General features: G+C 60.9%; 41 protein-coding genes and 7 pseudogenes (2 of these 48 cut by a window edge). 35 read left to right on the top strand and 13 right to left on the bottom strand.

Features of this window, described 5'->3' with window-relative positions; all coding sequences use genetic code 11:
* From ACWNC0_RS06720 to iolG, 14 genes and pseudogenes are all read left to right on the top strand, one after another.
* On the top strand, nt 1–1,277 hold the 3' portion of the coding sequence (locus ACWNC0_RS06720; protein ID WP_449470478.1) for a flavin-containing monooxygenase. Its footprint begins 505 nt before the window's first position; 1,277 of the gene's 1,782 nt are visible here — the last part of the coding sequence; its start codon lies off the left edge, out of view; the stop codon is at nt 1,275–1,277.
* A 182-nt stretch (nt 1,278–1,459) separates the two neighbouring features.
* Complete coding sequence (locus tag ACWNC0_RS06715) at nt 1,460–1,678, top strand: aldehyde dehydrogenase family protein (protein ID WP_449470526.1); 219 nt, start codon at nt 1,460–1,462, stop codon at nt 1,676–1,678.
* 5 nt (nt 1,679–1,683) lie between these two features.
* Nucleotides 1,684–3,051, top strand: coding sequence for an MmgE/PrpD family protein (locus tag ACWNC0_RS06710; RefSeq protein WP_449470476.1), 1,368 nt, complete (start codon nt 1,684–1,686; stop codon nt 3,049–3,051).
* 214 nt (nt 3,052–3,265) lie between these two features.
* Nucleotides 3,266–4,326: pseudogene (locus ACWNC0_RS06705) on the top strand (IS630 family transposase).
* Between the two features lie 218 nt (nt 4,327–4,544).
* Nucleotides 4,545–4,790 (top strand): annotated as a pseudogene (locus tag ACWNC0_RS06700) (integrase core domain-containing protein); the annotation flags it as partial.
* 345 nt (nt 4,791–5,135) lie between these two features.
* Nucleotides 5,136–5,957: a MurR/RpiR family transcriptional regulator gene (locus ACWNC0_RS06695; RefSeq protein ID WP_449470474.1), complete on the top strand. Its 822-nt coding sequence runs from the start codon at nt 5,136–5,138 to the stop codon at nt 5,955–5,957.
* Nucleotides 5,958–6,028: 71 nt separating this feature from the next.
* Complete coding sequence (locus tag ACWNC0_RS06690; protein ID WP_449470473.1) at nt 6,029–7,369, top strand: serine hydrolase domain-containing protein; 1,341 nt, start codon at nt 6,029–6,031, stop codon at nt 7,367–7,369.
* Complete coding sequence (locus tag ACWNC0_RS06685) at nt 7,366–9,297, top strand: bifunctional 5-dehydro-2-deoxygluconokinase/5-dehydro-2-deoxyphosphogluconate aldolase (protein ID WP_449470472.1); 1,932 nt, start codon at nt 7,366–7,368, stop codon at nt 9,295–9,297. Before ACWNC0_RS06690 ends, ACWNC0_RS06685 begins: the two co-directional genes overlap by 4 nt.
* Complete coding sequence (gene iolD, locus ACWNC0_RS06680) at nt 9,294–11,129, top strand: 3D-(3,5/4)-trihydroxycyclohexane-1,2-dione acylhydrolase (decyclizing) (RefSeq protein WP_449470471.1); 1,836 nt, start codon at nt 9,294–9,296, stop codon at nt 11,127–11,129. The genes ACWNC0_RS06685 and iolD overlap by 4 nt, the downstream gene beginning before the upstream one ends.
* Nucleotides 11,126–12,019, top strand: a complete 894-nt coding sequence (iolE, locus tag ACWNC0_RS06675; RefSeq protein WP_449470470.1) for a myo-inosose-2 dehydratase — start codon at nt 11,126–11,128, stop codon at nt 12,017–12,019. The genes iolD and iolE overlap by 4 nt, the downstream gene beginning before the upstream one ends.
* A complete protein-coding gene (gene iolB, locus ACWNC0_RS06670) occupies nt 12,016–12,840 on the top strand; it encodes a 5-deoxy-glucuronate isomerase (protein WP_449470469.1) in 825 nt (274 codons plus the stop codon). The genes iolE and iolB overlap by 4 nt, the downstream gene beginning before the upstream one ends.
* 268 nt (nt 12,841–13,108) lie before the next feature.
* On the top strand, nt 13,109–14,623 hold the full coding sequence (locus ACWNC0_RS06665) for a CoA-acylating methylmalonate-semialdehyde dehydrogenase (RefSeq protein WP_449470468.1): 1,515 nt from the start codon (nt 13,109–13,111) through the stop codon (nt 14,621–14,623).
* A 50-nt stretch (nt 14,624–14,673) separates the two neighbouring features.
* Entirely contained in the window at nt 14,674–16,356 is a 1,683-nt protein-coding gene (locus tag ACWNC0_RS06660) for an AMP-binding protein (protein WP_449470467.1), read from the top strand.
* Between the two features lie 62 nt (nt 16,357–16,418).
* Nucleotides 16,419–17,414, top strand: coding sequence for an inositol 2-dehydrogenase (iolG, locus tag ACWNC0_RS06655; protein ID WP_449470466.1), 996 nt, complete (start codon nt 16,419–16,421; stop codon nt 17,412–17,414).
* Between the two features lie 148 nt (nt 17,415–17,562).
* Here iolG and ACWNC0_RS06650 read toward each other — a convergent pair whose 3' ends face one another.
* Entirely contained in the window at nt 17,563–18,840 is a 1,278-nt protein-coding gene (locus tag ACWNC0_RS06650) for an MFS transporter (RefSeq protein ID WP_449470465.1), read from the bottom strand.
* Nucleotides 18,841–19,442: 602 nt separating this feature from the next.
* Between ACWNC0_RS06650 and ACWNC0_RS06645 the strand changes: the two genes are divergently transcribed.
* Complete coding sequence (locus tag ACWNC0_RS06645) at nt 19,443–21,026, top strand: long-chain fatty acid--CoA ligase (protein WP_449470463.1); 1,584 nt, start codon at nt 19,443–19,445, stop codon at nt 21,024–21,026.
* A 108-nt stretch (nt 21,027–21,134) separates the two neighbouring features.
* On the opposite strand, the gene ACWNC0_RS06640 is transcribed toward ACWNC0_RS06645, so the two are convergent.
* From ACWNC0_RS06640 to ACWNC0_RS06620, 5 genes are all read right to left on the bottom strand, one after another.
* Nucleotides 21,135–22,184: an alpha/beta hydrolase gene (locus tag ACWNC0_RS06640; protein ID WP_449470461.1), complete on the bottom strand. Its 1,050-nt coding sequence runs from the start codon at nt 22,182–22,184 to the stop codon at nt 21,135–21,137.
* Nucleotides 22,185–22,244: 60 nt separating this feature from the next.
* On the bottom strand, nt 22,245–23,162 hold the full coding sequence (locus ACWNC0_RS06635; protein WP_449470459.1) for an alpha/beta hydrolase: 918 nt from the start codon (nt 23,160–23,162) through the stop codon (nt 22,245–22,247).
* A 58-nt stretch (nt 23,163–23,220) separates the two neighbouring features.
* Nucleotides 23,221–24,465 carry an alpha/beta hydrolase gene (locus tag ACWNC0_RS06630; RefSeq protein WP_449470457.1) on the bottom strand — a complete coding sequence of 415 codons (1,245 nt, stop codon included), beginning with the start codon at nt 24,463–24,465 and terminating at the stop codon, nt 23,221–23,223.
* 371 nt (nt 24,466–24,836) lie between these two features.
* The gene (locus tag ACWNC0_RS06625; RefSeq protein ID WP_449470455.1) at nt 24,837–26,147 is read right to left on the bottom strand and encodes a family 1 glycosylhydrolase; all 1,311 of its coding nucleotides are present in this window, start codon (nt 26,145–26,147) and stop codon (nt 24,837–24,839) included.
* 692 nt (nt 26,148–26,839) lie between these two features.
* Nucleotides 26,840–27,712, bottom strand: a complete 873-nt coding sequence (locus tag ACWNC0_RS06620) for a LysR family transcriptional regulator (RefSeq protein ID WP_449470454.1) — start codon at nt 27,710–27,712, stop codon at nt 26,840–26,842.
* A 137-nt stretch (nt 27,713–27,849) separates the two neighbouring features.
* On the opposite strand from ACWNC0_RS06620, the gene ACWNC0_RS06615 reads away from it, so the two are divergent.
* From ACWNC0_RS06615 to tnpC, 9 genes and pseudogenes are all read left to right on the top strand, one after another.
* Nucleotides 27,850–28,998, top strand: coding sequence for an isovaleryl-CoA dehydrogenase (locus ACWNC0_RS06615; protein ID WP_449470452.1), 1,149 nt, complete (start codon nt 27,850–27,852; stop codon nt 28,996–28,998).
* Entirely contained in the window at nt 28,995–30,596 is a 1,602-nt protein-coding gene (locus tag ACWNC0_RS06610) for a carboxyl transferase domain-containing protein (protein WP_449470451.1), read from the top strand. Before ACWNC0_RS06615 ends, ACWNC0_RS06610 begins: the two co-directional genes overlap by 4 nt.
* A 5-nt stretch (nt 30,597–30,601) precedes the next feature.
* On the top strand, nt 30,602–32,446 hold the full coding sequence (locus ACWNC0_RS06605) for an acetyl/propionyl/methylcrotonyl-CoA carboxylase subunit alpha (protein ID WP_449470450.1): 1,845 nt from the start codon (nt 30,602–30,604) through the stop codon (nt 32,444–32,446).
* A complete protein-coding gene (locus ACWNC0_RS06600; protein ID WP_449470448.1) occupies nt 32,446–32,898 on the top strand; it encodes a MaoC family dehydratase in 453 nt (150 codons plus the stop codon). Before ACWNC0_RS06605 ends, ACWNC0_RS06600 begins: the two co-directional genes overlap by 1 nt.
* Nucleotides 32,895–33,675: pseudogene (locus ACWNC0_RS06595) on the top strand (HpcH/HpaI aldolase/citrate lyase family protein). The gene ACWNC0_RS06600 and the pseudogene ACWNC0_RS06595 overlap by 4 nt, the downstream one beginning before the upstream one ends.
* On the top strand, nt 33,672–34,637 hold the full coding sequence (gene bioB / locus ACWNC0_RS06590; RefSeq protein WP_449470446.1) for a biotin synthase BioB: 966 nt from the start codon (nt 33,672–33,674) through the stop codon (nt 34,635–34,637). The pseudogene ACWNC0_RS06595 and the gene bioB overlap by 4 nt, the downstream one beginning before the upstream one ends.
* A gap of 128 nt (nt 34,638–34,765) precedes the next feature.
* Entirely contained in the window at nt 34,766–35,206 is a 441-nt protein-coding gene (locus tag ACWNC0_RS06585; RefSeq protein ID WP_449470445.1) for a transposase, read from the top strand.
* A complete protein-coding gene (gene tnpB / locus ACWNC0_RS06580) occupies nt 35,203–35,559 on the top strand; it encodes an IS66 family insertion sequence element accessory protein TnpB (RefSeq protein WP_449470443.1) in 357 nt (118 codons plus the stop codon). Before ACWNC0_RS06585 ends, tnpB begins: the two co-directional genes overlap by 4 nt.
* A 31-nt stretch (nt 35,560–35,590) precedes the next feature.
* Nucleotides 35,591–37,114 carry an IS66 family transposase gene (gene tnpC / locus ACWNC0_RS06575; protein WP_438860449.1) on the top strand — a complete coding sequence of 508 codons (1,524 nt, stop codon included), beginning with the start codon at nt 35,591–35,593 and terminating at the stop codon, nt 37,112–37,114.
* 558 nt (nt 37,115–37,672) lie between these two features.
* On the opposite strand, the gene ppc is transcribed toward tnpC, so the two are convergent.
* The 4 genes and pseudogenes from ppc to ACWNC0_RS06555 form a co-directional block, all read right to left on the bottom strand.
* The gene (ppc, locus tag ACWNC0_RS06570; protein ID WP_449470441.1) at nt 37,673–40,369 is read right to left on the bottom strand and encodes a phosphoenolpyruvate carboxylase; all 2,697 of its coding nucleotides are present in this window, start codon (nt 40,367–40,369) and stop codon (nt 37,673–37,675) included.
* A gap of 196 nt (nt 40,370–40,565) precedes the next feature.
* Nucleotides 40,566–41,136, bottom strand: a pseudogene (locus ACWNC0_RS06565) (PEP/pyruvate-binding domain-containing protein); the annotation flags it as partial.
* A complete protein-coding gene (locus tag ACWNC0_RS06560) occupies nt 41,133–41,798 on the bottom strand; it encodes a CoA transferase subunit B (protein ID WP_449470440.1) in 666 nt (221 codons plus the stop codon). The pseudogene ACWNC0_RS06565 and the gene ACWNC0_RS06560, both read right to left, overlap by 4 nt.
* Nucleotides 41,798–42,508: a CoA transferase subunit A gene (locus ACWNC0_RS06555; RefSeq protein WP_449470439.1), complete on the bottom strand. Its 711-nt coding sequence runs from the start codon at nt 42,506–42,508 to the stop codon at nt 41,798–41,800. The genes ACWNC0_RS06560 and ACWNC0_RS06555 overlap by 1 nt, the downstream gene beginning before the upstream one ends.
* Before the next feature lie 83 nt (nt 42,509–42,591).
* Here ACWNC0_RS06555 and ACWNC0_RS06550 point away from each other — a divergent pair, with 83 nt between their 5' ends.
* From ACWNC0_RS06550 to bktB, 5 genes are all read left to right on the top strand, one after another.
* Nucleotides 42,592–43,491, top strand: a complete 900-nt coding sequence (locus tag ACWNC0_RS06550; protein ID WP_449470438.1) for a LysR family transcriptional regulator — start codon at nt 42,592–42,594, stop codon at nt 43,489–43,491.
* A gap of 29 nt (nt 43,492–43,520) precedes the next feature.
* Nucleotides 43,521–44,108 (top strand): TetR/AcrR family transcriptional regulator, encoded by a 588-nt coding sequence (locus ACWNC0_RS06545; RefSeq protein ID WP_449470436.1) that lies wholly within the window; start codon nt 43,521–43,523, stop codon nt 44,106–44,108.
* 85 nt (nt 44,109–44,193) lie between these two features.
* A complete protein-coding gene (locus tag ACWNC0_RS06540) occupies nt 44,194–45,924 on the top strand; it encodes an acyl-CoA dehydrogenase (protein ID WP_449470435.1) in 1,731 nt (576 codons plus the stop codon).
* Between the two features lie 14 nt (nt 45,925–45,938).
* Complete coding sequence (locus ACWNC0_RS06535; RefSeq protein WP_449470433.1) at nt 45,939–48,011, top strand: 3-hydroxyacyl-CoA dehydrogenase NAD-binding domain-containing protein; 2,073 nt, start codon at nt 45,939–45,941, stop codon at nt 48,009–48,011.
* Between the two features lie 14 nt (nt 48,012–48,025).
* Nucleotides 48,026–49,204: a beta-ketothiolase BktB gene (gene bktB / locus ACWNC0_RS06530; RefSeq protein ID WP_449470432.1), complete on the top strand. Its 1,179-nt coding sequence runs from the start codon at nt 48,026–48,028 to the stop codon at nt 49,202–49,204.
* A gap of 146 nt (nt 49,205–49,350) precedes the next feature.
* On the opposite strand, the pseudogene ACWNC0_RS06525 reads toward bktB, so the two are convergent.
* Nucleotides 49,351–49,484 (bottom strand): annotated as a pseudogene (locus ACWNC0_RS06525) (IS3 family transposase); the annotation flags it as partial.
* 46 nt (nt 49,485–49,530) lie between these two features.
* Between ACWNC0_RS06525 and ACWNC0_RS06520 the strand changes: the two are divergent.
* The gene (locus tag ACWNC0_RS06520; protein WP_449470393.1) at nt 49,531–50,934 is read left to right on the top strand and encodes an IS30 family transposase; all 1,404 of its coding nucleotides are present in this window, start codon (nt 49,531–49,533) and stop codon (nt 50,932–50,934) included.
* 7 nt (nt 50,935–50,941) lie between these two features.
* Here the strand turns inward: ACWNC0_RS06520 and ACWNC0_RS06515 are convergent.
* Together ACWNC0_RS06515 and ACWNC0_RS06510 are read right to left on the bottom strand one after the other, a co-directional pair.
* A pseudogene (locus tag ACWNC0_RS06515) lies at nt 50,942–51,801 on the bottom strand (IS3 family transposase); the annotation flags it as partial.
* 312 nt (nt 51,802–52,113) lie between these two features.
* Complete coding sequence (locus tag ACWNC0_RS06510; RefSeq protein ID WP_449470391.1) at nt 52,114–53,145, bottom strand: IS110 family transposase; 1,032 nt, start codon at nt 53,143–53,145, stop codon at nt 52,114–52,116.
* Nucleotides 53,146–53,680: 535 nt separating this feature from the next.
* Between ACWNC0_RS06510 and ACWNC0_RS06505 the strand changes: the two genes are divergently transcribed.
* The 5 genes and pseudogenes from ACWNC0_RS06505 to ACWNC0_RS06485 form a co-directional block, all read left to right on the top strand.
* Nucleotides 53,681–53,983, top strand: a complete 303-nt coding sequence (locus ACWNC0_RS06505; protein WP_449470319.1) for a hypothetical protein — start codon at nt 53,681–53,683, stop codon at nt 53,981–53,983.
* A 247-nt stretch (nt 53,984–54,230) separates the two neighbouring features.
* The gene (locus ACWNC0_RS06500; protein ID WP_449470318.1) at nt 54,231–54,725 is read left to right on the top strand and encodes a hypothetical protein; all 495 of its coding nucleotides are present in this window, start codon (nt 54,231–54,233) and stop codon (nt 54,723–54,725) included.
* Between the two features lie 591 nt (nt 54,726–55,316).
* Nucleotides 55,317–55,763, top strand: a pseudogene (locus ACWNC0_RS06495) (potassium-transporting ATPase subunit KdpA); the annotation flags it as partial.
* A gap of 293 nt (nt 55,764–56,056) precedes the next feature.
* Entirely contained in the window at nt 56,057–56,605 is a 549-nt protein-coding gene (locus ACWNC0_RS06490) for a cupin domain-containing protein (RefSeq protein WP_449470430.1), read from the top strand.
* A 183-nt stretch (nt 56,606–56,788) separates the two neighbouring features.
* Nucleotides 56,789–57,671: the 5' portion of a hypothetical protein gene (locus tag ACWNC0_RS06485; protein WP_449470428.1), read on the top strand. The gene runs 185 nt beyond the window's last position; only the first 883 of its 1,068 coding nucleotides appear in the window; its start codon is at nt 56,789–56,791; its stop codon lies beyond the right edge, outside the window.

The following is a 57,671-nucleotide window of genomic DNA, read 5'->3' as shown; positions in this document are numbered from 1 at the left end:
GGGACGACGCGCGCGCTCGCTGGCTGGTCCGCACCAATCATGACGACGTGTTGGCGGCGCGCTTCCTCGTTGTCGCGGGCGGGATCATGCACAAGGCCAAGCTGCCGGGCATTCCGGGGATCGAGACGTTCAAAGGGCACAGCTTCCACACCAGCCGCTGGGACTATCATTATACCGGCGGCAGTCCGACCGAGCCGATGGACCGGCTGAAGGACAAGCGCGTCGGCATCATCGGCACCGGCGCGACAGCGGTTCAGGCGGTGCCCAATCTGGCCCGCGACACGGAGCATCTCTACGTCTTCCAGCGCACCCCATCGGGGGTGGGGGAGCGGAATAACAAGCCGACCGATCCCGAATGGGTCAAATCGCTTCAGCCCGGATGGCAGCAGCGCCGGATCGAGAATTTCGAGACGCTGGTCAGCGGCCAGCCGGCGGATGAAGATCTGATCAATGACGGCTGGACCCAGATTTCAGGCGGTATCAATTTCGAAGGCGGTGCGGCGGACGATGATCAGTATGAGCTGAACGACTTCGCACGCATGGAAGCGATCCGCGCACGCATCGATGCAATCGTGCAGGATCCCGCGACGGCAGAAGCGCTGAAGCCCTGGTACAACACTATGTGCAAACGCCCGTGCTTCCATGACGAGTATCTGCAGAGTTTCAACCGCCCGAACGTCACACTGGTCGATACAAACGGCAAAGGCGTCGAGCAAATCAACGCCAACAGCGTAGTGGTGGACGGCGTCGATTATCCGGTCGATTGCCTGATCTACGCATCGGGCTTCGAGGTGTCGACCGGCTACACCCGCAGGCTCGGCTTTGAACTCTATGGCCGGAATGGGCTGGCACTGACGGATGCGTGGCGCGATGGGGCAGCGACCCTGCATGGCATGTATACGAAGGGATTCCCCAATCTCTTGATGTCCAGCCTCATCCAGGGCGGCACAGGCGTCAACGTTGTTCCGATACTCGATCAGGTCGCGATCCAGACCGCCTATACGATCAAGCGCATGGTCGATCAGGGCGCGCGGACGTTCGAACCGACCGAGCAGGCGCAGGAAAGCTGGCTCGGCGTGCTGTTCTCGCATCTCACGGGGAGCGCAAAATTTTCCACCGAATGCACGCCTGGCTTCTACAATAATGAAGGATCGATCGGTGATCCCAAAATGGCGCGCAACGCGCCCTACGCCGGGGGCACCATGAGCTATTTCGAAGAACTGACGAAATGGCGGGAGAAGGATCAGCTCGAAGGGCTGGAGATTTCTAAGCCATAGGCAGTGATGGTCAAACGGGTACGGCGTCGGTTCGGCTGGCAATCGACGCCTGAAATCATGGGCGATACAGTGATCCGCCGTAACCCGGCGGAGGATATTATCCTCACGATTGCCCGTTTATCAGAATGGCGACCGAAAGCGATTTCAGTGCGATCTCAAAGACCTGATACGAGCGCAAAAATCTGAAGCGGACTGTCTTTACGACGACGGCACGCGTTGAGGCAGGCAAGGTCTGGATCAACACCTATCGCGCGGTCAGCTTCATGGCACCTTCCGGTGGGGTGAAGCGCAGCGGCATCGGCCGCGAGAACGGGCAGGAAGCGATGGATGAATATCTCCAGACCAAAAGCGTCTGGATCGACCTTGGTTTGCCTGTTTCCAATCCCTTTGTCATTAGGTGATACAGATGAAAATTACAGAAAGTCTGGCAGAATTTTGCGCCACCGTCTCGGTCGACACCCTTCCGGCCGACGTCGTGGCGCGCACCCCGCTTCTCCTGCTCGATTTGGTCGGCAGTATCGTGCGGGCGCGGAGCGAAGCGGCGGTCGCTCCGGCCTTGCTTGCCACTGTATCCGCCATGGGCCTGGGAAATGGAGCGGCCTGGGTATTTGGCGACGCGGCAGGCTATGCCCCGGCGGGCGCGGCGCTGCTCAATGGAGCGCTTGGCCATGCGCTCGACTTTGACGATACTCATGCGGCAGGGACGTTGCACCCCGGAGCGCCGGTCATTCCGGCCGCGCTCGCCGCGGCGGAGATAGTGGGAGCGCCCGGAGCGGACATTCTCGCCGCGATCGTCGCTGGTTATGAGACGTGCTGCCGGATCGCGGTGGCGCTGCCAGCGGGAGACCATTACGCGCGTGGCTTTCATCCCAGCGCGACCTGCGGCGTGTTTGGCGCGGCTGCCGCTGCGGCGCGGATATTCGGCCTTGATACGGCAGGGATCGTCTCGGCTCTCGGCATTGCGCTGAGCCAGAGTGCGGGCAGTCTCCAGTTCCTGGCCGATGGCGCGCAGACGAAGCCGTTTCAGGTCGGATGGGCGGCGATGGCTGGTTTGACCGCTGCAACCTTGGCGCGCAACGGCTACAAGGGGCCCGCCGAAGCGATCGAGGGGCGCCATGGCTTTCTTCAGGGTTACGCGCCCTCCCCCCGGCCAGAGCGGGTCGTGCAGGCCCTCGGTTCGGTTTTTGAGCTGATGAATACCGGCATCAAGCCCTATCCATCCTGCCGCTACGGCCATGCCGGTATCGACGCCGTGCTGGCGCTGCGGGAGGAGCAAGGATTGCAGCCAGATGAGGTGGACAGCATCACCTATGGACTGTCGAACGCGGGCCTGTTGCTGGTGGGCGCGCCGATCGGGCATAAGCGCAACCCGAGCAATATTGTGGACGCGCAGTTCAGCGCGCCGTTCGTGCTGTCCTGCGCTCTGGTCACGGGCGCGATGGGGTGGGACAGCTACGAGCGGCTGAACGACCCGGTAATCCGTTCGATGCTGCCCAAGGTCGACTGTATCCACGACCCGGAAATCGAGGCGGAATTCCCTACCAACATGTCGGGAAAGATCACCATCGCAGCGCGTGGCCGGACATTCAGCCGCAAGGTGGTCGTGCCGCTTGGCGAACCTTCCAACTTCCTCGCCACGGATGCACTGCTTGCGAAGTTCCTGGCGCTTGCTGCTCCCATACTTGGATCAGACAAAGCGAACGCGCTCGCCGTTGCTGCACTAGACCTTGCCGCTTTGCCCGGAGTTGAAAAACTGACGGGCCTCGCGGTGTAAATCTCGTCTCGCGCCCACCAGCCTGTCGAGCTGGCGGCGGGCATTCCGCGCGAAGAGACGATGCGCCGCATCTATGCGAACCGCACGCAATGGCTGGATTCCGCGCTGCACCGCATTCCATTCTAATACCAACGCTCGCGGAGGCAGACTCACGCCAGGGATTTCCAAAAGCCTGAAATTATGATTCGAGATTGCAAGCAGAAGGAGGCTTGCGATGGCGGCGGCGATTGGGGTTCGAACTGACTACACATCAGTGGAGTTACGTGGGTTTTCTCGCCGATGCGGAGACGCCGATCAGGTTCGGCGGTTATTGGCAGTTGCGGTGATCCTGGATGGCGGGAGCCGGAGCGATGCAGCCAAGGTTGCCGGTGTGACGCTACAGATCGTGCGCGACTGGGTCTTGCGGTTCAACAAGGATGGTCCTGATGGCTTGGCGACGCGCAAGGCGCCAGGGCGGGCTTCGATCCTCAACGACGAGCAGCGTGCCCGGCTTGCCGGACAAATCGAGGTCGGTCCTATCCCGGCAGCGCATGGCGTCGTACGCTGGCGGCTTGCCGATCTGGCCCAGTGGATATGGGATGAGTTCGGCCTCTCGGTCACGCGTCAAACCCTTGGGCGCGAGCTTCGCGCAATGGGCTACCGCAAACTCTCCGCGCGGCCGCGCCATCGCGGTCAGAAACCCGATGATGTTGCTGATTTTAAAAAAACTTCGCAGCCCGTTTGGCGCAAATCACCCGATCGCTCCCAAAGGGAACGGCGGTAGAACTATAGTGGGCAGACGAAGCAAGGGTCGGGCAGCAGACCAAGCTCACCCGGCGCTGGGCGAAGCGCGGCACGAGGCCATCAGCGCCCAAGGATCAACGGCGATCGTCGGCATGGATTTTCGGGGCGATCTGTCCGGCCGAAGGCAAGGCCGCGGGTATCGTCATGCCCAAGTGCAACAGCGAAGCGATGAGCATGCACCTCGAGGAGATCGCCTTCCACGTCGCCCCGGGCGCCCACGCGGTGCTGCTACTCGATCAAGCCGGATGGCATGGCTCGGCCGAACTGGTCGTTCCGCCCAATATCACTTTGATGCCGCTACCCCCCAGATGTCCCGAGCTCAATCCTGTCGAGAACCTGTGGCAATTCATGCGCGACAACTGGCTGTCGAACCGCATCTTCAAATCGTACGACGATATCGTCGATCACTGTTGCTACGCCTGGAACAAGCTGGCTGATCAGCCTTGGCGCATCATGTCCATTGGACTGCGAAAATGGGCGCATGGGTTCTGATCAATGCGCCTTGGTATTAGGTGATTCTATGAAAATTCGCTAACTTTTTGCATATCGCGGCCGCCTCGTGATCTGCCGCCACCTGCTTGGTTGGACGTTATCCCCTTGGCCATCATGGCCACTGGAGATGTGTCATGGGATTATCAGAATTTGATCCCGCCGCTCGTGAGCGGGTGTCGTGGAACGCTGGACGCAAGGTCGGCGCAAAGCGCGCGCTCAAGCCGATGCAGAACGGCTACGTCGAGAGCTTCAATGGTCGCATGCGCGACGAGCTGCTCAACGAGACTCTGTTCCTGAGCCTCGACCATGTCCGCGTGGTGATCTCCGCCTGGGCAGAGGACTACAAATCAGGAGAGGGCGCACTCATCCCTGGGACACGAGACCCCACAGGCGTCCGCCGCTGAATAGATAAGCAATGGCCTGCTTCGCTACGCCCTACGAGCTCCGCGTTCGAGGACGAATGACGAAAGGCGTAGTAAGGAACTTGTATGTAGCGCGTGGAAACCATCGGGAATGCGCAACTGACTGAGAGAGAATCGCTATACTTTTCCGTCGTTTTAAGGAGCGGCGCCTGTCCTCCCAGTTACTCAGCTGAACCCTCGCAGCGCCATAAGAGCAGGCCATAGGTGGTGATCGCTTCAAGTGAATTGTTTTTTTGCGATCGAGAATTTGTGTTCTAAATGAGGCGGAATGCCAGAGGGATTGGTTCTCTCCCCTCTTGCCGCTGGTCCCTGACTTTGTGTCCCAGAAGGAAAACCTAGATGTTGGAAAATGTTTCACAACCCCGCGATCTGGACGAGTTTCTGGATGTGATCCGTGCGCGCTACGATGATCTCAGTGACCGGCTGCAGCGCATCGCCCGACACATTCTGGACGAACCGAACGACATAGCCTTTGAAACCTTGGCTGTGGTGGCGGAGCGCAGCGGCGTTCAACCGTCTGCCATCGTCCGCTTTGCCCAAGCCTTTGGCTTTTCAGGTGCCACCCCGATGCAGCGCCTAGTGCGCGATGGCCTGCTGCGTGAAGATCGCTCCGTCGGCTATGCCGAACGGATCCGGCAGCATCGCTACGGGACTACTGGGGAAGCTGAAGGCCCGCGCCAGCTGCTTTCGGAATTCGTTGAAGGAAATATTCTTGCCCTGGAAAATTTAAATCACGCGGTAGGCTTGCGCGAACTGTCCGAAGCGATTGAGATGCTTCACGAGGCGGAGACCGTTTTTGTGGCGGGGTTTCGTCGTTCATTCCCTGTCGCGACTTACCTCGCCTATATGCTGGGACAGGCGGGCAAGCGAACCGTCCTTGTCGATGGACTAGCTGGGCTTCAGATCCAGCAGGTCGGCGGGCTTGGTGCCGGCGACGTCATGCTGGCAATCAGTTTTTCGCCCTATAGTCATGAAACGTTGAACTTGGTCGAGACGGCAAAGGATCGCTGCCCGGTCATCGCAATCACCGACAGCGTCATCGGCCCGATAGCCAGAGACGCGAATCTGATCCTTCAGGTGCGCGAGTCCGAAGTGCGCGGCTTTCGCTCGCTTGCCGCATCGATGTGCCTGGCCCAGTCGCTCGCCATTGGTGCGGCTGCCCGCCGTGATGAAGCGGCATCGGATCGGGGTCAGATAAAAAACACCTAGCTTCCGATTGAGCTATTGCACCGAACGTTCTGATCCAATATATCATGGAATGTAATTTCCAGAGGAGAGGGATGGTGGGGCAGCTGCCGGGCCAATGCACCGATATTGCGAAAGACGCTCTAATTCACCCGGCACAGGACTGGTTCAAGGTGGACGCGCTTCTGAGCGATGCAATCGAGCGCGGATTGCTGAGCGGTGCGGCGACGGCTATATGGCGGGGCCATGCCGCCGTGCACGGTTCAGCGATCGGTTGGCGCGACGTCGCTGCGCGCGACCCGATGCAGGAAGATTCTATCTTCAGGCTCTATTCGATGACCAAGCCGGTAACGGCGGTCGCGATGATGATCCTCTGGGACGAAGGTAAATGGTCGCCATCCGACCCGATTGCCGATCACCTGCCCGAACTCGCCGACCTGCTGGTGCTTGAGCAGGGCCTGTTCCCCGACACCTTGTCGCTCGTTCCCCCCGCCAGTCCGCCGACCCTGGAGCATCTGATGACGCACCAGGCCGGTTTCGCCTATGGTTTTACCGACGAGCCGGTCGACCGCCTTTTTCGTGCCGCCCATGTTCCGGCAATCCCCCATGACATCAGTGCGCGGGAGTATTTGAAGCGTTTGGCGCAGGTGCCGCTTGCTTTCCATCCGGGCACCGGGTGGCGATATGGCGCATCGATGGACGTGCAGGGCATCATCGTCGAGCGCCTGAGCGGCATGAGCCTGCGGGACTTCATGCGCGAACGCATTTTCGATCCGCTCGGCATGGTCGATACCGACTTCATCGTGCCCGAAGAAAAGCGCCACCGTCTCGCCACGCTTTATTCGCTGGCGGGCGACACGCTGATCGAAGTGAGCCGCGATGACGAGGAACTCCATTATGAGAATATCTCTGGCCTGACGCCTCGGGACGTGGTGCTTCCCTATGACAGCGCGCCCCTCCTCGCGTCGGGCGGGGGTGGCCTGGCGTCGACCGCTGGCGATTATCTGCGCTTTGGCCGCATGCTGCTGGGTCAGGGGGAACTGGATGGCAAGCGGATCATCAGCCGCGAAGCCGCCGCCCTGATGATGCACAGCCATACGCCCAATCATCTGCTCATTGGCGGGTTCGGCACGCCGCCGCACTCTCTGCGGCCCGGTTATGAATATGCCTATAACGGCGTCACGATCATCGATCCGCAACAGGCGGGCGTGCGTCTGGGGCGCGGCACCTATTTCTGGGATGGCGCCGCAGGGTGCTGGTTCTGGGCTGATCCGCAAAATGATGTGGTCTTCGTCTGCATGGTTCAACTGCTGACGGATGCCGATCGGCTGTCGTTGCAGTTCCGCAGCCGCGACGTGGTGGCCGACATCCTGGCCGCGATCGACCGGCACGACACCGCCCCGTCCTTATCCATCCATGGCGGGGGCAGGCAATGAGCGGTACTTCGACGGGCGGTCGCGCCCTGGAACTTATCACCCTGGGCCGTTCAGGCATCGACCTTTATGGCGAACAGGTCGGCGGGCGGCTGGAGGATATGGGTTCCTTTGCCAAATATGTCGGGGGCAGTCCCACCAACAGCGCCATCGGCGCAGCGCGGCTGGGGCTTCATACGGGCATTATCACGCGTGTCGGGTCCGACCATATGGGGCGCTTCATTATTGAGCAACTGGCGGCGGAGGGGGTCGATGTCACCGGTGTCATCAGCGATCCAGATCGGCTGACCGCGCTCGTCATCCTGGGCATTCGCGATGCGGATCGTTTCCCGCTCATCTTCTACCGTGAAAATTGCGCCGACATGGCGCTGTGCGAAGAGGATATCGATCCCGATTTCGTCGCCTCCGCCGGCGCGCTTTTGATCAACGGCACGCATCTTTCGCAGCCGGGCGTCCGCGCCGCCACGTTGAAAGCGGTGCAGGCGATCAGGGCGGCTGGCGGCCGTGTCATCTTCGACATCGATTACCGCCCAGTGCTGTGGGGGCTGGCGTCGAAGGACAATGGGGAAGACCGTTTCGTTTCGAGCGATTGGGTGACGCAGGACTTGCAGGAAATCCTGCCCCTGTGCGACCTCATCGTCGGGACGGAGGAGGAAATCCACATTCTGGGCGGCACCACCGACACCATCGCGGCCCTGCGCGAAATCCGCGCGGGCAGCGACGCGCTGCTGGTGTGCAAGCGCGGATCGGACGGATGCGTCGCCTTGCCGGGCGCGATACCGGACCATCTGGACCAGGGCATTGTCGGCAAGGGCTTTCCCATCGAAGTGTTCAACGTTTTGGGCGCAGGGGACGCGTTCATGGCCGGGTTCCTGCGCGGCTGGCTGCGTGATGAAAGCATCGAGCAATGCTGCACCTATGGCAACGCCTGCGGTGCCATCGTCGTGTCGCGGCACGGCTGCGCCCCAGCCCAGCCGAGCTGGGAGGAACTGCGAGTGTTTCTTTCGCGCAGCGATTGGCCCGCGCGCCTGCGCGACAGCGCCGCGCTGGAACATACGCATTGGGCGACCAATCGCTTGGCGGAACATGGCGACCTGACCGTGCTGGCGATCGACCATCGCGCCCAGTTTGACGAACTTGTCGAGGAACTGGGCACCAACAACTTGCATCGCGTATCGCGGTTCAAGGAATTGGCGTTGCAAGCCATGGCTGAGGTTGCCGGTGGCGATGCCGGTTTCGGGCTACTCGCCGACGGCCGCTATGGACGGACCGCGCTGGAAATGGCTGCCGACACGACCTGTTGGATCGGTCGGCCGATCGAATTGCCCGGATCGCGACCCTTGCGGTTCGAAGGCGGGCGCGAAGCCGCCACGATCTTGGCCGACTGGCCGCTCGACCATGTGGTCAAATGTCTGGTTTTCTATCATCCCGATGATCCGGCGGAGCTTCGCGCCGATCAGGACCGGCAGATCCTCAACCTGTTCGAGGCATGTCGGCACAGGCGGCACGAATTATTGCTGGAGGTCATCGCCTCCAGGAGCGGCCCGGTCGAAACTGACACGGTGGCCAAGGTGATCGAGCATATATATGATCTGGGCGTGTATCCCGACTGGTGGAAGCTGGAGCCAGCGGTCGAACCGGCGACCTGGGCAGCCATCGAACGGGTAATCGCGGCGCGCGATCCCTACTGCCGCGGTATATTGCTGCTGGGGCTGGCATCGGAAGAGGACGCCTTACTGACCAGCTTTTCCGCCGCCGTTGAGCACCCGCTGGTCAAGGGTTTCGCTGTCGGCCGAACGATATGGGTGGAGCCCGCCATGCGCTGGTTCAAGGATGAGATCGACGATGAAGAGGCCGTCGCGCAGATGGCCGCGAGTTTCAACATGCTGGCACAGGCATGGCGCGACGCAAGGCGGACACAGGCGCTATGAGCGGAGAAACCGTCAGGCTGACCATGGCGCAGGCGCTCATTCGCTGGATGGTGGCGCAGCGCGTCGAGATCGGCGGGGTCGAGCAACCTTTTTTCGCTGGGGTCTGGGCGATCTTCGGCCATGGCAATGTCGCAGGCGTCGGGGAGGCGCTGGCGGAAATCGACGAAGCCCTTCCGACATATCGCGCCCATAATGAGCAGGGAATGGCGCATGCCGCCATCGCCTTCGCCAAGGCAAATCGCCGCCAGCGGGCAATGGCCTGTACGACGTCGATCGGGCCGGGCGCCACCAATATGGTGACCGCCGCCGCGCTCGCCCATGTCAACCGTTTGCCGGTGCTGTTCCTGCCCGGTGACGTATATGCGAGCCGCCTGCCCGATCCCGTCCTTCAGCAGATTGAGGATTTCGGCGATGGGACGGTCAGCGCCAGCGACTGCTTCCGCCCGGTCAGCCGCTATTTCGACCGCATTACCCGGCCCGAACAGATATTGGATGCCGCCCCGCGCGCCATGGCGGTGATGATCGACCCGGCCCGTTGTGGCCCCGTCACCCTGTCCCTGTGCCAGGATGTGCAGGCGGAGGCTTTCGATTGCCCGGTCAGCTTCCTGGAACCGCGCCTGTGGCGGCAGCGGCGACCCCGCACCGACGAAACGGAATTCAACGCGCTGGTGCAGGCGGTGCGTGCTGCGCAGCGGCCACTGATCGTGACCGGCGGCGGTGTCCTCTATTCCCGCGCCGAAGATGCGTTAGCCGCGCTGGCGGAGACCACAGGCATTCCCGTTGCGGAAACGCAGGCGGGGAAGGGTGCGCTCATCGCCAGTCACGGCCAGTTGCTTGGCGCGATCGGCGTCACCGGGACCAGCGCCGCCAATCGCGCCGCGCTCGATGCGGACCTCATCATCGGCATCGGCACCCGGCTGCAGGATTTCACCACGGGGTCACGCACGCTGTTCCAGGGCGATCTGTTCCAGGTCAATGTCGCGCCGCATGACGCGCACAAGCACGGCGCGAAGAGCGTCGTGGGCGACGCGCGCGTCGTGATCGAGGCTCTGACCAATGCGCTGGCGGGCTGGCGCGTTCCACAGGCGTGGGAACGGGAGAATGGTGTGGCCATGGCGGACTGGAGCGAGGCGGGCGACGTGGCGATGGCTCCGTGCGACGGCCTTCCTTCCGACGCGGCGGTGATCGGCGCGGTGTTACGGAATGCGCCCGATGACGCCGTTGTTGTCTGCGCGGCCGGTGGCCTGCCCGGTGAACTGCACAAGCTATGGCGCGTGAAGAAGCCAGGCGGCTACCATGTCGAGTACGGCTTTTCCTGCATGGGATATGAGATTGCCGGCGGCCTGGGCGTGAAGATGGCAAATCCCACGCGGGAGACATTCGTCCTTGTCGGTGACGGCAGCTATCTGATGCTGAATTCAGAGCTGGCGACCTCGGTCATGTTGGGTTTCAAGCTCATCGTCGTGCTGCTCGACAATGGCGGCTATGGCTGCATCAATCGGTTGCAACAGGCGACAGGCGGGCGGCCTTTCAACAACCTGCTGGCCGATGCGCGGCAGGAAGCGCTCCCCACGGTCGATTTCGCCGCCCACGCCCGTAGTCTGGGCGCCTGTGCGGAAAAAGTGTCCGGCATCGCTTCGCTTGAAGAGGCGCTCGCCCGAGCCGCCTTATCATCGACCAGCTACGTCATCGTTCTCGATACCGATCCCGCGATAACTACCAAGTCGGGCGGGCATTGGTGGGACGTCGCGGTGCCGCAGGTGTCGGCCCGCGATGAAGTCGCTGCGGCCCTCATTCGATATGAAGATATGAAGAAGAGGCGGAAGCCATGACGATACGCTGGGGTGTAAGCCCGATTGCCTGGGCCAATGACGACATGCCCGAACTAGGCGGCGACATCACGCTGGATGAACTGCTGAGCGACGTCAGCCAGATCGGCTTTGAAGGGGTGGAGCTTGGCTGCAAGTTCCCGCGCGATCCTGCCACCTTGAAACCGATCATGGCCACCCACGGGCTGGATATCGTCGGCGGCTGGTATTCGTCGAACCTTCTCACGCGCGACGCCGATGCCGAAATCGCCGCCATGGCAGACCATCTCGCGTTGCTGGAGGCGATGGGATCGAGCGTCTTCATTCTCGCCGAAACGTCGAACGCGGTACATGGCGACCGGTCCTGTCCCCTCGATGTCCATCCCCGGATCGACGATCAGGCCTGGGAGCGCTTCGGCGCGCGGTTGAACGCGGTGGCGGCGCATGTAAACAGGCGCGGGCTGCGTTTTGCCTACCATCACCATCTCGGCACCGTTGTCGAGACTGCCGAAGAGTTGCGGCGCTTCTTCGATGTCACCGACGAGCATGTCGGTTTGACGCTCGACACCGGCCATGCCCTTTGCGGCGGTATCGATCCGCTGAAGATCATCGGTGAACGGCCCGAGCGCGTGAACCATGTCCATTGCAAGGATGTACGCCGTGGGCGGTACAACAGGCTGCGTGCTGGCGGCGCAAGCTTCCTCGACGGCGTGGTCGGTGGGATGTTCACTGCCCCTGGCGACGGCGCCTATGATTATGCGTCATTCCTGGGCGCGCTGGCCCGCATCGGCTACATCGGCTGGATCGTGGTTGAGGCAGAGCAGGATCCAGCGATCGCCAATCCCCGCGTGTACCAGCAGCTGGGCCTCGAGACACTCCGAAGCCTCGCCGCCGAGGTGGGGCTGGCGGCATGAGCCTCAAGGTCCGCAGCCACGATCCTGACGCGCACGGCGTGATGCTAGACGTCACACCGGAAAGCGCGGGCTGGCGTTATGTCGGATTCAAGGTGCTCCGTCTGGCGGCGGGGCAGGTCCATGAGGGTGGAGAGGCAGGCCGGGAAGCGTGCCTCGTCATCCTGTCCGGCGTGATTGATGTTAAGGCCGGCGAAGAGCGTTTCGCCGAGCTGGGCGGTCGGACAGACGTTTTTGCGGGACCCGCGACGTCGGTTTATGTTCCTGCCGGGACATCCTACCGCATTGAGGCCGCCAATGCCACGGAAGTGGCGATCTGCACTGCGCCCGGTGGCGGTGATCGGCGTCCGCGCGTCATCGCGCCCGAAGATGTGGGGCTGGAAACGCGCGGACATGGCACGAACCAGCGCTTCGTACGCAACATACTGGATGACAAGGCGGACGCGCACAGCCTGTTGGTGGTGGAAGTCATCACCCCTGGCGGACATTGGTCCAGCTATCCTCCCCACAAGCATGATCGCGATGCGTGGCCGGAAGAAACCTTCCTGGAGGAAACCTATTATCATCGCCTTTCGCCGCCGCAGGGTTTTGCCTTCCAACGCGTCTATACCGATGACCGGTCGATTGACGAGACGATGGCGGTGGAGGATGGCGATGTGGTCAAAGTGCCGCGCGGATACCACCCGGTCGGGGCGCCGCATGGCTATGATCTTTATTATCTGAACGTGATGGCCGGTCCCCGTCGCAACTGGGTGTTTGCCAATGATCCCGCACATGACTGGATCGCGCGCGGCATATCTGCAAACCCGGACATAGGAGAATAAGGCGTGCCCCTGAATCCAGTGCAGGAACTTCATGACCCTGAAGGACCTATCCCGACCGACCCGGTAAGGATGGGTGACTGTCGAATGAAGGTGGATTGCGCCCTCTGCGTCTGAAGCCTGTCCAGCCCCGTCCATGGGATGCTGCACCTTCTCCATGGCGGCGGCTGGGCAACGATGAGCGTCGAAATCGTCGCTCGACCCACTGAATATATCAAGACCTGCTCATGAAGAGCCGGAACAGCATCTAATCTTGCCGGGAGAAGCCGAAATGCGAAATATTCCCCACTTCATCGGCGGACGCGCGGTCAGTTCCGTATCCGCCCGCACCGGGGACGTATATGATCCTAACAATGGTAAGGTGCAGGCCCGCGTCGGCCTGGGCACGGCCGAAGAGCTGCAACAGGCCGTCGATGCAGCAGTGGCGGCGCAGCCGGCATGGGCGGCCGTAAATCCGCAGCGCCGGGCGCGTGTCATGTTTGACTTCAAGCGGCTGGTCGAACGCGACATGGACGATCTTGCCCATCTGCTGGCATCGGAACATGGCAAGGTCATCGCCGACGCCAGGGGTGATATCCAGCGGGGTCTCGACGTTGTGGAGTTTGCCTGCGGCATCCCGCATTTGTTGAAGGGCGACTATACCGAAGGCGCCGGTCCCGGCATCGACGTCTATTCCATGCGCCAGCCGATCGGCATCGGCGCGGGTATCACGCCCTTCAATTTTCCGGCCATGATCCCGCTGTGGATGAGCGCGGTGGCGATGGCGTGCGGTAACGCCTTCATCCTCAAGCCGTCAGAGCGTGACCCATCCACCTCCATCCGCCTGGCAGAGCTGCTGACGGAGGCGGGGCTGCCCGACGGCATTTTCCAGGTGGTTCAGGGCGACAAGGAAATGGTCGACGCCATTTTGGACCATCCGGCGATTTCGGCGGTCAGCTTCGTCGGCTCGTCGGACATCGCTCATTATGTCTATAATCGCGGCGTCGCGGCTGGAAAGCGCGTGCAGGCCATGGGCGGCGCGAAAAATCACGGCATCGTCATGCCCGACGCCGATCTGGACCAGACCGTCGCCGACCTGTGCGGTGCGGCCTTCGGATCTGCGGGCGAACGCTGCATGGCGCTGCCGGTGGTGGTGCCGGTCGGGCAGGATACGGCCGAACGGCTCAAGGCAAAGCTCATCCCCGCCATTGAGGCGCTGCGCGTCGGCGTCTCGACCGATGCGGATGCGCATTACGGCCCGGTGGTGACAGCCCAGCACAAGGCCCGCATCGAACAGTGGATACAGACCGGTGTCGAGGAAGGGGCCGAACTGGTCATCGACGGACGCGGCTTTTCCCTTCAGGGGTATGAAGACGGCTTTTTCGTCGGCCCGACGCTGTTCGACCATGTGACGCCCGACATGAGCGCTTATCGGGAAGAGATTTTCGGACCCGTGCTCCAGATGGTGCGCGCCGACAGTTTCGAGGATGCCCTCGCTCTGCCTTCAAAGCATCAATATGGCAACGGCGTCGCCATCTTCACCCGCAACGGTCAAGCCGCTCGCGAATTTGCCGCTCGGGTGAATGTCGGCATGGTCGGCATCAACGTACCCATACCGGTGCCGGTCGCCTATCACAGCTTCGGCGGTTGGAAGCGTTCGGGGTTCGGCGATCACAATCAGCATGGGGAAGAGGGCGTTCGGTTCTGGACAAAGGTGAAAACGGTGACCCAGCGCTGGCATGGCCCGTCGGCTTCTCCTGAGGGAACGGCTCTTTCGGACGCCTTCCTGATCCCGACCATGAAATGACGATCCTCGATCGGTTCCAACACCGGTCGGCATAACCCGACGAGGGCTTGATGACGCTTAGTGAATTCAGCCATGTTATCGGCGCATCGCATCCTCCCCTTCGGGAGGACACGATCGGAGAAGCGCTGGAACTCGCAGCGCAGCGCTGGCCCGATGACGACGCGCTCGTCGCGCGTCATGGCAATGTCCGCTATTCCTGGTCGGAACTGAAGGCGGTGACGGACGCCTTCGCGGCGGGGCTGCTGGCTTTGGGCATAGGGCGGGGCGACCGGGTGGGCATCTGGGCGCCCAATTGTGCCCAGTGGACCATTGCTCAGCTGGCGACCGCCCGCGCAGGCATGATATTAGTCAACATCAACCCCGCCTATCGCATAGGTGAGCTTGAATATACGCTGGCAAAGGTGGATGTGAAGGCGCTGATCTGCGCGGCATCGTTCAAGACCAGCGATTATGTTGCCATGGCAGAGGCGTTAGTTACCCGCTTTGGCGAAGGGCCGGGCGAGATCGTCTCGGATCGCCTCCCGGCGCTCCGCTATTTGATAAAGATCGATGGTGATCGGCGTCCGGGATGGCTTGATTTTGACGATGTCGCCGCGTCGCGGACACCGACATCAGAAGCGGAACTTGCAAGCGTCGCCGTGACGCTGCAGGCGAGCGATCCTATCAATATCCAGTTTACCAGCGGCACCACCGGATCGCCCAAGGGCGTAACCCTCTCGCACCGCAATGTCCTCAATAATGCATCCATGTGCGGTACAGCAATGGGTGCGGTCGCGGGTGATCGGATATGCATAGCCGTGCCGCTCTATCATTGTTTCGGCATGGTGATGAGCAACCTCATGAGCGTCGTCCATGGCGTCACCATGATCTACCCCTCGCCCGGCTTCGATCCGCTGGCGGTGCTGGAAACCGTCGAAGCGGAGCGCTGCACGATATTGCATGGCGTCCCGACGATGTTCATCGCCGAACTGGAGCATCCCGAATTTCCCCGCTTCGATTTGTCAACGCTGCGGACCGGACTGATGGCTGGGTCTCCCTGCCCTGAAGAATTGATGCGCAAGGTGATGACACGCATGCACATGCGCGACATCGGCATCGCCTACGGGATGACCGAAACCAGCCCGGTAAGCTTCCAGACGTCGCTGGACGATCCCATCGAAGTCCGCGTGGGCACGATCGGCCGCATCCAGCCCCATCTGGAGGCCAAGGTCGTCAATCCCGAAACCGGAACCACCGTCATGCGTGGTGAGCCAGGCGAATTGTGCATCCGCGGCTATTCAGTGATGCTCGGCTATTGGGGGGACCTGGAAAAAACGGCGGAGGTGGTGCGCCACGGGTGGATGCACAGCGGCGACATCGCCATCATCGACGGCGAGGGATATGCGCGGATCGTCGGTCGAATCAAGGATATGATCATCCGCGGCGGGGAGAATATCTATCCTCGCGAACTGGAAGAGTTGATCTATCTCCATCCGTCCGTTCTGGACGTGCAGGTGGTCGGCGTCCCTGACGCCAAGTTTGGGGAAGAAGTGGTGGCCTGCGTCAAGCTGCGCCCCGGCGAACCGGAGGATGCGGATGCGATCATCGCCTTCTGCCGTGGCCGCGTCGCACATTATAAGGTGCCGCGCTACGTTTGCTTCATGGACAGCTTCCCCATGACGGTATCGGGAAAGGTGCAGAAATTTCAGTTGCGTGAGATGATGGAAGCCGAACTGGCGAAGGCCGACGGCTGACAGGCGAGGGCGCATTTCCGCCCCGTCCGAACGACATTGTCGATTTTAGGAAAGGTATTCCCATGTTTCAGATCGCCCTGATAGGCGCGGGCCGGATCGGCAAGATCCACGCCGCCAACATCGCGGCTAACGGTCGCCTGTCGCTATCGCGAGTCGTTGATCCCTTTGGCGGGGCCGAGGAGCTGGCCCGTCTCTATGGCGCCCGCGTGTCATCGATCGAGGATGTCTGGTCCGATCCGGCGATCAGCGGGGTCGTGATCGCGAGCGCGACCGACACCCATCTGAACTATACGCTGGAATCGATCCGCGCGGACAAGCATGTCTTTTGCGAAAAGCCGCTGGATCAGGATGCCGGTCGCGCCGCTCAGGTCGAACAGGCGCTGATTGGCAGTGACCGCCACGTGCTGCTGGGGTTTAATCGGCGGTTCGATCCCAGCTTTGCCAGCCTGCAGCGGCGGCTGAAGCAGGGCGAGATTGGCGAGCTTGAGACGCTCCACATCATCAGCCACGATCCCGCGCCCCCGCCGGTTTCTTACGTCGCTGTGTCGGGCGGCATTTTCAAGGACATGGCAATCCACGATTTTGACATGGCCAGCTGGCTGCTGGGCGAGGAGATTGAAAGCGTATTCGCCTCCGCTTCCGTGTTGATCGATCCTGAAATAGGGGCCGCGGGCGACTTCGACACCGCCAAGATCATGCTGCGCACCGCCAGCGGCAAGCTGTGCGTCATCTCCAACAGCCGCCGCAGCGGTTACGGCTACGACCAGCGGATCGAGGCGTTCGGGTCGAAGGGGCTGATCCGGGCCGAAAACAAGTTGGAGACCAGCGTGCAGACGTGGACCCAGAATGGAGCCATGGGGGACTGCTTCCAGAACTTCTTCCTCGATCGTTACGCCGACGCCTACGCTAGCGAAGTGGAGCATTTCGCGGACATCATCGAGGGCAAATCACGTCCTTTGGCCGATGAGCGGGACGGCGTCAGGGCGCTGATATTGGCGGAAGCTGCCGACCGGTCTGCACGAGATGGGTCGGTTGTCATGCTGCGCTGTCCAGATTGATCCTGTCCCGGAAGCTGCGGGACGTCAGCGGAAATTAACGCATGATCCGATTGGGCTGAATCGGATCAGGCGCTAATTGTTTTTAGTTTTACGCATTCTTCGGGTCGTCAAATGACGAGATCTGACGGGAAAATGACTTGGCCGACCCTCAGCGCACGCCCCGGATGAAGAATGCGCTGATCCCTGCGGCAAGGGCGGTCACAGCGCCGAACAGATAGAGCGCGCCATAACCGAAGGCTAGGATCAGGCCGCCTGCAATGGCCGGGGAAACCAATTGTGGGGCGGCCGTCGCCACTGCCAATATCCCCATGTCGCGGCCCGCCGCCTCTTCCTCCGGCAGGACGAACGACATAAGTGCCAGGTCGATCGCCATGTAGGTTCCGAAGAAAATGCCGCTCAGCACCGAATAGACCAGCATGCCGTGCCAGTTGGGTGCGATGACGGGGACGATCAGCGACAGGCCTAGCCCGATCGCCGAAACGCCAACGATCAGCTTATGCCTCTGCAGCCGGTCGGCCAGCCAGCCCGCCACGAAGATTGCGCCGATCCAGGCCACCATGTTGACGGTGCTCAATATGCTTATCGCGACTTTCGCGCTATGCTGCGGCAAGGCGGCTGCCCCGATCTCGTCCTGCACGAAGTAGAAGAGATAGCCGCTGACGGAAAAATAGGCGACGAACAACAGCGCGCGCGACAGGAAGGCGAACGTGAAGTCTCGTGACCGGAAGCTTGAGAAGAAGTCGGCGATACGCCGTGAAAGCTTTATTTTCTCTGCCACGGGGGGAAGTTTTTCAGCCCTGAAGGGGCCTTCGGGCGCAAAGATCAGGAAGCCGGCAGTCAGCACCACGAACGCAGTCGCGATGGCCGCATAGCTGGTTGTCGTGTCTGCGCGTGCCGCGACGTTCACGCCAAAGATGATGCCGATCGGCACGCTGAGGCCGATCATCGCCGACGCGATGCCGCGTTTTTCGCGCGAAATACGGTCCGGCAGCACAGCTGTGAGAGCACCTTGATAGAAATTCATGGTGAACCAAAGCGTGACATAGATCAGAGCGAAAGGAAGCAATGCGTTCGCTTGGCTCATGAACATCATCAGGACGACTGACAGTAGCGCCATTGCGGCAAGCCAAGGCGTCCGCCGTCCCCAGCGGCTGCGTGTTCGATCCGATACGGCACCGCCCATTGGCAGCGAGATCACGGCGGATACGGCGCTGAGTGTCGTCAACAAACCCAGATTCGCCACCTTGTTGACGGGGTCGAGCGCATCCATCTGCGCAGGGATGAGTATCTGCTGAAGGCCTTGGAAGGTGGCGTACATGCCGACGGTAGGCAGAATCAGCAGGGTGATAAGGCGACCGGTGCCAACCTTTCCTGTTGCGGAAATAGGATGGGTGAGCGGCATGCCTTCGGTCGTCGCCTCGTTCACAAGATATCCACTCCTTTATCGATCCGTTGTCTCGTATCGCGTGCGCGATACGGCGCGCATTCGCGTCCCGCATCGGCAAACTCGTTGCCAATCGCTATCAGGGACTGGCCGCGGGATTTTGATATAGAATTATCATTCCGTCAATAGCCTTGATAGAAGAGCTCCATTACGGCAGGACGTTTTAGCCGTTTAAAGGCGTCCCCAACCACGCCGATGCGTTTCTGAGGCGGGATCATCTGCCACCACGGGCTAAGCCCCGCGGGAGCTCATCCCGGCGACTGGCGATCTTTAAATAGAAATATCATTCCATAATATATATTGACAAAATTACCGTCCTGAACTTAGCTATACTTTATGCACACGCAGGATGGTAGGTGTGGTCGTTCCAATGGATATCTCGGTCCGTGTGCCGTTTTGTAAAAGGGCACCAGCGTTGGTGATGTCCGCCGCTAGGAAATCCGAGGCGGCCATCGGATCTGATATATGGAGGGCGAGGCTAGGGCGGAGTCCCTGCTGAGCCTGCCGCAACATCTGGAAGATCGATCCAAGGACGGCACCGCAGGTTGGCGTGTGCCGCAAAAAGCAGATAAACAGGAGAAGAAATGCTCGGCGGAATGCAGGATTGGCCCCTTCGCCTTACGAGGCTCTTCGATCATGCAGCCCGTGAGCATGGCCCCCGCGAGATCGTCAGCTATCAAGCCGATGGCAGCATCACCCGCAGCACATGGGCGGGCGTCGTCGGCGATGCGCGGCGGTTCGCGCAGAAGCTCGATCGGATGGGTATAGAACCTGGGGATCGGGTGGCGACGCTCGGTGCCAACCATGTTCGCCACTTGGTTGCCTGGTTTGGCACGATCGGCATGGGTGGAGTGATGCACACCATTAACCCGCGCCTGTTCGACGATCAGATCGTCTACATCGCCAACCATGCCGAGGATCGCGTGCTGCTTTACGATGCGGCGTTCGCGCCGCTTGTCGAGCGGCTGAAACCAAGGCTGAGTTCGATTGAGCATTTCATTGTGTTTGAGCAAGAATTCGACACTCTGCTGGCGACCGAAAGCGGCGATTATCATTGGTATGAGGGCGACGAGCGCGAACCGGCGATGCTCTGCTACACCAGCGGCACGACCGGTAATCCGAAGGGCGTGCTTTACGAGCATCGATCGACCCTGCTGCACACGATGACTCAGGTTCAGCCGGACGTATTCAACTTCTCGGCACGGACGGTGACCCTGCCGATTACCCCTATGTTTCACGCCAGCGCGTGGGGCCTGCCTTTCTCTGCCGCCGCAGTCGGCGCAAAGCTTGTTCTTTCGATGGTCAACGATGCCGCGGTCCTCCATAAGCTGATCATCGAAGAGGGCGTCACCCATAGTTGCGCAGTGCCGACGGTCTGGCTTTCGATGCTGCAGCATATCGAGGGTGAGCAACGCGATCTTGGCAAGCTTGCGATGATCTCCTGTGGTGGCTCCGCCGCGCCGCGCGCGATGATCGAACAATATATGGACCGGGGCGTCCAGTTCGGCCATCTTTGGGGAATGACTGAGCTGTCGCCGATCGGCACCGTCTGCGCGTTACCGGCCGATTGGGATGACCGCGATTACGACGCGCGGCTGGACTTTATCTCAAAACAGGGGCGTTCGCCCTTTGGTATCGAGCTTAGGCTGGTGGATGACGAGGGGAGGGCGGTTGCCCGCGACGGCAAGACTTCCGGTCGGCTTCAGGTTCGGGGGCCGTGGACGGTGGCGCGCTACTTCAAGGATGAAAGCGGACCCTGCATCGATGCCGAGAGTTGGTTCGACACGGGCGACATCGCCGTGCTGCATCCTGGGGGCGAGCTTCAGCTTACCGACCGCGCGAAGGACGTCATCAAGTCGGGTGGCGAGTGGATCAGTTCGGTCGAACTGGAGAATGCTGCGATGGGCTGTCCTGGCGTGGCCGAGGCCGCAGCGATCGGGGTGGCGCATCCAAAGTGGGACGAGCGGCCATTGCTACTGGTGGTTCGGAAGCCGGATGCGAAGGTGAGCGCCACCGAAATCCAGACTTATCTGGCGGGGAAGCTCGCCAAATGGTGGCTGCCTGACGATATCCTGTTTGTCGACGCGCTTCCGCATACCGGGACCGGCAAGCTGTTGAAAACGAAGCTCCGGGAGCAGTATCGGGACTATAAGCTGCCGGGTGTTTAGCCCGAGTCCGCCAAGCTGGCTTATCATGCAGGCCGCCTCAACCCGGCATCTCCCTGGTGCCGGTTCAAAGCGCTCTGTGGTTGAAACGCCGTTGAGTCAGACGCTTGGTCAGGCGTTGATCAAAGCTTCCCGCAATGCCGCGATCTTTGCCCGTTTAAACCCCTCGACGATCGGAACCTCAATTCCCAAAAGGTCGGGCACCAGATCGAAACCGTGGAACGCTCCCGGCACGACCACTAACTCGGTCATGACTCCCGCCTGCGTCAGCCGCGTCGCATAGGCGATGTTCTCCTCGACAAACAGGTCGATGCCGCCGGTGCCGATCCAGGTCGGCGGCAAGCCCGCCAGATTTTCGACCCGTGCCGGGACGGCAGGCGGAACAACACGCCCACCCGGTGCCTGGCCCAGAAAGGACGCCCAGGCGAAGCGATTTTTCGGGGCGGTCCAAAATAGCCTCCCGATATGGGCCGGGGGGATGCGCGTGCTGCCGGTACGATCATCCAGTTCAGGATAAACCAGGCATTGGAAGGCCAGCGGCACCTCTCCACGGTCGCGGGCGGTAATCGCAAGCAGCGCGGCATGGCCTCCGCCTGCGCTCTCCCCCATGACCGCGATTTTGCTGCGGTCGACGCCGAGCGACGATGCATTGGCGTACAGCCATTTCAGCCCGGCATAATTGTCCTCGATCGATCCTGACCAGATGGTTTCGGGTGCAAGGCGATAGTCGACCGTTACGATCGCGCAATCGAGTTCCCGCGCAATGCCCTGCAACCGACGGATTTCGTTTTTGGCGTTGCCCAGAACGAAGCCCCCGCCGTGCGTGTGCAGGATGCCGGGGCGACCAAGACCGGGCTTTGCGTTGATGACGTAAATCCTGACGTCCGGACTACCAGCCCGGCCAGCGATCCAGCGTTCGACAAAAGCTACGTCCGGTAGCGGCGTCTGCGCGCGCGACATTGCATCTGCGCTCGACCGAGCCTGTGCCAGCGTCGCCGCCGTCAGCGGCGGATCCTTGTCCAGCAACGGTTGCGCCTGTTGAACCGCCGCTCTCAGCTGTGGATGAACCACCGACATAAGATCATCAGTTGCCTGGGGCCGCGCCGCCGCTGCTGCAACGGTATCGACCCCAGCGAACGCTGCCGCCGCCGCAACGCCCATCCCAAACTGTCTCCGCGTCGTCCCCATCGCAGCTATCTCCCGAATAAAATGTTTCAAGGATCACTTGGCATCCTTTTGCGTGAGGAATCCCTGCATGCGGAGCCACGCTGTGAATTGATCGATCATGAGGGTGGTGGTAGTGCCCGGAACGCCAAGGCCGAAACCGTGATTGCCCTTCTGGTATCCGTGAATTTCGACAGGCCGCTTGGCGTCCAGATAGGCCTGTACGATCGGGAAACCCTTGGATGAGAACAGATTGTCGTCAAGCGCGATTGCGTCGAACATCGGCGGCGCGTCGGCGGGCACCACTTCCGCGTCTTGCGGTCCATAGACATACCCGATGAACGCAGGACGCGACGCGGCATCGGCATCGAGGCCCACCCGGCGAACGGTCATGGCTCCTGCCGAAAACCCGATCATGCCGACATGGTCAGGGTCGATACCGTACTTCGCGGCGTTGGCGCGAACCCACGCCACGGCGGCTTTGCCGTCAGTAGGGGCGAGGCTGATATTGACGACCTCATTGTCATAGGGATTGGCGATGATCCCGGCGACCTTCTGAGATATGAACCTGCGCGCCTCGGCCAAGTCCGTGGGCGTGGGCAGGAGCCTGTATTTGAGAATGAACGCGGCAATGCCACGGTCGGCCAGCGCGCGGGCCACGTCCCATCCTTCATTCTTGATCGCCAATGCCATGAACGCACCGCCCGGTGCCACGATCACCGCAGCGCCTGTCGCCTTGTCTGGATCGGGCAGAACCGGCGTCATCGTCGGGCATGTGACGTTGCGAACCACAAGGCCCGCCTCTTCGAAGTTGTTCCACACCTCCGCTTTAGCGCTGCACTTCAATGCATTGCCGTAGAGACGCACCGATGGCGGTTCTGTCGTCGCGGCCGATGGAGGCTGGGCCAAAGCTGCGGCGGGCGTTGCCAATATCGAAACCGACAACAGGCCCGCGAGATGCAATAATTTCATCATATTCTCCTGATTCCTCCGCGTGCCGCCTTGGGGTGACGGCGCCGCATTCGACGGGCCTTTATTTCCCAAACCTGGTCCGCAACCAAGCGACCATGATCTCGCCGCTCGCTTGCGTGGGATAGTTCGAGTTTCCCCACCCATGTTCGAGCGTGGGATATTCGACATAGCGAATTTCAACACCGACCCGTTCGGCACGACGGGCGAACGCTCTCACGGGTCCCGCCAGAACGAGGTGGTCGCGATTGCCCTGGAAGATCAGGGTCGGTGGAGCGCGAGCGGAGAGATGAGAATCGGAATCGATCGCGCGATAGCGATCGGGAAATTGGCGAGGGGTGCCGCCGACATAATATTGACCAACCAATCGGCCCAGCGCCGTATCGGTTGCTCCGTGGATCATATCAACCGCAGGGAAATGGGCGATGACGGCGCGCACCTTGGGAAGATCGGCGGAACTGTTACAGGTCGGCGTCATCGTTCCATTGGCGATCATGTAAGCTGCGTTGATGGCGAGGTTGCCTCCTGCGGAATCGCCCAGGGTCACGACCCGATCTGGATCAAGGCCGACCGAACGCCCTTCAATCGCGATCCACGTAAGGGCGCACCCGACGTCGCCGACCGCCTTGTCCCAGGTGTGAAATGTCGGGGTGGCGAGCCGGTAGTCGATATCCATCACCGCGAAACCCTGATCGACCAGATATTGAGTATGTGCGTTCGCCCCCCTCTTCCCCAATACGAAGCCACCTCCGTGGATTCTAACTACAACCGGTTTTGGGCCCGGCAATTTGTGCGATGGAAGGTAGAGATCAGCCGCCAAGGCGACCCCGTCAGGCCGCCCATAGATCACTGTCCGACCCGGGCGATCGTCTGCGCTGGGGTAAGGAAACATGGACCGCAATGGCGACGTCGATGCACCCGAATCCGCCACGGCGGATATCAGCCACAGCGCAGTTATGATGCATGCCAGAAGGCCGATCGCGGAGAGGCGAAACAATATTCGCCAGGTCCCTCGATATGTCGCCGAGCGAGAAGCGGCGGTGAACGCGATTAAGCAGGCAGCGACCGCAATGGCTATGTTCCACAGGCCAAACTGGTCCCGGACCGCCGAAAGCAGCAATATGGCAGCCTGCGAGTCTCGGGTTTGCAGCAACCAGCCAACAGCATCCACCGGAATGATGGCGAGGGTCTGTGTCAGCACTGTGTAGGCAACCGTCACAGCGACGATGCCAATCGCCAGCCACATCCCGGCAACTGAAAACCAGCCTTGCGGAGCCGAAATGGCGTAGGACCTGTCAATCTTCCTCAAAGCCGCTCCCCTTTGGGACTTCGTTAAAAAGGCGGTCTTCATGCTGGCGGAGTAACCGGCTCGGTTAAAACCATGAAGGCCGCGAGCGGTAACGTTCGCGATCTTCGGTCTAACATTTGGAACCGCTTCAGAATTTGAAGGTCACGTTGGCTCCGATCGTACCGAAGGCTTCGTTTCAGGATCTAAATCCATAGGCTCAACACTATTCTGCGCCAACTTTGGAATAGATAGGCTCATAAATGGATATCCTATTCCATACAATATAAACCAGGAAAATAAATTTCGATAGATCAGATTGATCCATGTGCGACTGCCTGGAGCAGGGCGTCAGCTTCTTGCCGACGGTTGAGGCTGCCAGGAGACGGAGGCTGTCACGCAGCCATGCCGCCCGCCCTGGCAATCCGGCCGAATAGGGCGGCGCTGGGCTTGGGTGTGCGTTTGAAGGTAGTGCGATCGACCGCAACGAGTCCATATTTCGGCCCGTAGCCGAGCATCCACTCGAAATTGTCGAGGAGCGACCAGTGGATATAGCCTTCGACCGGCACGCCGTCGCGCATCGCCGCCTCGACCGAGGCGATCGCCTCCGGAATGAACTTCTGCCTTTCGGCATCATCGCTGGCGTCGATGCCGTTTTCGGTGATCAGCACGGGCTTACCCGTGGCCTGATGCGCGTAGCGTATGGTGTTGCCGATCGCGGTGGGGAACCATTCCTTGCCGTTGGGGCGCTTTGGCATGTCGGCGGGAACATCTACCGGGCCGTCCTTACCGATATATTGCCGCCCATAGGTCTGCACGCCGATGAAATCATCGTCCCGCGCCAGCGCGAAAAATGGTTCGTAGACGATCTGGCGTTTGCGCTTGAGCAGATTGCCCGGTCCCACGCCGACATCGTCGGTGATGGCGAGGCTAAGGCCCACCGGCAAATCGCCGCGCACCGCCTTGATCGCCGCGCGGGCCGTCTTGTGACCTGCGATCACCCCGGGCATCATCGGCTCTGGATCGCCGAAGTTGAGAACATCGAACCGATCCGATCCGCTGGCCTTGGCAGCCGCCGCGATCATCGCCTGCATCTTGGCCCGGGAAGCGCCACCCAATTGCAACGCCGACAGGTTTCCTCCAAGCGAGAGGTTGGGTTCGTTCAGCGTCACGGCATGGCTGATGCCATCTGCCATCGCCCGGGCCACACGATCGCAATAGCGCCCGAACAGTGCTGCCGCGTCGGTCTGAGTCCATCCGCCCGAGGCAGCAAACCAGCGCGGTGTGGTGAAGTGATTGAAGGTGACGACCGGAGCTAGCTCCAGTTCGCGGCAATGGTCGATCATCTCCTTATAGAAATCGAGATAGGCGATGCTGAACTGACCCTTGTCCGGTTCGATCCGCGACCATTCGACAGAGAAGCGATAGCAGTTGAGGCCGATTGCCTTTGCAATGGCCATATCCTCGCGCCAGCGATGCAGGCTGTCGTCGGCATCGCCCGATGGTTCGGCGAAGATGGTCGGCGTCATATGTTCCAGCAGCCAGATGTCGGTCGCGGGTGCGTTTCCTTCGATCTGATAGCCGGCGGTGGCGGCGCCCCACAAAAAACGGCCATTGCTGACCCGCCGGGCACCCGCTGGCACGGCGAGCGTGGCAGCGGCGCCGGTAGCGAACCCAAGCGCTTGGCGTCGATCGATCGTCGTCATGTTCAATAAACCTCCACAACAGAACTACGGGTCACCCGCCGTCAATTTGGCAGCTAACAAACTGTCGAAAATCATGCCTGCACCCCACATGATCGAAGAGCTGCCTCAATCGGAGTGCCCAATCCTGGATTCTCCGAGCACCTCTTCTGCCTTCCACGGCCTTTATAGCGCGGCAGCGTGCATTAACTTACATTAGGTTGCTTACCCGCGCGCATGCCGTTTCCGCGCCACCAAGGCGGGAAGTTCCGACATTTTCTTCGGATCCATACAAAGAGCCTACTTCGTTGAGGCCCGCCGACCATCGCCTGATTTGATTGATCGCCCGGCTGCTGGAGTGTCTGGGCATGCCGCGGCGCCAAAGTTGGCCCTACCTATTTCTTTACGAACAGGTTCTTATCACCACTACCCTCCTTGATGACTACGCCGTCATCGACAAACGAGCGAACCATAGCCCACGGTGCGCAATATCGGTGTGTTTACAAGGACTACCTGCTGGCTGGGATCGATCAATCTCCGGCAAACCTATAGGATTAGCCTTTTAATAAATGGCACTTATATGTTGTCAACATCATCTATGGAAAATAAATTCCATATTGCGTTTCCGACACGTGATTGGGCTAAACGCTAAAGACGCATGTGCGGGCATCTACACCGCGGTAGAGCGCGAACCGTTCAGCTATGGGCCTTATGTCCTAGTTTCCATCCACAAGCTGACTTCCGATCTCCCGGAGCAGCGGTGGCGGTTCGCAGAGCATGGCTTCCGCGTCCTGTGCCGCCGCCCAGCCCAAAGTACGCGTCATGTCAAATCCGGTGAGTTTAGGCCGCACCACGCCGTCCGCACGGTAGCTCTTGGGCATCACGGTAATGCCTAAGCCCGCGCGGACCATTTGTATGACCCGCTCGTCATTAGTCGATCGCAGAGCGAAATGCGGTCGAACGCCACGTTCCGTGAAAAAGCGACTAGTATCGGATAACGCCTCGCAATGGCGGCGCACGATCATCACGTCATTCGCTAGCTGATCCGCACTGATTTCAGTTAGCCCGGCGAGCGGATGTTCCGCCGACAGCGCCAATCCATAGCCTTCGGTAAAGATGGGTTGCTCGAGAAAGCGGTCGCCGCCGCGATCGACCAAAGTGAGCGCCATGTCGATACGCCCCTTGGCGAGGTGACCGTTCAGTTCCCGTTCGGTGCCGAACAGCAGTTCAAACCTGTGCTGCCGTTCCGGACGTGTCCGCGCCACCGATGCGGCGATGATATCGCCCGCTATGCTGGAAAGGATGCCGAGGCGCAGGGCGGGCAGCGCCTCGGCCATGTCCATGGATTGCATCGCCAGGTTGAACTCGCGCTCTATCCGCCGCGCATGAGCCAGAAAGCGGGTGCCGCCGCTGGTCAGTTCCACTCGCTGATTCGAGCGCACGAACAAAGCAATGCCCAGCGTCCGCTCCAGCTTGGCGATGCCGATGGAAAGCGTCGGCTGCGACACATTGCAATGGCCTGCCGCGCGTGAAAAATTGCCGTGGTCGACGACGGCCAGGAAATAGCGCAGAAGATAGCGGTCGAGCATAAATTATCCCGGCTAGGTGCATGCGGCACTTGCGACTGAAGCATGTGTATAGATATTATCAATGATATTGTTAGGGAAAGTTCAATTTTCCCTTAAGGATGCGGCGCGCTAGAATGCGGATCGACAGGAGAGCTTCCATGACCGATTTCGACTTCGCGCTTGGCGACAATGCCGACATGATCCGGGAGAGCGCGGCGCGTTTTTCCGCCGACAAGATTGCTCCGTTGGCAGCCGAGATCGACGAAAAGGACTGGTTCCCCCGCGACGAATTATGGACCGCGATGGGCGATCTTGGCCTGCACGGCATCACCGTTGAGGAGGAATTTGGCGGCCTTGGTCTTGGTTATCTGGAGCATGTCGTCGCACAGGAAGAAGTGGCCCGCGCATCGGCCTCGATCGGCCTTTCCTATGGTGCGCACTCCAACCTTTGCGTCAACCAGTTGCGGCGCTGGGGCAATGAAGCGCAGAAGGCGAAATATCTGCCGAAGCTAATCTCTGGCGAGCATGTCGGTAGCCTCGCCATGTCGGAGGCGGGCGCCGGGTCCGACGTCGTGGCGATGAAGCTCAAGGCCGAGAAGAAGGGCGACCGTTATGTCCTTAACGGCACGAAATTCTGGATCACCAATGCGGCCTATGCGGATACGCTGGTGGTTTATGCCAAGACCGGTGAAGGATCAAAGGGCATCACCACCTTCATCGTTGAAAAGGGGATGAAGGGCTTTTCGATCGGGCAGAAGATCGCGAAAGTCGGCATGCGCGGCTCTCCGACATCGGAACTGGTGTTCGAGGATTGCGAGGTGCCGGAAGACAATATCATGGGCCCGCTGAACGGCGGCGTCGGTGTGCTGATGTCGGGCCTCGACTATGAGCGCACGGTGCTGTCGGGTATCCAGCTCGGCATCATGCAAGCCTGCCTTGACGTGGTGCTGCCCTATGTCCGGGAGCGCAAGCAGTTCGGCAAGCCGATCGGGGCGTTTCAACTGATGCAGGCGAAGATCGCCGACATGTATGTCGCGCTCAACAGCGCGCGCGCCTATGTCTATGCGGTAGCTAAGGCGTGCGACGCGGGCAAGACCACGCGTTTCGATGCGGCGGGGGCCATCCTGCTAGCGTCGGAAAATGCGATGAAGACCGCGCTGGAGGCGGTGCAGGCACTAGGCGGGGCGGGCTATTCCAAGGACTGGCCGGTCGAGCGTTACATGCGTGACGCCAAGCTGTTGGACATCGGCGCGGGCACCAATGAGATCCGTCGCATGCTGATTGGCCGGGAGCTGATCGGGGCATGAGTGCGCCGGTTCTGGAAACCAAGCTATCGCGGGAGAGCGATGAGTTTCGCGCCAATGCTGTGCATAATCACGCCCTGGCTGAGGCGTTGCGCGAGAAGGTCGCCGTCGCCGCGCAGGGGGGATCGGAGCGCGCGCGCGCCAAGCACACGGCACGCGGCAAGCTGCTGCCCCGCGACCGGGTCGAGCGGCTGCTTGATCCCGGTTCGCCGTTCCTGGAAGTGGGCCAGCTCGCCGCGAACGGGCTCTATCATGACGAGGTGCCCGGCGCGGGCGTCATCGCGGGCATTGGCCGGGTGTCCGGCCGCCAGGTGATGATTCTGTGTAACGATGCGACGGTGAAGGGCGGGACCTATTACCCGATCAGTGTCAAGAAGCATCTGCGCGCGCAGGAGATCGCACTCGAAAACCGTCTGCCCTGCGTCTATCTGGTCGACAGCGGCGGCGCGAACCTGCCCAATCAGGCGGAAGTATTTCCCGACAAAGAGCATTTCGGCCGCATTTTCTACAATCAGGCGAACCTGTCCGCGCGCGGCATTCCGCAGATCGCCTGTGTCATGGGAAGCTGCACGGCGGGCGGCGCTTATGTGCCCGCCATGTCGGACGAGACGGTGATCGTGCGTAATCAGGGGACGATTTTCCTCGCCGGTCCGCCGCTGGTACAGGCTGCGACGGGGGAGGTCATTTCGGCTGAGGATCTGGGCGGCGGCGACCTACATGGCCGCAAGTCCGGCGTGGTCGATCATGTCGCGGAGAATGACGATCATGCGCTCAGCATCGTGCGGGATATCGTCTCGACGCTTCAGCCGGACCTGAAGCCGGACGTCAATTTGCGCGATGTGAAGCCGCCCAAATTTGATCCGCGCGATCTCTATGGCGTCATCCCCCAGGATGTTCGCGCGCCCTATGATGTGCGCGAGGTGATCGCGCGCATCGTGGACGGCAGCGAGTTCCATGAGTTCAAGGCGCTTTACGGCACCACGCTCGTCTGTGGCTTCGCGCACATTTGGGGCATGCCGGTCGCAATTTTGGCGAATAACGGCGTGCTGTTCAGCGAAAGCGCGGTCAAGGGCGCGCATTTCATCGAACTGGCCTGCCAGCGGCGTATTCCGCTGTTGTTCCTCCAGAACATCTCCGGTTTCATGGTCGGCGGCAAATATGAGGCGGAAGGCATCGCCAAAAATGGCGCGAAGCTGGTGACGGCGGTGGCGACGGCGCAGGTGCCCAAGGTCACCGTGCTGATTGGCGGCAGCTTTGGCGCGGGTAATTATGGCATGTGCGGTCGCGCCTACCAGCCGCGCTTCCTGTTCACCTGGCCCAATGCCCGGATTTCGGTGATGGGCGGCGAACAAGCTGCGTCGGTCCTCGCCACCGTCCATCGTGATGCGGCCAAGTGGTCGCCCGAAGATGCCGAAGCCTTCAAGGTGCCGATCCGCGAAAAATATGAGCATGAAGGCAACCCCTATTATGCCACCGCGCGCCTGTGGGATGATGGCATCATCGACCCGGCGCAAACCCGCGACGTGCTAGGCCTCGCCTTCGCTGCAACGCTGAACGCGCCGATCGCCGACCGGCCAGAGTTCGGCATCTTCAGGATGTGAGGGCCATGATCCAATCTCTCCTCATTGCCAATCGTGGCGAAATCGCTTGTCGGATCATTCGAACCGCCCGGCGTCTGGGCATCCGCACCGTCGCGGTTTACTCCGATGCTGATGCGCAGGCGCTGCACGTCCGCTCAGCTGACGAGGCGGTGCATATCGGGCCGTCGCCGGTGCGCGAGTCCTATCTGCTAGGCGACAAGATCATAGCCGCAGCCAAGCAGACCGGCGCGCAGGCGGTCCATCCCGGCTACGGCTTTCTTTCGGAAAATGCCGAGTTCGCGCAGGCCGTCACAGACGCTGGCCTGATCTGGGTCGGTCCCAATCCCTCCTCCATCACGGCCATGGGCCTGAAGGACGCAGCCAAAAGGCTGATGAGCCAAGCGGGCGTGCCTACCACGCCCGGCTATCTGGGCGATGACCAATCACCGGAGCGCTTGAAGTCGGAGGCCGACGCGATCGGTTATCCTGTCCTCATAAAGGCGGTTGCTGGCGGCGGCGGCAAGGGAATGCGCAAGGTCGATAGCGCTGCCGACTTTGCCGACGCGCTGCTCTCCTGCCAGCGCGAAGCAGCGTCGAGCTTTGGCAATGACCAGGTGCTGCTGGAAAAATGGGTTACCAACCCGCGCCATATCGAGGTGCAGGTGTTTGGCGACAGCCATGGCAATGTCGTCCATCTGTTCGAGCGCGACTGTTCGCTCCAGCGCCGTCACCAGAAGGTGATCGAGGAAGCGCCCGCGCCCGGGATGGATGCGGAGACGCGCGCTGCGGTCTGCCGGGCGGCGGTCAACGCGGCAAGGGCGGTCGATTATGTCGGCGCAGGCACGATCGAATTCATCGCCGATGGATCGGAAGGGCTAAAGGCCGACCGCATCTGGTTCATGGAGATGAACACCCGGCTGCAGGTCGAGCATCCCGTGACCGAAGAGATCACCGGGCAGGACCTGGTCGAATGGCAATTACGTGTCGCTTCGGGCGAAAAGCTGCCGAAGAGCCAGGATGAACTGTCGATCAACGGCTGGGCGATGGAAGCGCGCCTTTATGCCGAAGACCCGGCCAAGGGCTTTCTGCCATCGATCGGCAGGCTCGATACGTTTGAGTTGGGCGATGAGAGTGTCCGCATCGATACCGGCGTCGAGCAGGGTGCGGAAATATCGCCTTTCTATGACCCGATGATCGCCAAGGTCATCGCTCATGGCCCCACTCGGGACGCCGCCCGCTCGGCCCTGACGCAGGCCCTCGATGAAAGCGCAGTCTGGCCGCTCAAGACCAATGCAGGCTTTTTGGTGAAAGCGTTGGAGCATCCCGATTTCATCGCCGCGCGGCTCGATACGGGACTGATCGGCCGCGAAGGCGAAGCGCTGATGCCGCCCGCCCGGCCAAGCGATGACGCGCTGGCGGATGCCGCAGCTAGCCTGACGCGGGGCGGAGGTTTGGCGGGCTTTCGCCTCAATGCGCCGGTGCGGAGCGAAGGCACCTTCCTGCTCGATGGGGAGGCGGTGACGATCAGCTATGATCCGCGCCAAGGCGGCGAGGGCGCGGACGATGTGCTGGTGGCGCAGGGCGGCCAGGTATGGTGTCTCACGCCGTGGCGCGCGGCTGGCGCTGCGGGCGCGGATGCGTCGGACGGTGCGATCCTTTCGCCCATGCCGGGCCGCGTCATTGCCGTTGCCGTGGCGGCGGGTGAAGCCGTCACCAAGGGACAGAAGCTGCTGACGCTGGAGGCCATGAAGATGGAGCATAGCCTGACCGCGCCGTTTGACGGCACCGTCGCACAACTCAATGTTCGCGAGGGCGGACAGGTAAGCGAAGGGACGTTGCTGGTGAAGATCGAGAAGGGGGAGGGGGCCTGATGGCGGGCAAGTTCTTCAACCAATGGTCGGTTGGCGAGACGCTGCGCCACGAAATCCGGCGCACGGTGACGGAGACGGATAATCTTCTATTTTCCACGATGACGCACAATCCGCAGCCGCTGCACATCGACCTGGAAGCCGCGAAGGCGAGCGAGTTCGGGCAGATCCTCGTCAACGGCACCTTCACATTCGCGCTGATGATCGGCCTGTCGGTCGGCGACACCACGCTCGGCACGCTTGTCGCCAATCTCGGCTATGACAAGCTGCTGATGCCCAAGCCCGTATTCATCGGCGATACGCTGCGCGCGGAAACCGAGGTGACGGACCTCAAGCCCAGCAAGTCGCGTCCGGGCGCAGGCATAGTCACTTTCGCACATCGCTTGATCAACCAGCGCGACGAGGTCGTATGTCAGTGCTTGCGCATGACGTTGATCAAAGGCAGCGAGGCTTGAACCTACGCTCGCTGCTCTTCGTCCCTGCCGATCGGCCCGAGCGTTTCGCGAAGGCTGCCTCGAGCGGCGCCGATGCGCTGATCCTCGATCTGGAGGATTTTGTCGCGCCAGCAAAGAAGGAAGTGGGTCGCACTTCGATCAACGACTTGACCGATACCGATCTCGCGCCGTGCTGCCTGGGCGTCCTGACGGGATCTCTGCCAAAGGCGGAAGCAGCGCCAAGTGTTACTGCGTTGATCGACAAGATAGGAGATGCTCCCGGTTGCAGCAATATTGCCGATTGCTTCCGAGACGCCTGCGGCGGTCTTTCAACTCAGCAGCTATGGCGCGGTCCGGCAGCATTTTGTTGGTCTGACCTGGGGTGCTGAGAACCTGCCCGCACCTATCGGCGCTGTTGGTAGCCGCCATCCAAATGGTTCCTACCGCTCCTTACGAGATGGTGAGGGCTGTGTCTCTTTTTGCCGCGCATGCTGCCGGGATAGCCGCGATCGAGGCCGTTTATCCCACGGTCAAGGATGAAGCAGGTCTGGCCACCTATGCCGCTCGCGCGGCTCATGACGGCTTTACAGGGATGATGGCGCTCCATCCTTTGCAGGTTCCGATTATCAATGCCGCCTTCACGCCGACTGCAGCGCAGATTGAACAGGCACGCGCGATCGTGGCAGCCTTTCATCAAGCGCCAAATGCGGGTGTGCTTATGTTGGAAGGAAAAATGATTGATGCTCCAAATTTTTGCAAGCACGCAAGATATTGGCGCGGGCGGGCGTCGACAAATGAATGAATGCCGCACCGACTGGACCCGCGACGAGATCGCCGCACTGTTCGACCTGCCCTTCAACGACCTGATGTTTGAGGCGCAGTCGATCCATCGCGCGAACTTCCCGCGCAATGAGGTGCAGCTGTCTACGCTGCTGTCGATCAAAACCGGCGGTTGCCCGGAGGATTGCGGCTATTGCAGCCAGTCAACCGAAGCGGAAAGCTGGCTCAAGGCCACCAAGCTGATGGATGTGCAGGCCGTGCTGCAGGCGGCGGCGCAGGCGAAGGACCATGGTTCGGGCCGTTTCTGCATGGGTGCCGCATGGCGCAACCCCAAGGAACGGGACATGCCCAAGCTCATCGAGATGGTGAAGGGCGTGCGCCAGATGGGCATCGAAACCTGCATGACGCTGGGCATGCTGTCGTCGGATCAGGCGAAGCAGCTCGCCGATGCCGGGCTCGACTATTACAACCACAATATCGACACCTCGCCGGAAAATTACGCCAACGTCATCACGACCCGAACCTTCGAGGACCGGATCGAGACGCTGGAGAATGTCCGCGACGCAGGGATCAACGTCTGCTGCGGCGGGATCGTCGGCATGGGCGAGACGCGCTCGGACCGTATCGGTTTCCTGCATGCGCTCGGCACGATGCCGCATCCTGAGAGCGTGCCGATCAACGCGCTGGTGCCGGTGGCCGGAACCGTGCTGGGCGACATGCTGAAGGACACGCCGCTCGCCAAGATCGATGAGGTGGAATTCGTCCGAACGGTCGCCGTGGCGCGGATCGTTATGCCGCATTCGATGGTGCGGCTCTCGGCGGGCCGTGAGAGCATGAGCGAAGCCTGTCAGGCGCTCTGCTTCATGGCGGGCGCGAACAGCATCTTTACTGGCGACAAGCTGCTGACGGCCGCTAACGCCGGGGATGACAAGGATAGTGCGCTGCTTTCGAAGCTCGGACTGACCGCGATGAAAGGGTGAGTGGACGGATACGGCACCCTATCAAGGTCGTAATTCCACGTTCAGGGAGCGCGGCTCGCATTGGTTAATCGTAACCGGTGTTCTGGCGCCACCTTGTCTGATTTGGTGGCTCAGGCAGAGATGCGAGGATGGACGACGCCATCCTTACGACCGCATTGGACACCCACACTGGAGTGGCTCCGAAGCCAGTTCGACGGGTTGAAGTTCTCAGCGGGATGGCCGGACGACGGCGTGCCTGGACGCTGGAGCAGAAGCTGGCGCTGGTTGCGGAGATGGAGCGTTGCGACAATGTCGCTGCCTTTGCACGCGAGCGGGATGTCAGCACTGCGCTGCTATACACATGGCGGCGGGAGCTGCGTTACGCGGTAGAGGCCAGCAAGATTCCGCCCCGTCACGAGCCGATGTTCGTGCCCGTGGTTGGCGAGACATCGCCGCCGGGTTCGCACGATGGGGTTGTAGAGGTCGAGGTCAGTGGTGCCGTTGTCCGGATCGGGCAAGCGGCCCGGACCGATCTGGTGGTAGCCGTTATCCAAGCTCTGCAGGGCCCAGGAATTGATGGTGATCGATGATCGGGATAGGGCCTGGTACGCGGGTGATGGTGGCGACGCGCCCGGTAGATTTTCGCAAGGGTGCAGATTCGCTTGCGGCGCTGGTTGGTGCTGAGTACGGCGGTGATCCTTATTCGGGCGTGATCTACGTGTTCCGGGCGAAGCGCGCCGACCGGATCAAGCTGGTCTGGTGGGACGGCACCGGCCTGTGCCTGATGGCCAAGAGGCTGGAGTCCGGCGGTTTCAAGTGGCCCGGCATCCAGGACGGCGTGATGCGTCTTACGGCGGCGCAACTGGGCGCTCTGCTGGAAGGTCTGGACTGGCGCCGAGTGCATGGCGGGCGGCGCCCGATTGCTCCGCAGATTGCCGGTTGACGGGGCTTTCGTCTGCTGATTCACTGCCCTCATGCTTATGGAAGCGGACCTTCCCAACGACGTCGAAGCGCTCCGTGCGCTCGTCCTCGAACAGGCCCGCGAGCTTGATGCTCTCAAGGTTTTCCAGGCCGAGGTCGAGCGCCTGAAGGCCATCATCGATGCCTTGCAACGCCACCGTTTCGGCCGCCGTTCCGAACAGCTCGATCCCGACCAGTTCGAGCTCTCCCTGGAAGAAGTCGAGACAGCATTAGCTCAGGCCGAGCAGGCCCGCGACAAGGCGAAGCGGACACCGGCGGATCGGCCGCGCAAGACCAACCGCGGATCACTGCCTTCCCATCTCGAACGGATCGAACAGGTTGTCGATCTCGAGGACAAGGTTTGCCCTTGCTGCGAGGGTTCACTCCACCAGATCGGCGAGGATGTGGCCGAGCGTCTCGATGTCGTGCCCACCACCTTTCGCGTGCTCGTCACGCGCCGTCCGCGCTACGGCTGCCGTTCGTGCGAGAGTGCCATTGTGCAGGCCCCGGCGCCGGCACGGATCGTCGAGGGCGGCATTCCTACCGAAGCGCTGATCGCGCAGGTGCTGGTCGCCAAGTACGCTGATCACCTGCCGTTGTACCGACAGGCACAGATTTACGCCCGCCAAGGCATCCAGCTTGATCGCTCGACGCTGGCCGACTGGGTGGGACGGGCGGCTTGGTACCTGCGCCCACTGCGCGACCATATCCTGGAGCGATTGCGGCGATCCGAGCGGCTGTTCGCCGACGAGACCACCGCACCAGTGCTTGATCCCGGTCGAGGGCGGACCAAAACCGGGCAATTATGGGCCTATGCTTGCGATGATCGCCCGTGGAGCGGCGATGATCCGCCGATGGTTGCCTATGTCTATGCTGCCGATCGCAAGAGCGAGCGGGCGGAAACGCACCTGGGCGACTTCGTCGGCATCCTGCAGGTCGATGGCTATGGTGGCTACGCCGCGCTCGCCCGGCGGCGCAACCAGATCCACCTCGCCTTTTGCTGGGCCCATGTGCGCCGCAAATTCTACGAACTGGCCGACAGCTCGCCAGTCGCCACCGAAGTGCTGCGCCGGATCGCCCAGCTCTATGCCATTGAGGACGAGGTACGAGGGCTGCCTGCCGAACAGCGCCGGTTGATCCGCAGTGGACGCAGTCGCATCATCGTCGATGACCTCCACCAATACCTCGGTGCGCGGAACCGCCAGGTAAGCGCCAAGAGCAAGCTCGGCGAGGCAATCCGATACGCGCTCACCCGTTGGGATGGCCTCTCCCGCTTCCTCGATGATGGCCGCATCGATCTCGATAGCAACACCGTCGAACGCTCAATCCGACCCCTCGCGCTCAATCGGAAGAATGCCCTGTTCGCCGGCTCCGATGAAGGCGGCGACAACTGGGCGGTCATCGCCACGCTCATCGAGAACTGCAAGATATCCGGTATCAATCCGCACACCTGGCTGACCGAAACGCTCGGTAAGCTGGCTGCGGGTCATCCGGCCAGCGCCGTCGGCGAACTCATGCCATGGACCGCCGTGGCCTGAGAACACCGGTTACGGTTAATCAGCGTAGCTTTCGCTCTCACCGAACGTGATTGCACGCATTCAGCGACTGAATGTCCAGCAATTACTTTGGCTGAAGCGTGGGCTGCATAGCTATGAAATTTCCCCCGACAATGTGGGCAAGGGCTCAGCGGCGGTCGTGACATGCGCTCAATGATGACCTGGCGGACAGCTGGCGGCCCGGTTGTGGCGGTGGCCCTCAGACTCTCTTTTTCTGCTCCATCTGAGCGGCCTTGTCGTCTGCAGAAAGGCACAGGCAACTGTCATGAGTGCGTGTGGATAGTCCGGTCCAAGAGCGCCCCTCGAAATGGTCGAGGCCCAGTTCAGCGCGCGATACGACTGCGGCCCACCGGCGGCGCCATGAGCGAGCGCTATTCCCCACGGCCCTGATCATGAGAGCACGACGGCGATGCAGTCGGCTTGCGCAAGGAGAGCCATAGTTATCCGCCGCTTGGATCAACATCACGCTGCCAGGCGGCCACTCACGGTGTGGCACAGCGGCGGCGGCGGAGTATATCCGCCACCTCAAGCGGGTGCGGTTTAGCCACTGTTGCGCAGAGCTGTGGCGATGGCGTTGATCGACAGTTCGAGGGCTTCTTTGATGCGCGGATCATCCTCACCGGTGCGGTGGCGCCTCATCAGTTCGACCTGAAGCGAATTAAGGGGCTCGATGTAGGGCAGACGAAGGCGGATCGAGCTGTCGAGCTTAGGGTTCTTTTCCAACAGGCGCGACTGACGCGTTGCGGTGAGTAGGCCGTCATGCGTCATGTCCCACCCCTTACGGATACGATCGAAGATCGCCGTGCCTCGCGCCTGATCCTCGATCAACGACAAGTAGTGCGCGGCGATACCCATATCGGATTTCGCCAGCACCATCTCCAGGTTAGCGAGCGCCGATTGCATGAAGGACCAGTGCTGCGACATGTCGGCCAGCAGCACCTTGTCCTCGAATGCGGCTAGCGCATGACCCACGCCATACCAGCCGGGCAGCATCACCCGCGCCTGTGCCCAGCTGAACACCCAAGGAATGGCGCGCAGATCCTCGATCCGCGTGCTCTTCGTACGGCTGGCCGGGCGCGAGCCGATCTTGAGGCCGGAAATCTCTTGGATCGGGGTCAATTGGCGGAAAAACTCCTTGAACCCTGCAGTCCCGTAAACAAGGTTCCGATAAGCGGCGAAAGCAGTCTTCGACAGCTCGTCCATGGCGTTGGCAAAACGCGCCGCGTCGCGGTCTGAAATGGCTTCCGGCTCGAGACTGGCGAGCAGAGTGGCACTGGTCATCGCTTCGAGATTGCTTGTGGCTACATCGCGCGAGCCGAATTTGGCGGCGATCACTTCGCCCTGTTCGGTAATGCGGATTCGGCCCCGCACTGTCCCCTTGGGCTGCGCCTGAATCGCCGCGAAGGAAGAGCCGCCGCCCCGTCCCACCGCTCCGCCGCGCCCGTGGAAAAGCTGCATGGCGGTTCTCGCTTGCGCAAAGACCGGGGCCAGCGCGCGGCTCGCCTGATACAGCCCCCAGGTCGAGGTGATGTAGCCGCCATCTTTGTTGCTGTCGGAATAGCCGATCATCACTTCCTGATGACCGCGTTCCTGCGCCAAGCCCGCAATTTCGGGCAGGCCGAAATAAGCGCTCATGATCTTTGGCGCAGCTTCAAGGTCGGCGATGGTTTCAAACAGCGGCACTGCCATGATCGCGGCCTGCGGCGGCGCGCCATCTGCTCCGGCGCGCCAGAGGCCCGCTTCTTTGAGGAGGATGTTGACTTCCAGCAGATCCGAAACGCTCTCCGCCTTGGAGATGATATAGTGGGTAATGCATTGCGGGCCGTAGGCGCGATGGGCGTCGGCGGCGGCGTGCACGATGGCGAGCTCGGATGCGGTTTGCTCCGAATATTCCGAGGAATTCGTGCCGAGCGGCCGATTGCTCGCCAGTTCGCGGCGCAACAATGCCATGCGCGCATGTTCGTCGAGCGCAGCATAGTCCGGCTCGACCCCTGCAACCTTCAGCAGTTCGGCGACGACCCTCTCATGAACGTCGCTATTCTGCCGGAGGTCGAGCGCGGCAAGGTGGAAGCCGAAGGTCTCGACCGCACGGATCAGGCGGTCGAGCGCACCGCCGGTGGGCAGCGCCCCGTCTCCTGCGCTCGCCAGACCCTGCGCCACGATGATAAGGTCACTGCGCAGATCGGCGGGGGCGGCATAAGCCTTCGCGTTTAGAGGCGAGGGGCGGGAAGGGGGCTTTCCCACGAGCACGCAATAGGTGGCGGCTAGCCGAGCATAAATGCCGGAGATGGCGCGGCGATAGGGTTCGTCCTGTCGACTCGGTGACGGGTCGCCACTGGCCGCGGCTAGACCGAGCAGGGCCTGCGACACATGGGCCAATTCGGTCGATAGGGAAAGTTCGGCACCCAACGCGTGAAGCGCCTCCAGATAATAGCCAAGTGCACCATCGCAGCCCTTGGCGAGGGCGAGGCGCAGTTGCGGCGCCTGCACGAAGGGATTACCGTCGCGGTCTCCGCCGATCCAGGTGCCCACGCGTAAGAAGCTGTGTGGGCGGGCTCCCAGCAACCGCTCCCACCGCGCATAAAGGGCGGGCAAGGTCGGCAGGAACACATCCAGCAAATAGGCGAGGACATTATCGATCTCGTCCGCGACGAACAGCTTTTCCCGGCGCAACGGACGTGTCTGCCACAGCAAAGCGATCTGGCGGAAGATAGCCTCATCCAGAGTTTCACCGTCATCGGTGTCACTGCGGCCCGCATCCTTTAGCAGCATGAGCTCAGCGATGCGGTTCTTGTGGTCAATCATGCTCTTGCGCCGCACCTCGGTCGGGTGGGCGGTCAGCACCGGCACAACTAGGGCGCGAGAGAGCAGGTCCAGGATCGCGCCCCGGTCGATGCCGTGTGACTCGAGCTTTTCCACGGCAGAGGCCACATCGGCCCCCGGTTCAGCCGCAACGCCCTGCCGATCCTCCGCCAGATTGGCGAGCATCGAAAACAGCATGAAGCCGCGCACGAAGGACAGAGTGTTGTCGAGGCTCAGCGCCCCCACTCCGCTGTCCACCACATCCGCCCCATGGATACCGCGCGCGCGGTCGACCGAGGCCGAACGGATATATTCGATCTGCTGGTAAAGTTTTTCCCCGCCATAAGCCCGGATAACATCACCCAACAGCCGGCCGAGATACCGGACATCAGGGTTTTGCGAGATCGGCAATGCTGGAACTGAATGAGGCGTCATTTATTAAATCCTCGGCTTCAGCGGAAAAGTCGATCTCCGAAGGGAGGCGATTTTATTGGCTATCTTTTTGCTAACCGCCGCTTGCGCAACGGCCCGACGAACAATCGGAGCGCGATAGGGCGACACCGAGACATAATCGAGGACAGTCTGCTCGCGGAACGCGATCGAGGCGAGATCGTGAAACAAGGTCTTTTTATTCAGTGACGAGCTCCTTCCAAACGTGGGCGGTCTTCGAGTGTCGAGCGTGTATCCATGATCTTCCTTCGTGATTTCGAAGGCTTCCTCCAGCGCGCCATGGCACAGCCCAAGCACCACGTCGGAGTACATCTCGATGAAACGGTGATCGCTGCCCAAGGGGAAAAAACGCTCGTCACCTGACGCGGCGGCGAGCCCGAGAGCGGTTTCGTCTTTGAGGCCAAGGTTGAGGACGGTGTCCATCATGTTGGCATGGAAGTGCGCGCGCACGAGCGGACGGAGACGAGCAGCGGATCGGCCGCGTTGCGGTAATTCTTGCCGGTTACGCCTTCAATACGGGCGATGCCGTTGGCAACATCCGCACTCGGGCTTTCCGGGAGGACGCTCCCATCCTGATAATAGCGGGTCCGCATTTCGATCGTGATGGTGAAGCCCGGAGGCACCGGCAGGCCGATCGCCCGCATGCCGTCGAGATTGGTGCCCTTGCCACCAACGAGGTTCTTGTCACCCTTGCCGCCGTCATCCACGCCGGCCCCAAAGCGAGAAACATAACGCGCCGCGGTGGTGCTCATGTTGGCCGTACCCTACATACGTAATGAGCTGTGGTCTTCGCTGCGATTTCCTCCGCCGTCACGCCCGGCGCGACCTCGAGCAGCCGGAAAGGGCTGTCATGGTCGGGACGCTGGAATACGGCGAGGTCGGTGACGATCATGTCGACCACATTCTTGCCGGTCAGCGGCAGGGTGCAGGCCGGAATGAACTTGGGCGCGCCGTCCTTGGACGTATGCTCCATGACGACGATGATCTTCTTGACGCCCGCGACCAGATCCATCGCGCCGCCCATGCCCTTGATCATCTTGCCGGGGATCATCCAGTTGGCGATGTCGCCATTCTCGGCAACCTCCATCGCGCCCAGCACGGTCAGGTCAATATGCCCGCCACGGATCATCGCAAAGCTGTCGGCGCTGGAGAAATAGACCGAGTTCGGCAGCTCGCTGATCGTCTGCTTGCCAGCGTTGATCAGGTCCGCATCCTCCTCACCCTCATAAGGGAAAGGCCCGATGCCCAGCATGCCGTTTTCCGCCTGAAGCGTGACTTCCACGCCAGCGGGAATATGGTTCGCCACCAGCGTCGGGATGCCGATGCCCAAATTGACGTAGAAACCGTCCTTCAGTTCCTCGGCCGCCCGCGCAGCCATCTCGTCACGAGTCCAGCCTTTGGTTTCTTGGGCCATTATACGGTCTCCCTCTGGCGAACGGTGCGGAATTCGATCTTTTTATCGTAAGGCGCGCCGACGATCATGCGCTTCACATAGATACCGGGCAGGTGGATCGCGTCGGGGTCGAGGCTGCCGACCGGCACCACTTCCTCGACTTCGGCAACGCAGATCTTGGCGGCCGTCGCCATCGGCTGGTTGAAGTTGCGCGCGGTCTTGCGGAAGATCAGGTTGCCGCTCTCGTCCGCCTTCCAGCCCTTGATGATGGAGACATCGGCAAAGATCCCGCGTTCCAGGATATAATCCTGCCCGTCGAAATTCTTGACTTCCTTGCCCTCGGCCACCGCCGTGCCGACGCCCGTCTTGGTGTAGAAACCCGGAATGCCAGCGCCGCCAGCGCGGCAGCGCTCGGCCAGCGTGCCCTGGGGGCAGAACTCCACCTCCAACTCGCCGCTCAGATATTGCCTCTCAAATTCCTTATTCTCGCCGACATAGGAGGAGATCATCTTCTTGACCTGCCGCGTGCGCAGCAGCTTGCCCAATCCTTCGCCGTCGATCCCGGCGTTGTTGGAGGCGATGGTGAGGTCTTTGACCCCCGAATCACGGATCGCGTCGATCAGCCGCTCGGGAATTCCGCAAAGTCCAAAGCCGCCTGCACAAAGATGCATGCCGTCGAAGAGAAGGCCCTCCAACGCAGACGCAGCATCGGGGTAGAGCTTCTTGACCATTGCTATCTCCTCGAGTCGAATTTCTTTTTGACGCGAGAGATTGATCACTTCCAATGATTTGTTTTTTTAATTAATCATCATCAATGCCTATAAGTCGGATCAGCATGTACCATATTGAAACCCTGCTCTGGATCGAACGGCTCGGCACCTTTGCCGCTGCTGGCGAGCGGCTGAATACAACCCAGCCCACCATTTCGGCCCGGGTCCGCGAATTGGAGGCGCATTTAGGTGCGTCCCTTTTCCGTCGTGAGGGCAGAAGCATGACCTTGACACCGTCAGGCCGACAGCTTGTTCGCGATTGCCGAATGCTTTGGGGTGACATGCACACTGCCTTGCTGCGCTGCGGAGGTTATGGCGAAGCGAGCGGTGTTGTTCGCATCGGAACGGGCGAGATCGTTGCAGCAAGTTGCCTTCCCGCCTTTCTCTCCGCATTAAAGGCAGACATGCCTTTGGTCAGTCTTGAGCTTGAAATAGACCTTACTGCAAACCTCATTCAACAACTGCTCAAGGGTACGACCGATATCGCTTTTGCGGCCGGGCCGGTCGCCCATCCGTCGCTGCAAGTATGCCCGATCGGAGCAGTGGAACTGGTCTGGCTCGCTAGCCCTGAAGTAGCTGCGTCCTTTTGTGCAGCTTCGCCAGATCGTCCCGTTCCCGTTTGGTCTCTGGCCAGCCATTCACCGATACATGGCCGCATGCGGGAGGCTATCGCGGCATCGCGCATCGAGCAGCAGTCGCTCAACCTTTGCAATAACGCCAGAATGATGGTTGACATTGCGAAGGCGGGTGGAGGTATCGGCATTTTTCCTGAACCGATGGTGTGCGCGGATATGACCCGAGGCGATCTTGTAGAACTGGACGGGATGCCAGCGCTCGCACCTGTGGAGTTCCACGTTGCTATGCGCTCCTCTGACCCTGAGCCCTTGACCACAAAGATTTTCGAACGAGCGAGCCAATTGCGCCTGGATCAACAAAGCAGGTGATCAGGGCGTGGCTGGTGTGCTAGCGCGCCATGGTGTCTAAGAGCCTGTCTTCTTCCGACGTGGATCGCGAGCGGCCGAACCGCCGCCGGGAAATACTGGAGATTGCCGCGCAGCTGTTCGCGCGCAAGGGCTACAGGGGCACGTCGATGCGGGAAATCGGCGAACAGGCGGGTGTTCTGGGCGGATCACTCTACCATCATATCAAATCGAAGGACGCGCTGTTCGTTGAACTGCATAATGGGGCATTAGACGCGGCTCAGGACAGGATCGCTGAGGCCGTTGGCGCACAACATGATCCCTGGACGAAACTTGAAGCAGCCTGCGGGGCCTTTCTCGAAATCCAATTGGCGCCTGATTCTTTGACGCTGCCAATGATGAATGATTTCCGCGAAGTGCCCGAGGTGGTTCGCGAACAGCTAATTGCTCGGCGCGACCGGTTCGAAAAACTGTTCCGGGATCTAGTGGAAGGATTGCCATTGCCATCAGGAATAGATCGATCAATCTATCGCAATCTATTGCTGTCGCAGCTGAACTCGGTTTCGGAGTGGTATCGTCGCGGCAGGTTGAACTCTGCCCAAATTGCTGCCCAGATCGTCACGATATTCCGCCACGCATAGCTGATGGCATCAAACAACGAACCTCGCATCGTTGACTGTAACAGATGTTTGGTATAGACACAGGTGAAATTCTGGGGGATTTCCGATGTACAGTTATATTCCGCCGATCGATGATTACCGCTTCCTCCTGAACATGCTCGACTTCGATGCGGAGATGGCCGGGATCGGCAAGGATGTGGATGCCGACCTCGCCGCAGCGGTGCTGGAGGAGGCTGGGCGCATGTGCGCCGACCGTCTGCATCCGCTAAACCGCGAGGGGGACGAGCAGGGCAGCAAGCTGGTCGACGGAACGGTCCAAACGCCGCGTGGATTTGCTGAAGCCTGGCGCGATTTCGCGCGGACCGGCTGGACCTCCGTGTCAGCGGCGCCCGAATATGGCGGGCAGGGTCTACCCTTCATCCTTCAGCTCTGGCTGGACGAGATGGTATCGGCCACTAACCTCTCTTTTGGACTGTTCCCCGGCCTGACACGCGGCGCGTGCGAGGCGATTATGGCGCATGCCTGCGATGAGCTCAAATCCACCTATCTGCCGCGGATGGTCAGCGGTGAATGGACGGGCGCGATGGCGCTAACCGAAAGCGGCGCGGGCACCGACCTCGCTCTACTCAAGACCAAGGCAGAACCGCTGGGTGACGGCAGCTATGCAGTAACGGGCACGAAGATGTTCATCTCTTCGGGCGACCATGATTTCGGCGGCAATATCGTTCATCTAGTCCTCGCCCGCTTGCCTGACGCACCGGAGGGCGTGAAGGGGATCAGTCTCTTCCTAGTGCCTAAATATTTGCCCGATGCCCACGGCGACTTCACGCGGCCGAACGGCCTGTCGGTCGGGGCGCTGGAAAAGAAGATGGGCATCCATGCCCAGCCGACCTGCGTCATGAACTATGACGGCGCGACCGGCTGGCTGGTCGGCGCGCATCATCGAGGTCTGGCCGCCATGTTCACGATGATGAATGCAGAACGTCTGATGGTCGGCATCCAGGGACTGGGCATCGCTGGGGGTGCCTATGGGCAGGCTGTCGCCTATGCCAAGGAACGCTTGCAGGGCCGCAGCGCCGATGGTGCGCGCGGGCCGGTACCGATCATCGAGCATGCCGATGTGCGGCGGATGCTGCTCAACATCCGTGCCTTTGTCGAAGCGGGGCGGGCGCTCGCCGGCTGGACGGCATTGCAGCTGGGCCGGGCTCATGCTCACCCGGACGCAACCGAAAGGGCCAAGGCCGATGCGCTGGTCGCTCTGTTGACCCCCGTGGTGAAGGCGGCCTTCACCGACTTTGGTTTCGAAAGCGCGGTGCAAGCGCAGCAGGTATTCGGCGGCCATGGCTACATTCGCGAATGGGGTATGGAGCAATATGTCCGCGATGTCCGCATCGCCCAAATCTATGAGGGCACCAACGGGGTGCAGGCGATGGATCTGGTCGGGCGCAAGCTGGCCTTGGCCGACGGGTCGGTGGTCGAGGGCCTTTTCGCCTCCATCGCGGCGGATCTGGAGACAGCGGGCGACCTCGTCATCGCGGACAGGACGCGTGAGGCGCTGTCGCTGCTGCGCGGGGTGACGGCCTCGCTGCGGGGAGCGGGACTAGATGCGGCAGGAGCGGCAGCGGTCGATTATCTGCGGTTGTTCGCACTGGTTGCCATGGGATGGATGTGGACCCGCATGGCTGCGGCCGCCACCGACGACAGCGCGTTGCATCAGGGCAAGCGCGCGGTCGCCAACTTCTATGCTTTGAGGGTGCTGCCACAGGCGCAGGGCCTGGCCGCGACTATTGCCGGCGGCGAAGCGCCGATCATGGCAATGGGCTCCGACGCCTTCTGATCGAAAGGGAGATCATGTCTGTCGAGATGAGCCGTGTCGGCGCGACCATGGTGCTGCGCCTCAACAACGGTCCGGTCAATGCTTTGTCGGTCGGCAACGGCTTTGTGGAGGAGATCGGCGCCGCGCTCCGCTTGGCAGCGAACGATCCGGCCTGCCGCGCGATCGTCTTGGCAGGCGCAGGGCGGCTGTTCTGCGGCGGCGCGGACATCAGCGACTTCGAAGGTGATCCCGGGCGGATTGGGGAACTGCGGGAAATGATCGCACTGGTCGAGGCCAGCCAGAAGCCGGTCATCATGGCGATCCATGGCATGGCGCTGGGCGGCGGGCTGGAACTCGCGATGGCCGGCCATTACCGCATCGCGCAGGCCGGAACGCGGCTGGGCCTGCCCGAAGTGACGCTGGGGCTGTTGCCCGGCGCGGGAGGTACGCAGCGGCTGCCGCGGCTGATCGGCGCTGGCGCAGCGCTCGACATGATGCTTTCGGGCAAGCCGCTGATGGCGCAGCAGGCGCTGAAACTGCGACTAATCGATCAGCTCGTGGACGGCGATGTGGTGGAAGCTGCGCTAGAGACCGCACGCGTTGCCTTGCCTCCAATGCGACGAACTAGCGACCTCGCGATCCCTATCGACGCCGCGAAAGCGGTGGAGACCCGCCGCGCAAAGCTGCGCCCTGGCCTCGATATGGCGCCCGGCTACATCCTCGAATGCGTGGCTGGGCTGTCGGACGACCTCGCTGCAGGGTTGGCACGGGAAGCGGCGCTTTTTAGCGAATTGGTGCAATCGCCTGCCTCACGCGGCTTGCGCCACGCCTTCTTCGGGGAGCGGGCGGTCAGCAGAGTTCCGGGCCTTTCGTCGGATGCGCAACCGCGGGCGATCCAGCGGGTCGGCGTTGTCGGCGGCGGGCTGATGGGGACGGGCATTACCATCGCTCTGCTTAATGCGGGGCTGCCCGTGACTATGGTCGAACTCCGCTCCGAAGCGCTCGCCAAGGCGGAGGCGGCCATCCGTAAGACGCTGACCCGCGAGGTGGAGAAGGGGCGGATCGGCGCCGACGTGGCGGAAGCGCGCATCGCCGCCTTCACCCCTGCGCCCACGCTCAATGCGCTCTGCGAGGTCGATCTCGTCATCGAGGCCGCGTTCGAGGATATGGCGGTCAAGCAGCAGATATTCACCGGCCTAGACCCGATCGTCCGGCCTGATACGATCCTAGCGAGCAACACATCGACCTTAGACCTCGACGCCATCGCGGCCCTGACGCATAATCCCTCGCGCGTCGTAGGCCTGCACTTCTTCTCGCCCGCTAATATCATGCGCCTCCTGGAGATCGTGCGCGGGCGCGAGACGGCGCCCGATGTGCTGGCGACTGCCATGGCGCTCGGCAAGCGCATGGGCAAGGTCTGCGTCGTATCTGGCGTATGCGATGGCTTCATCGGCAACCGTATGTTCGAGGAATATCTGCGGCAGGTCTGGTTCATGCTTGAAGAAGGCGTGCTGCCGCATCAGATCGACGCCGCGCTGGAACAATGGGGCATGGCCATGGGACCGTGCCGGACGATGGATCTGGCAGGCCAGGACATAGGTTGGGCGATCCGCAAGCGCCGCGCGGTGGAGCAGCCCCATAGGCCCTATTCTGGCGTCATAGACAAAATTTGCGAGCTAGGCCGCTTCGGGCAGAAGACGGGGAAGGGCATCTACGCCTATCCCGACGGGCGGACGGCGGAGCCTGATCCCGAAGTAATCAAACTGATCGAGGATTATTCGGCCGAGATCGGTCTGACCCGTCGTGCCATCAGCAACGAGGAAATCGTCGAGCGCTGTCTGCTAACCCTCATCAACGAAGGCGCGCGGATTGTGGGCGAAAGGATCGCCAGTCGGCCGGTTGACGTCGATATGACCTTTCTGCACGGCTACGGCTTTTCTCCCGCAAGGGGCGGGCCGATGTTCCAAGGCGACCTGATCGGCTTGCCCGTGCTGCTGGATCGGCTGCGCAGCTATGCTGCGGGCCGCAATAGCTGGGCCTGGACGCCCGCTCCCCTGATCGAGCAGCTGGCGGCCGAAGGGCGCCGGTTCGAAGACCTTAACGCTTAGAGAGAGTCACAAACATGACGGACGTTTTTCTGCTGTCGGCGGCACGAACCGCCATTGGTAGCTTCGGCGGGTCGCTGAAGGATCAAAAGCCGGGTGAATTGGCCGCTCATGTCGCCAAGGCGGCGATCGAGCGGGCGGGCGTGGATGCGGCTCAAATTGGCAACGTCGTGCTGGGAAACGTCGTACATTGCGAACCGCGAGATGCCTATGCCGCGCGCATCGCTGCCATCGGGGCGGGCGTGCCGCAGGAATGCCCTGCGCTAACCGTCAATCGCCTATGCGGATCGGGCTTGCAGGCGATCATCTCTGCCGCGCAGTCGATCATGCTGGGGGACTGCGAAATCGCCGTCGGCGCCGGCGCGGAGGTGATGAGCCGCGCGCCCTATTTCCTGCCCGCTGCGCGCTGGGGCCAGAAGATGGGCGATGCGGTAGCGCAGGATGGCCTGATCGGCGCGCTGACCGATCCCTTCCAAGCGATCCATATGGGCGTGACGGCGGAGAATGTGGCCGCCCGCTACGGCATTTCACGGGAGGAGCAGGATGAACTGGCATTCGTGAGCCAGAAGCGCGCGGCCAACGCCATGGCGCAGGGCTATTTCAAGGATCAGATTGTGCCGGTCGATGTGCTGGTGCGTCGCAAACTCGTGCCGTTCAACACCGATGAGTTTGTCCGGGCCGACGCGGCAGTGGACGACTTCGGCAAGCTGAAGCCCGTTTTCCAGAAGGAAGGCACCGTCACGGCAGGAAATGCGTCTGGCATCAATGACGGCGCGTCGGCGGTCGTTCTGGCGAGTGCGGCGGCGGTGAGCGCCAGTGGTCTCAAGCCTTTGGCGCGGCTGGTGTCCTACGGCCACGCAGGTGTCGATCCCGCTTATATGGGCATCGGGCCGGTGCCTGCCACACGCAGGGCGTTGGAAAAGGCAGGACTGACCATCGCCGATCTCGACGTTATTGAGTCTAACGAGGCTTTCGCCGCGCAGGCTTGTGCTGTGTCAAAGGAACTGGGCTTTGATCCAGCAAAGGTGAACCCTAATGGCAGCGGCATTTCGCTGGGTCATCCGATCGGCGCGACCGGGGCGATTATCACTACCAAGCTGGTCCATGAACTGCGCCGTGTCGGCGCACGCTACGGGCTGGCGACGATGTGCATCGGCGGCGGCCAGGGGATCGCAGCGATTTGGGAGCGTGTCTGACTCCTGGTTCTGAGCGGATGGTCTTCAATGCGCTCAGAAGTCGGACTTCCAATGGGCGCAGAATAGATTTGTAACGGTCTTGTGCCGGTCACCTATCTCATTCTGCCACCTTGGCTTCGACCACGAGCGGGCTGATGCCGCGCAGAGATGAGTTCCGCCTTCAGGGTTTGAAGAACGTCTCAACAAAGGCGTTGTCGTAGCAATTACCCTTGCCGCTCATTGATGGACGCAGGCCGTAGGCCTGCAGCTTCTTTTGATAGGCGTAGGAGCAATATTGGGCGGATTCAACCGGTCGTCGCAACACCAAGAAATTGGAGGTTGTGAACATGGCAGGCCGTCGAGCATCAGAACGCTGCACCCGAGAGAGGTTGCGCTCCCCGGGGCGCCCACCTGCCTGGCAGCGTGAGCACCATTTCCGCTTCTGGCAAGCGATCGCTCGAGGGCGTAGCAGTGAAGATGCTGCTGCGGATGCCGGTATTTCGACACCGCTGGGGCCACGTTGGTTTCGGAGTTCGGGAGGTATGCCGCCAACACATTTGGCGCCATCGGCGCCAGCACTCAGTGGTCGATTTCTGAGCTTCCAGGAGCGAGAGGAAATTGCTCTCGAACTTGCGCGAGGTTTCGGGATCCGCGCCATTGCCCGCAAACTTGGACGTTCAGCCAGTACTATCTCGCGCGAAGTGCGGCGCAATGCCGCCACGCGTGGCGGCAATCTGGAATATCGCCCGATCGCCGCACAGTGGCACGCTCACCGCGCCGGCCGTCGCCCGCGCCCCGGGAAGCTGGCCAGCAATCCGGCATTGCGCATGTACGTGGAAGAACGCCTTACCGGTCAGATCACGGATGCTGATGGTATCGGCTTTGCCGGGCCGCAGGTGATATGGAAGAAGCGCCGTGCGGTACATCGACAAAGTCGACGATGGTCGGTGGCCTGGAGCCCCGAGCAGATCGCTCATCGGCTACGGATTGATTACCCTGAGGATCCCGCCATGCGCATCAGTCATGAGGCCATCTATCAGTCCCTCTATATTCAGGGGCGAGGCGCCTTGCGTCAGGAGTTGACGGCATGTCTGCGCTCGGGTCGGGCTCTACGAACGCCGCGTGAACGCGCACGAGGGCGCGGAAAATCCTTCATCGGTGACGCCATCATGATCAGCGAGCGTCCTGCGGAAGTCGAGGATCGGGCAGTTCCCGGGCATTGGGAAGGCGATCTCATCCTCGGACTGCATAGCTCGGCGATCGGCACCCTGGTCGAACGAAGTTCCAGATTCACCATGCTGCTGCATTTGCCGCGAGAGGACGGATATCAACATGGACAAGGCATCAGGAACCGCCAACCGCTGGCCGGCCATGGGGCAGAAGCTGTCCGCAAAGCCATCGTCCAATCCATGCGCGAACTACCGGAGAAGCTCCGGCAATCGCTGACTTGGGACCAGGGAGCAGAGATGGCCCAGCACGCAAAGCTCAAGATCGACAGCGGCTTGGAAATCTACTTCTGCGACCCGCAAAGCCCGTGGCAACGCGGATCGAATGAGAATACCAACGGCTTGCTACGACAGTACTTCCCTAAGGGCACCGACCTTAGCCGGCACTCCATAGGCGATCTCGACGCCGTTGCTCACGCGCTGAACACGCGTCCACGGAAAACGCTTGGCTGGAGAACCCCCGCAGAAGTCCTCGACCAGTTCCTGGTCGCACAGTATGAAGCCGGTGTTGCGACGACCGGTTGAATCCGCCTTGGCTGCCCCGATCGGAGTGGAAAATGCAGCCCTCGGGCGGCTGACGCAGCCGCACCGCCATGTCCAGCGCCCGGATCGCCAGATCCTTTTTAATCCTGTCGCTGACCGCCCAGCCAACGACACGGCGGCTATGCAGGTCGAGGATGACGGCAAGATAGAGCCAGCCCTCCTGTGTCCAGACATAGGTGATGTCGCCGGCCCATTTGCGGTTGGGCACATTGGCGGCAAAGTCACCGTCGAGCCAGTTTGCCGCGACACCAAGGCGATGGTGGCTGTCCGTCGTAACCTTGTGCTTGCGCGTGCGAACCGGCTTGATCCCGTTGATCCGCATCAGCCGCCCCACACGACGCTCGCCGACGTCGAGCCCTGCTTCCTTCAACTCCATCGTCATTCTCGGGCGACCGTAGCTGCCAAGGCTCAGGCTATATTGCTCCCTGATATGGGCCAGCACCTTCATGTCCGTCCGCTCCCGGCGACTGATCGGACGCGAACGCCAGGACCGATAGCCGTGTTCGCTGACGTGCAACACACGACACATCAACTCCACCGGCCAACGGTGCCGCCAGCTGTGCACAAAGGCGAACCTCACGGCCTTTGGCTCGCGAAGAACTGGGTGGCCTTTTTTAGGACTTCCCTCTCCTCCCGGAGTACACGGTTCTCCAGGCGGAGCCGTTCATTCTCTCGCGCCAGATCTGCCTGCGGCGCTGCCACCAGGTCAGACGGACGATAATGCGAAACCCATTTGTTCAGCGTCGACTTGCCGATCCCCAAATCCGACGCGACCCGTTCGCGCGGCAACCCGCTGGTCAGCGCAATGCGTACCGCCTCCTGCTTGAACTCTTCACTATGCTTCATCATTTCGTCGGTCTCCTTGAACGAGCCTTAAACTCTCAAGTGACCGGCACAAAACCGTTACATCTGTGGACGCCCCTTCAGACGCAAGCAGAAAATTGGGTTCGGCGCGTAGTCGGATGCTGCCATCTGTCCGGCCTCATTTTGCAGAATGTACTGCAGGCCTGTATGGGAGTTCGCGGGTCAAATCCAAATCAAGTCCGCGTGCTTTGTGCACATTGTAACGGTCTGGTTTTTTGACCGCGTCTCGCCGACTGTTGTGCCATACCCTCCTTCGACCGACCGCGTCTTCCGACGACCTCTGGTGACTTTGGCGCGCTATACCGCCATTGCCACCGGAGCTTTGTAATCCTCTTCCTTCGTGAGCAGCGCCCATACGATCCGCGCTGTCTTGTTCGCCTGCGCCACTGTCACCAGCATGCGCGGCTTGCGAGCCAGCATTCGAGCAAGCCACGAACCTTCGGCCGCACCGCGCTTGCTGGCCTGACGCACAACAGCACTACTGCCGATGATCAGCAATCGCCGCAGTGTGCGCTCACCCATCTTGGATGTCCGTCCCAGCTTGGTTTTGCCGCCTGTAGATTTCTGCAGCGGCGTAAGGCCAAGCCAGGCGGCAAAGTCACGCCCCCGTTTGAATGTCGCTGCAGCAGGTGCGAGTGCCGTTATCGCTGTCGCTGCTATCGGCCCAACGCCCGGTATGGTCATCAGCCGACGAGCGACTTCATCTTCACGGGCTCGCCGCGCAATTTCCTTGTCGAGTTCCGCTATCCGGTGGTCAAACTCCTCAAGTATGCCGAGCATGACGTGGAACATCTCTCGCGCAGCCGGTGGTAGCGACGCGGTGACCGCATCATCGATCAACTCGCTAAGCTGCGCTACCCAGCTTGGACCTTTCGGTGCAACCCAGCCATATTCAGCCATGTGCCCCCGAATCGCATTAATCGTTTGCGTGCGTTGCCGGACAAGCAGATCGCGGGTCCGGAATACCAGTGCCGAGGCTTGCTGCTCCTCGCTCTTCACCGTCACAAACCGCATGTTCGGACGTTGCGCTGCCTCGCAAATCGCCTCGGCATCAGCGGCATCGTTCTTCTGTCGCTTCACAAACGGCTTCACGTAGGCTGGCGGAATCAACCGAACATCATGTCCCATACGGATCAGCTCCCGCGCCCAATGATGCGCCCCGCCGCAAGCTTCCAGCGCCACAAGGCACCTTGGCTGGGCAGCGAAAAAGGACAGCAATTTACCACGCGTAATCCGTCGGCTGAAAACCTGAAGCCCGTTCGCATCGGCACCGTGAGCATGAAACACATTCTTTGCGATGTCCAAACCGATCGTGCTAATCTCCAACATGGACGCCTCCTCAAGTGGTGTTCAACACCTCCACTATGGCACATCGATGCCGCCGGGGGGCGTCCACCCCATCAAGTCCACCATATCCTTCAGCGCAATCGTGCGCCGAGCCGTTGATTGAGCGAACAAAGGTGAACCACCAGTCTCACATGAGGATGGGGCGTAGGGGGCAGGTGGTGCAACAGCTTGTTGCACAATTGCTTCCGGGGCCCCGTCATCAAGTTTGTAGAAGGGGAAAACCTACCGATCCGCGTTCCGGTATGTCCGACAGAGCATCGAGGGTGGCTTGATCCGCAACATCCTTACAAAACATATCCAGGACAATTTGTACGCACGCCAACGCAGGATACTCAAAAGTTTCGCCCGTGCCCTCCCCGCTCCGCAATGGGATCTCGCGCAAGCCCTCAGGGGCGCGATATGTTCGATTTTTTCCTGCCCTCGGGGCCTCGAAAATCGTTATTCCCAGCCCTAGCCTAAGCGCAGGCAGTTCGCTATCTTAGCGGGGTCTGCTGTAAGAGGTTGGATTGATAGGGTCATGACAACGACGACGGTTAAAGTCCGGCGCCAAGCGCGCGCACGCAGGGTGAAGTTTGGTGACGTTGTTATCACTGCGCCCGCACCGCAGCGCGATCTGATCAAGGCTAACATCGCTCAAAGCACTGCGGCGCTGGCCCGTGCCGCGCGGCGTCTTTCTAAACCGGGTGTTGTCATTCGCGCCAAAAAGGGCGTGCCGCTATTTTCGCTTGATAGTGAGAATCCCGATGTCGTTATCAGGACTCTCGATGGCAAGACTGAACGTGGTCAATTGGTAGACGGCATATTCCACGCGATCGCTTAACTTCCCCTGTTGAGGCGCTCCAGGAAATTCGGGAAGCGCAGGAAGCCACTCAGAAGCCCCTTGCGATCGTGCTTGCTGGCCATAATGGGTCCGGCAAATCGACGCTTTGGCGGCGCAGCCTTGCAGACGTGCTACGAATTCCGCTCGTTAATGCCGACCGGATGATGCTTTCCATCCTGCCGGAAGCCAACTCCGACGGCACACTGCCTGAATGGGCAATCTCGCTCCGCGATTCGGAGAAAGCTGGATGCGTGTCGCCCAGCAAGGCGTCCAAGCCTTTGTCGGTCATGCAATGAATGCGAATGTACCGTTCGCTATGGAAACGGTCTTTTCACATTGGCATGTCGCCGCAGATGGAACCGTCGATTCCAAAATATCACTTATCAAGGATATGCAAGCAGCCGGCTATTTCGTCCTTCTCATCTTTGTCGGCCTGACCAGCGAAAATCTCTCAATTCTTCGCGTTCAAACTCGCGTCGCCGAGCATGGTCACGCCGTCGATGAAGCCAAGCTGAGAAGCCGTTTTCCCCGCACGCAAAAGGCAATCGCTGAAGCGCTGAAACATGCCGATGCCTCACTTCTCACCGACAACAGCCGAACCGCAGATTTGGCGTTCACGGTCTGCCGCGTAGAGATAGCTGGTGAGGTCACTTTTGATTGTCGCCGCGGTGAGGGGCACGCGCCCCCAAAAGCGATTACGGGTTGGCTGGATGTGATTAGCCCACGGTTATTAGATACATAGAAATAGATTGCGACGCATCGCAGTTCGTGGGTGAGATAGCAGTACCTTCTTGCGTCGCCGTTTATCCTCCGGTGGTCGTTCCAAGATAACCGCCGGGACATTTTTTGTTCGCCTTAGATTTAGCCGACGTACATGGGCCGCCGATCGCAAACTTTTCGCTTTTCTCGACCCATGACGGCCGTTCAGCGGCCGATTTTTTGATTGTCAGGTGCGGAAGGGCCCCTTTCAATCTTGGGCACTCGGGGCTGGCCGTATGAGGAATGACCGGGAGGAGCAGTTCGCCTGAGCTCAGCGAAATGCCGAAGGGCTCTGAACTTTTCCAGAGCTGATGAAATATCGCCAACCCTATGCAAATACTATGAAGATGGCCGCTGCTCGACCTCGATAAGAAATGGTCATCGCTCCTATCTGAAACCCTTCACGAAAGCGCTGCGGACATCCGCGCGGCACATCTTTGGGGAAATCGGCATGACCAGGATTATAGTCCTCCCATCCCTTCTGCGCTCGGCGCTGGCGCCAGCTGGGTAGAAGGAAAAAGACGATGCAGGATCTGTTCTGGATCGGCGCATTGCTCGGGTTGGTGACAGTGACGCTGACCTATACGGCTTCCCGCTGTTCGCCATCCTCGCCGTGTTCGTTGCGGGGCTGATGGTCGGCCGCACGCCGGAATATGTCGGCAAGAAGATCGAGGCGCGAGAGGTCAAACTGGCTGTGCTCGCTATCGCCATACTACCGCTCTGCATCCTTGGCCTGACAGCGGTGAGCGCCGTTCTGCCCGCAGGTCTCGCTGGGCCGCTCAACAAAGGGCCACACGGATTTTCGGAAATGCTCTACGCCTATACTTCCGCAACCGGCAATAACGGGTCTGCATTCGCTGGGCGGACGGACGGCACGCCCTTCTACAATGGCCTGCTTGGTATCGCGATGTGGCTGGGGCGCTTCTTCGTGATCGTGCCGATGCTGGCGATCGCGGGCAGCCTTGCCGCGAAGAAATACACGCCGGAAAGCGCAGGCTCCTTCCCGACAACGGGCGGCCTCGTCGGATCAGCTTCCGCTGCTCGCGCGAATGTCCGCATTCAATAGGAGGTGCCGTGCGCTCGCTGAACCCTTAACTTGATTATTTGACTGGATGCAAATTGGACACATTTACCCCCACGTATCAACAATCCTGCTTCACTTGGGCGGGGCAGGTAATAAATAGCTCCTGCAAAATGATGTTATAAAATTGCGCGGGGAGTAGAATGTGGTGAGCAGGAAGCTCGAAAGCGGCGCGCAATCCAGATAGGAAGGCAGTGTAACAGCACTATTTCGTCTCGTAGCAGGAAACAGCCATGCCAAAAATCGGAGAACATTTGCGCGAACTGCGCCGTCGGCGCAACCTTGGGATCCGCGTGGTGGCAGCGAGATCGGGCCTGTCACACTCGACAATTTCATTGATCGAAAGGGACCGCATGAGCCCTTCTGTCGACACTTTGAATGCAATCCTTGAATCGCTCGGGACCACCTTAAGCGGCTTCTTTATCGACTTTCAGCCCCTACTCGGTCGCCAACCTTTCTACCGCGCGGCAGATCTCGTGGAAATTGGAAGAGGCGATGACATTTCATTCCGTGTCGTGGGAGCCGATTTCCCAGATCGCAACATCCTCGTCATGCACGAGCGATATGCGCCGGGCGCGAATACGGGTGAGACTTTCTCGCACAAGGCACAGGAATGTGGGATCATCATTTCAGGGGCGATCGAGCTTACCGTGGGTGAACAAACGGCGGTGCTTAAGGCGGGCGATGGATACTATTTTGACAGCACTGAGCCGCACCGTTTCATAAATGTTCATGACGGCGTCAGTGAAATCGTTAGCGCAGTAACGCCGCCTACATATTGAGAGGCGGAACAGCGTGCGATCCGAACCCGTCTCAGTCGTCTAACACGGCTCTTTTTCGGTGAGAATTATCACCATCGACGGACCGGAATCTTGCGGGGGCGAGAATTATGGACGATCCATAGTGCGCGCCTGATCAATGCCTCACCGCGGGATCGTCTCCCTCGCCTTATCGAAAGCACAGTCATGAACGTATCGCTGTCTAACGGCCGAAATGACACTTTTCTTCGACCGGTTGCCGAGCCTCAGATCATCGAGAATGCCTTCACCGAAGACCAGCGCACCAGGCTGTTCGACGTCCTGCGCCGTGAAGGCCCCTGGTCGCTGATCCTTGCGCAGGAATTCACCTCGCCCGAACAGGTCATCGCCGCCACGTCCGGCTCACTGCCAGAGGGGGTCGAGGTCACCTGGGACATGTTCCTCAGCCCTGTATTCCGGGCAACGCTGGGACAAGGCCATGCCAGCCTTTATCCCGAGATCGAAGACTGCTTCCTCAATACCAAATTTCTCGATCTGGTCAGAGGCTACTGGCAGGCCAAGTACGCTACGCCGAACCTGATGCTGGTCAATATCCAGGGACCCACAGAAGCGGGCGGCCCGCCGCATGTCGATGGCACTGATTTCCGCGGCATCAATTACCAGAATTCACCGTCGTGGCTGATCGGCATCATGACCAAGTCCGGGTTGTTCCGGCGCTGGCAGGCCAAGAAGGCCCAAGTGCTGACGTGGTACTACAAGGGCCAGATCGGCGGCGGCTTCACCTACTGGCCAGATGGCCCTTCGGGCCAGCCCAAGCAGCTATACGCGCCGATGTGGGGTCGCGCTGCGGTGGTGGAAAACGAAGTCATGTATCACGGCGCCAATGCCTGCGGTCCGGAAGATCAGCGCCGGGTCGATGGTCTGGCGATCAATTCGGTCATCCAAGGTGATCCAGGATCGGATGGATGGCGCATCACCACGGACGAAAAGGTCGTCCACCGCCTGTCAGCAGACGAGACGCGGCTGCTGGTCCACTGGGGCGCGGATATCTACATGGACATGACGGAGATGAAGGTTGCGCTCGACCACA

The sequence above is a fragment of the Sphingobium chungangianum genome, assembly GCF_977014255.1.
This window is presented reverse-complemented; position numbering and strand designations above follow the sequence as displayed.

What these genes read in the sequence shown, in the direction of transcription:
- ACWNC0_RS06710 (WP_449470476.1), top strand. Translation starts at nt 1,684, where the DNA reads ATGAAAATTACAGAAAGTCTGGCAGAATTTTGCGCCACCGTCTCGGTC.
- ACWNC0_RS06690 (WP_449470473.1), top strand. Translation starts at nt 6,029, where the DNA reads ATGGTGGGGCAGCTGCCGGGCCAATGCACCGATATTGCGAAAGACGCT.
- ACWNC0_RS06685 (WP_449470472.1), top strand. Translation starts at nt 7,366, where the DNA reads ATGAGCGGTACTTCGACGGGCGGTCGCGCCCTGGAACTTATCACCCTG.
- iolD (WP_449470471.1), top strand. Translation starts at nt 9,294, where the DNA reads ATGAGCGGAGAAACCGTCAGGCTGACCATGGCGCAGGCGCTCATTCGC.
- iolE (WP_449470470.1), top strand. Translation starts at nt 11,126, where the DNA reads ATGACGATACGCTGGGGTGTAAGCCCGATTGCCTGGGCCAATGACGAC.
- iolB (WP_449470469.1), top strand. Translation starts at nt 12,016, where the DNA reads ATGAGCCTCAAGGTCCGCAGCCACGATCCTGACGCGCACGGCGTGATG.
- ACWNC0_RS06665 (WP_449470468.1), top strand. Translation starts at nt 13,109, where the DNA reads ATGCGAAATATTCCCCACTTCATCGGCGGACGCGCGGTCAGTTCCGTA.
- ACWNC0_RS06660 (WP_449470467.1), top strand. Translation starts at nt 14,674, where the DNA reads ATGACGCTTAGTGAATTCAGCCATGTTATCGGCGCATCGCATCCTCCC.
- iolG (WP_449470466.1), top strand. Translation starts at nt 16,419, where the DNA reads ATGTTTCAGATCGCCCTGATAGGCGCGGGCCGGATCGGCAAGATCCAC.
- ACWNC0_RS06645 (WP_449470463.1), top strand. Translation starts at nt 19,443, where the DNA reads ATGCTCGGCGGAATGCAGGATTGGCCCCTTCGCCTTACGAGGCTCTTC.
- ACWNC0_RS06640 (WP_449470461.1), bottom strand. Translation starts at nt 22,184, where the DNA reads ATGGGCGTTGCGGCGGCGGCAGCGTTCGCTGGGGTCGATACCGTTGCA.
- ACWNC0_RS06635 (WP_449470459.1), bottom strand. Translation starts at nt 23,162, where the DNA reads ATGATGAAATTATTGCATCTCGCGGGCCTGTTGTCGGTTTCGATATTG.
- ACWNC0_RS06625 (WP_449470455.1), bottom strand. Translation starts at nt 26,147, where the DNA reads ATGACGACGATCGATCGACGCCAAGCGCTTGGGTTCGCTACCGGCGCC.
- ACWNC0_RS06620 (WP_449470454.1), bottom strand. Translation starts at nt 27,712, where the DNA reads ATGCTCGACCGCTATCTTCTGCGCTATTTCCTGGCCGTCGTCGACCAC.
- ACWNC0_RS06615 (WP_449470452.1), top strand. Translation starts at nt 27,850, where the DNA reads ATGACCGATTTCGACTTCGCGCTTGGCGACAATGCCGACATGATCCGG.
- ACWNC0_RS06610 (WP_449470451.1), top strand. Translation starts at nt 28,995, where the DNA reads ATGAGTGCGCCGGTTCTGGAAACCAAGCTATCGCGGGAGAGCGATGAG.
- ACWNC0_RS06605 (WP_449470450.1), top strand. Translation starts at nt 30,602, where the DNA reads ATGATCCAATCTCTCCTCATTGCCAATCGTGGCGAAATCGCTTGTCGG.
- ACWNC0_RS06600 (WP_449470448.1), top strand. Translation starts at nt 32,446, where the DNA reads ATGGCGGGCAAGTTCTTCAACCAATGGTCGGTTGGCGAGACGCTGCGC.
- bioB (WP_449470446.1), top strand. Translation starts at nt 33,672, where the DNA reads ATGAATGAATGCCGCACCGACTGGACCCGCGACGAGATCGCCGCACTG.
- ACWNC0_RS06585 (WP_449470445.1), top strand. Translation starts at nt 34,766, where the DNA reads ATGGACGACGCCATCCTTACGACCGCATTGGACACCCACACTGGAGTG.
- tnpB (WP_449470443.1), top strand. Translation starts at nt 35,203, where the DNA reads ATGATCGGGATAGGGCCTGGTACGCGGGTGATGGTGGCGACGCGCCCG.
- tnpC (WP_438860449.1), top strand. Translation starts at nt 35,591, where the DNA reads ATGCTTATGGAAGCGGACCTTCCCAACGACGTCGAAGCGCTCCGTGCG.
- ppc (WP_449470441.1), bottom strand. Translation starts at nt 40,369, where the DNA reads ATGACGCCTCATTCAGTTCCAGCATTGCCGATCTCGCAAAACCCTGAT.
- ACWNC0_RS06560 (WP_449470440.1), bottom strand. Translation starts at nt 41,798, where the DNA reads ATGGCCCAAGAAACCAAAGGCTGGACTCGTGACGAGATGGCTGCGCGG.
- ACWNC0_RS06555 (WP_449470439.1), bottom strand. Translation starts at nt 42,508, where the DNA reads ATGGTCAAGAAGCTCTACCCCGATGCTGCGTCTGCGTTGGAGGGCCTT.
- ACWNC0_RS06550 (WP_449470438.1), top strand. Translation starts at nt 42,592, where the DNA reads ATGCCTATAAGTCGGATCAGCATGTACCATATTGAAACCCTGCTCTGG.
- ACWNC0_RS06545 (WP_449470436.1), top strand. Translation starts at nt 43,521, where the DNA reads ATGGTGTCTAAGAGCCTGTCTTCTTCCGACGTGGATCGCGAGCGGCCG.
- ACWNC0_RS06540 (WP_449470435.1), top strand. Translation starts at nt 44,194, where the DNA reads ATGTACAGTTATATTCCGCCGATCGATGATTACCGCTTCCTCCTGAAC.
- ACWNC0_RS06535 (WP_449470433.1), top strand. Translation starts at nt 45,939, where the DNA reads ATGTCTGTCGAGATGAGCCGTGTCGGCGCGACCATGGTGCTGCGCCTC.
- bktB (WP_449470432.1), top strand. Translation starts at nt 48,026, where the DNA reads ATGACGGACGTTTTTCTGCTGTCGGCGGCACGAACCGCCATTGGTAGC.
- ACWNC0_RS06520 (WP_449470393.1), top strand. Translation starts at nt 49,531, where the DNA reads ATGGCAGGCCGTCGAGCATCAGAACGCTGCACCCGAGAGAGGTTGCGC.
- ACWNC0_RS06510 (WP_449470391.1), bottom strand. Translation starts at nt 53,145, where the DNA reads ATGTTGGAGATTAGCACGATCGGTTTGGACATCGCAAAGAATGTGTTT.
- ACWNC0_RS06505 (WP_449470319.1), top strand. Translation starts at nt 53,681, where the DNA reads ATGACAACGACGACGGTTAAAGTCCGGCGCCAAGCGCGCGCACGCAGG.
- ACWNC0_RS06500 (WP_449470318.1), top strand. Translation starts at nt 54,231, where the DNA reads ATGCGTGTCGCCCAGCAAGGCGTCCAAGCCTTTGTCGGTCATGCAATG.
- ACWNC0_RS06490 (WP_449470430.1), top strand. Translation starts at nt 56,057, where the DNA reads ATGCCAAAAATCGGAGAACATTTGCGCGAACTGCGCCGTCGGCGCAAC.